This window comes from Sphingomonas aurea, assembly GCF_030678875.1.
In the GTDB taxonomy this organism is placed as follows: Bacteria; Pseudomonadota; Alphaproteobacteria; order Sphingomonadales; family Sphingomonadaceae; genus Sphingomonas; species Sphingomonas aurea.
This window is the reverse complement of sequence record NZ_JAUUDS010000012.1, coordinates 1-53957: the sequence shown is the minus strand read 5'-3', so window position 1 is coordinate 53957 and position 53957 is coordinate 1. Positions and strand designations below refer to the sequence as shown.

At 68.9% G+C, this 53957-nt stretch carries 58 protein-coding genes and 2 tRNA genes (1 of these 60 running past the window's edge); 19 read left to right on the top strand and 41 right to left on the bottom strand.

The window, feature by feature from the left end; translation table 11 throughout:
- Positions 1-1303, bottom strand: the 5' portion of a protein-coding gene (gene nusA / locus Q5H91_RS15850) for a transcription termination factor NusA (protein WP_305174431.1). Its footprint begins 329 nt before the window's first position; the window shows 1303 of its 1632 coding nt (coding positions 1-1303); it begins with the start codon at positions 1301-1303; the stop codon falls past the left edge of the window.
- Positions 1303-1869, bottom strand: a complete 567-nt coding sequence (gene rimP, locus Q5H91_RS15845; protein ID WP_305174430.1) for a ribosome maturation protein RimP — start codon at positions 1867-1869, stop codon at positions 1303-1305. Before rimP ends, nusA begins: the two co-directional genes overlap by 1 nt.
- Before the next feature lie 191 nt (positions 1870-2060).
- Here rimP and Q5H91_RS15840 point away from each other — a divergent pair, with 191 nt between their 5' ends.
- Entirely contained in the window at positions 2061-3185 is a 1125-nt protein-coding gene (locus Q5H91_RS15840; protein ID WP_305174429.1) for a PQQ-dependent sugar dehydrogenase, read from the top strand.
- Complete coding sequence (locus tag Q5H91_RS15835; RefSeq protein WP_305174428.1) at positions 3182-4351, top strand: PQQ-dependent sugar dehydrogenase; 1170 nt, start codon at positions 3182-3184, stop codon at positions 4349-4351. The genes Q5H91_RS15840 and Q5H91_RS15835 overlap by 4 nt, the downstream gene beginning before the upstream one ends.
- Positions 4352-4562: 211 nt before the next feature.
- On the opposite strand, the gene Q5H91_RS15830 is transcribed toward Q5H91_RS15835, so the two are convergent.
- The 7 genes from Q5H91_RS15830 to Q5H91_RS15800 all read right to left on the bottom strand — a co-directional run bounded on the left by Q5H91_RS15830 (position 4563) and on the right by Q5H91_RS15800 (position 11059).
- Positions 4563-4964 carry a PaaI family thioesterase gene (locus Q5H91_RS15830; RefSeq protein ID WP_370655279.1) on the bottom strand — a complete coding sequence of 134 codons (402 nt, stop codon included), beginning with the start codon at positions 4962-4964 and terminating at the stop codon, positions 4563-4565.
- Positions 4955-5392, bottom strand: a complete 438-nt coding sequence (locus Q5H91_RS15825; protein WP_305174426.1) for a PaaI family thioesterase — start codon at positions 5390-5392, stop codon at positions 4955-4957. The genes Q5H91_RS15830 and Q5H91_RS15825 overlap by 10 nt, the downstream gene beginning before the upstream one ends.
- A 4-nt stretch (positions 5393-5396) precedes the next feature.
- Complete coding sequence (locus Q5H91_RS15820) at positions 5397-6518, bottom strand: serine hydrolase (protein WP_305174425.1); 1122 nt, start codon at positions 6516-6518, stop codon at positions 5397-5399.
- Between the two features lie 127 nt (positions 6519-6645).
- Complete coding sequence (nadB, locus tag Q5H91_RS15815) at positions 6646-8217, bottom strand: L-aspartate oxidase (protein WP_305174424.1); 1572 nt, start codon at positions 8215-8217, stop codon at positions 6646-6648.
- A 109-nt stretch (positions 8218-8326) separates the two neighbouring features.
- Positions 8327-8728, bottom strand: a complete 402-nt coding sequence (locus tag Q5H91_RS15810; RefSeq protein ID WP_305174423.1) for a response regulator transcription factor — start codon at positions 8726-8728, stop codon at positions 8327-8329.
- Positions 8725-10008, bottom strand: coding sequence for a sensor histidine kinase (locus tag Q5H91_RS15805; RefSeq protein ID WP_305174422.1), 1284 nt, complete (start codon positions 10006-10008; stop codon positions 8725-8727). The genes Q5H91_RS15810 and Q5H91_RS15805 overlap by 4 nt, the downstream gene beginning before the upstream one ends.
- Before the next feature lie 130 nt (positions 10009-10138).
- Positions 10139-11059, bottom strand: coding sequence for an ABC transporter ATP-binding protein (locus Q5H91_RS15800; protein ID WP_305174421.1), 921 nt, complete (start codon positions 11057-11059; stop codon positions 10139-10141).
- 57 nt (positions 11060-11116) lie between these two features.
- Here Q5H91_RS15800 and Q5H91_RS15795 point away from each other — a divergent pair, with 57 nt between their 5' ends.
- Both Q5H91_RS15795 and tldD read left to right on the top strand, forming a co-directional pair.
- The gene (locus tag Q5H91_RS15795) at positions 11117-11350 is read left to right on the top strand and encodes a zinc-finger domain-containing protein (RefSeq protein ID WP_305174420.1); all 234 of its coding nucleotides are present in this window, start codon (positions 11117-11119) and stop codon (positions 11348-11350) included.
- Between the two features lie 169 nt (positions 11351-11519).
- Positions 11520-12944 (top strand): metalloprotease TldD, encoded by a 1425-nt coding sequence (gene tldD / locus Q5H91_RS15790; RefSeq protein WP_305174419.1) that lies wholly within the window; start codon positions 11520-11522, stop codon positions 12942-12944.
- Here the strand turns inward: tldD and Q5H91_RS15785 are convergent.
- Positions 12941-13237 carry a CcdB family protein gene (locus Q5H91_RS15785; protein ID WP_305174418.1) on the bottom strand — a complete coding sequence of 99 codons (297 nt, stop codon included), beginning with the start codon at positions 13235-13237 and terminating at the stop codon, positions 12941-12943. The genes tldD and Q5H91_RS15785 overlap by 4 nt on opposite strands.
- Positions 13237-13482 carry a type II toxin-antitoxin system CcdA family antitoxin gene (locus Q5H91_RS15780; protein ID WP_305174417.1) on the bottom strand — a complete coding sequence of 82 codons (246 nt, stop codon included), beginning with the start codon at positions 13480-13482 and terminating at the stop codon, positions 13237-13239. The genes Q5H91_RS15785 and Q5H91_RS15780 overlap by 1 nt, the downstream gene beginning before the upstream one ends.
- A gap of 46 nt (positions 13483-13528) precedes the next feature.
- On the opposite strand from Q5H91_RS15780, the gene Q5H91_RS15775 reads away from it, so the two are divergent.
- The 4 genes from Q5H91_RS15775 to Q5H91_RS15760 all read left to right on the top strand — a co-directional run bounded on the left by Q5H91_RS15775 (position 13529) and on the right by Q5H91_RS15760 (position 16815).
- Positions 13529-13726 carry a putative signal transducing protein gene (locus Q5H91_RS15775; protein WP_305174415.1) on the top strand — a complete coding sequence of 66 codons (198 nt, stop codon included), beginning with the start codon at positions 13529-13531 and terminating at the stop codon, positions 13724-13726.
- Positions 13727-13860: 134 nt separating this feature from the next.
- A complete protein-coding gene (locus Q5H91_RS15770; RefSeq protein WP_305174413.1) occupies positions 13861-14199 on the top strand; it encodes a P-II family nitrogen regulator in 339 nt (112 codons plus the stop codon).
- A 16-nt stretch (positions 14200-14215) separates the two neighbouring features.
- Complete coding sequence (locus Q5H91_RS15765; RefSeq protein ID WP_305174412.1) at positions 14216-15634, top strand: ammonium transporter; 1419 nt, start codon at positions 14216-14218, stop codon at positions 15632-15634.
- A gap of 173 nt (positions 15635-15807) precedes the next feature.
- Positions 15808-16815, top strand: a complete 1008-nt coding sequence (locus Q5H91_RS15760) for a hypothetical protein (protein ID WP_305174411.1) — start codon at positions 15808-15810, stop codon at positions 16813-16815.
- Positions 16816-16819: 4 nt separating this feature from the next.
- Here Q5H91_RS15760 and Q5H91_RS15755 read toward each other — a convergent pair whose 3' ends face one another.
- The 4 genes from Q5H91_RS15755 to recQ are packed head-to-tail and all read right to left on the bottom strand — an operon-like array spanning position 16820 to position 19860.
- Positions 16820-17206, bottom strand: coding sequence for a hypothetical protein (locus tag Q5H91_RS15755; RefSeq protein WP_305174410.1), 387 nt, complete (start codon positions 17204-17206; stop codon positions 16820-16822).
- Positions 17203-17616 carry a hypothetical protein gene (locus tag Q5H91_RS15750; protein WP_305174409.1) on the bottom strand — a complete coding sequence of 138 codons (414 nt, stop codon included), beginning with the start codon at positions 17614-17616 and terminating at the stop codon, positions 17203-17205. The genes Q5H91_RS15755 and Q5H91_RS15750 overlap by 4 nt, the downstream gene beginning before the upstream one ends.
- A complete protein-coding gene (locus Q5H91_RS15745) occupies positions 17613-18041 on the bottom strand; it encodes a protein tyrosine phosphatase family protein (protein WP_305174408.1) in 429 nt (142 codons plus the stop codon). The genes Q5H91_RS15750 and Q5H91_RS15745 overlap by 4 nt, the downstream gene beginning before the upstream one ends.
- Positions 18042-18090: 49 nt before the next feature.
- Positions 18091-19860, bottom strand: a complete 1770-nt coding sequence (recQ, locus tag Q5H91_RS15740; protein ID WP_305174438.1) for a DNA helicase RecQ — start codon at positions 19858-19860, stop codon at positions 18091-18093.
- 140 nt (positions 19861-20000) lie between these two features.
- On the opposite strand from recQ, the gene Q5H91_RS15735 reads away from it, so the two are divergent.
- Positions 20001-20753, top strand: a complete 753-nt coding sequence (locus Q5H91_RS15735) for an EF-hand domain-containing protein (RefSeq protein ID WP_305174407.1) — start codon at positions 20001-20003, stop codon at positions 20751-20753.
- A 123-nt stretch (positions 20754-20876) separates the two neighbouring features.
- Here Q5H91_RS15735 and Q5H91_RS15730 read toward each other — a convergent pair whose 3' ends face one another.
- Together Q5H91_RS15730 and Q5H91_RS15725 are read right to left on the bottom strand one after the other, a co-directional pair.
- Positions 20877-21452 (bottom strand): hypothetical protein, encoded by a 576-nt coding sequence (locus Q5H91_RS15730; RefSeq protein ID WP_305174406.1) that lies wholly within the window; start codon positions 21450-21452, stop codon positions 20877-20879.
- Positions 21449-21751, bottom strand: a complete 303-nt coding sequence (locus Q5H91_RS15725) for a PadR family transcriptional regulator (protein WP_305174405.1) — start codon at positions 21749-21751, stop codon at positions 21449-21451. The genes Q5H91_RS15730 and Q5H91_RS15725 overlap by 4 nt, the downstream gene beginning before the upstream one ends.
- Positions 21752-22017: 266 nt before the next feature.
- Here Q5H91_RS15725 and Q5H91_RS15720 point away from each other — a divergent pair, with 266 nt between their 5' ends.
- Positions 22018-22290, top strand: coding sequence for a GNAT family N-acetyltransferase (locus Q5H91_RS15720; RefSeq protein WP_305174404.1), 273 nt, complete (start codon positions 22018-22020; stop codon positions 22288-22290).
- 2 nt (positions 22291-22292) lie between these two features.
- Here Q5H91_RS15720 and Q5H91_RS15715 read toward each other — a convergent pair whose 3' ends face one another.
- Positions 22293-24131 (bottom strand): ABCB family ABC transporter ATP-binding protein/permease, encoded by a 1839-nt coding sequence (locus Q5H91_RS15715; RefSeq protein WP_305174437.1) that lies wholly within the window; start codon positions 24129-24131, stop codon positions 22293-22295.
- A 134-nt stretch (positions 24132-24265) separates the two neighbouring features.
- On the opposite strand from Q5H91_RS15715, the gene Q5H91_RS15710 reads away from it, so the two are divergent.
- The 3 genes from Q5H91_RS15710 to Q5H91_RS15700 all read left to right on the top strand — a co-directional run bounded on the left by Q5H91_RS15710 (position 24266) and on the right by Q5H91_RS15700 (position 26858).
- A complete protein-coding gene (locus Q5H91_RS15710; protein WP_305174403.1) occupies positions 24266-24496 on the top strand; it encodes a hypothetical protein in 231 nt (76 codons plus the stop codon).
- A gap of 68 nt (positions 24497-24564) precedes the next feature.
- On the top strand, positions 24565-25182 hold the full coding sequence (locus Q5H91_RS15705; RefSeq protein ID WP_305174402.1) for a YqiJ family protein: 618 nt from the start codon (positions 24565-24567) through the stop codon (positions 25180-25182).
- Positions 25182-26858, top strand: a complete 1677-nt coding sequence (locus Q5H91_RS15700; protein WP_305174401.1) for a flotillin family protein — start codon at positions 25182-25184, stop codon at positions 26856-26858. Before Q5H91_RS15705 ends, Q5H91_RS15700 begins: the two co-directional genes overlap by 1 nt.
- A 349-nt stretch (positions 26859-27207) precedes the next feature.
- On the opposite strand, the gene Q5H91_RS15695 is transcribed toward Q5H91_RS15700, so the two are convergent.
- The 5 genes from Q5H91_RS15695 to Q5H91_RS15675 form a co-directional block, all read right to left on the bottom strand.
- Entirely contained in the window at positions 27208-28155 is a 948-nt protein-coding gene (locus Q5H91_RS15695) for a phytoene/squalene synthase family protein (RefSeq protein ID WP_305174400.1), read from the bottom strand.
- Positions 28152-28733, bottom strand: coding sequence for an LOG family protein (locus Q5H91_RS15690; RefSeq protein ID WP_305174399.1), 582 nt, complete (start codon positions 28731-28733; stop codon positions 28152-28154). The genes Q5H91_RS15695 and Q5H91_RS15690 overlap by 4 nt, the downstream gene beginning before the upstream one ends.
- 200 nt (positions 28734-28933) lie before the next feature.
- Positions 28934-30421: a phytoene desaturase gene (locus tag Q5H91_RS15685; protein WP_305174398.1), complete on the bottom strand. Its 1488-nt coding sequence runs from the start codon at positions 30419-30421 to the stop codon at positions 28934-28936.
- Entirely contained in the window at positions 30418-31578 is a 1161-nt protein-coding gene (gene crtY / locus Q5H91_RS15680) for a lycopene beta-cyclase CrtY (protein ID WP_305174397.1), read from the bottom strand. The genes Q5H91_RS15685 and crtY overlap by 4 nt, the downstream gene beginning before the upstream one ends.
- 85 nt (positions 31579-31663) lie before the next feature.
- Positions 31664-34153, bottom strand: coding sequence for a PhoX family protein (locus tag Q5H91_RS15675; RefSeq protein WP_305174396.1), 2490 nt, complete (start codon positions 34151-34153; stop codon positions 31664-31666).
- Between the two features lie 182 nt (positions 34154-34335).
- On the opposite strand from Q5H91_RS15675, the gene ppk2 reads away from it, so the two are divergent.
- Both ppk2 and Q5H91_RS15665 read left to right on the top strand, forming a co-directional pair.
- Entirely contained in the window at positions 34336-35088 is a 753-nt protein-coding gene (gene ppk2, locus Q5H91_RS15670) for a polyphosphate kinase 2 (RefSeq protein ID WP_305174395.1), read from the top strand.
- Between the two features lie 167 nt (positions 35089-35255).
- On the top strand, positions 35256-35540 hold the full coding sequence (locus tag Q5H91_RS15665; RefSeq protein WP_305174394.1) for a DUF7957 family protein: 285 nt from the start codon (positions 35256-35258) through the stop codon (positions 35538-35540).
- A gap of 81 nt (positions 35541-35621) precedes the next feature.
- Here Q5H91_RS15665 and ihfB read toward each other — a convergent pair whose 3' ends face one another.
- The 5 genes from ihfB to aroA form a co-directional block, all read right to left on the bottom strand.
- Positions 35622-35900, bottom strand: coding sequence for an integration host factor subunit beta (gene ihfB, locus Q5H91_RS15660; protein WP_305174393.1), 279 nt, complete (start codon positions 35898-35900; stop codon positions 35622-35624).
- Positions 35901-36021: 121 nt separating this feature from the next.
- Entirely contained in the window at positions 36022-37743 is a 1722-nt protein-coding gene (gene rpsA / locus Q5H91_RS15655; protein WP_305174392.1) for a 30S ribosomal protein S1, read from the bottom strand.
- Positions 37744-38035: 292 nt separating this feature from the next.
- On the bottom strand, positions 38036-38788 hold the full coding sequence (locus tag Q5H91_RS15650) for a PEPxxWA-CTERM sorting domain-containing protein (RefSeq protein ID WP_305174391.1): 753 nt from the start codon (positions 38786-38788) through the stop codon (positions 38036-38038).
- Positions 38789-38895: 107 nt separating this feature from the next.
- Positions 38896-39528: a (d)CMP kinase gene (locus Q5H91_RS15645; protein WP_305174390.1), complete on the bottom strand. Its 633-nt coding sequence runs from the start codon at positions 39526-39528 to the stop codon at positions 38896-38898.
- Positions 39525-40931, bottom strand: a complete 1407-nt coding sequence (gene aroA / locus Q5H91_RS15640) for a 3-phosphoshikimate 1-carboxyvinyltransferase (protein WP_305174389.1) — start codon at positions 40929-40931, stop codon at positions 39525-39527. Before aroA ends, Q5H91_RS15645 begins: the two co-directional genes overlap by 4 nt.
- A 108-nt stretch (positions 40932-41039) precedes the next feature.
- Between aroA and Q5H91_RS15635 the strand changes: the two genes are divergently transcribed.
- The 3 genes from Q5H91_RS15635 to Q5H91_RS15625 all read left to right on the top strand — a co-directional run bounded on the left by Q5H91_RS15635 (position 41040) and on the right by Q5H91_RS15625 (position 41863).
- The gene (locus Q5H91_RS15635) at positions 41040-41363 is read left to right on the top strand and encodes an FYDLN acid domain-containing protein (RefSeq protein WP_305174388.1); all 324 of its coding nucleotides are present in this window, start codon (positions 41040-41042) and stop codon (positions 41361-41363) included.
- 97 nt (positions 41364-41460) lie between these two features.
- Positions 41461-41536: transfer RNA gene (locus tag Q5H91_RS15630), tRNA-Ala, on the top strand.
- A gap of 168 nt (positions 41537-41704) precedes the next feature.
- Positions 41705-41863 carry a hypothetical protein gene (locus Q5H91_RS15625; RefSeq protein WP_305174387.1) on the top strand — a complete coding sequence of 53 codons (159 nt, stop codon included), beginning with the start codon at positions 41705-41707 and terminating at the stop codon, positions 41861-41863.
- On the opposite strand, the gene Q5H91_RS15620 is transcribed toward Q5H91_RS15625, so the two are convergent.
- The 11 genes from Q5H91_RS15620 to Q5H91_RS15570 form a co-directional block, all read right to left on the bottom strand.
- Positions 41829-41902: transfer RNA gene (locus Q5H91_RS15620), tRNA-Gly, on the bottom strand. The two genes, Q5H91_RS15625 and Q5H91_RS15620, sit on opposite strands and share 35 nt — an antisense overlap.
- Before the next feature lie 45 nt (positions 41903-41947).
- The gene (locus tag Q5H91_RS15615; RefSeq protein WP_305174386.1) at positions 41948-42535 is read right to left on the bottom strand and encodes an NADPH-dependent FMN reductase; all 588 of its coding nucleotides are present in this window, start codon (positions 42533-42535) and stop codon (positions 41948-41950) included.
- A 56-nt stretch (positions 42536-42591) separates the two neighbouring features.
- Positions 42592-44325 carry a DEAD/DEAH box helicase gene (locus tag Q5H91_RS15610; RefSeq protein WP_305174385.1) on the bottom strand — a complete coding sequence of 578 codons (1734 nt, stop codon included), beginning with the start codon at positions 44323-44325 and terminating at the stop codon, positions 42592-42594.
- A 69-nt stretch (positions 44326-44394) separates the two neighbouring features.
- The gene (locus Q5H91_RS15605; RefSeq protein WP_305174384.1) at positions 44395-45555 is read right to left on the bottom strand and encodes a BaiN/RdsA family NAD(P)/FAD-dependent oxidoreductase; all 1161 of its coding nucleotides are present in this window, start codon (positions 45553-45555) and stop codon (positions 44395-44397) included.
- A gap of 50 nt (positions 45556-45605) precedes the next feature.
- A complete protein-coding gene (locus tag Q5H91_RS15600) occupies positions 45606-45785 on the bottom strand; it encodes a hypothetical protein (RefSeq protein ID WP_093333398.1) in 180 nt (59 codons plus the stop codon).
- Positions 45785-46240 (bottom strand): GreA/GreB family elongation factor, encoded by a 456-nt coding sequence (locus tag Q5H91_RS15595; protein WP_305174383.1) that lies wholly within the window; start codon positions 46238-46240, stop codon positions 45785-45787. The genes Q5H91_RS15600 and Q5H91_RS15595 overlap by 1 nt, the downstream gene beginning before the upstream one ends.
- A 46-nt stretch (positions 46241-46286) precedes the next feature.
- Positions 46287-47315 (bottom strand): c-type cytochrome, encoded by a 1029-nt coding sequence (locus Q5H91_RS15590; protein ID WP_305174381.1) that lies wholly within the window; start codon positions 47313-47315, stop codon positions 46287-46289.
- Entirely contained in the window at positions 47312-47893 is a 582-nt protein-coding gene (locus Q5H91_RS15585; RefSeq protein ID WP_305174379.1) for a cytochrome c oxidase assembly protein, read from the bottom strand. Before Q5H91_RS15585 ends, Q5H91_RS15590 begins: the two co-directional genes overlap by 4 nt.
- Positions 47890-48270 carry a hypothetical protein gene (locus Q5H91_RS15580; protein WP_305174378.1) on the bottom strand — a complete coding sequence of 127 codons (381 nt, stop codon included), beginning with the start codon at positions 48268-48270 and terminating at the stop codon, positions 47890-47892. The genes Q5H91_RS15585 and Q5H91_RS15580 overlap by 4 nt, the downstream gene beginning before the upstream one ends.
- The gene (gene ctaD / locus Q5H91_RS15575; RefSeq protein ID WP_305174377.1) at positions 48267-50843 is read right to left on the bottom strand and encodes a cytochrome c oxidase subunit I; all 2577 of its coding nucleotides are present in this window, start codon (positions 50841-50843) and stop codon (positions 48267-48269) included. The genes Q5H91_RS15580 and ctaD overlap by 4 nt, the downstream gene beginning before the upstream one ends.
- Complete coding sequence (locus Q5H91_RS15570) at positions 50840-51778, bottom strand: cytochrome c oxidase subunit II (RefSeq protein ID WP_305174376.1); 939 nt, start codon at positions 51776-51778, stop codon at positions 50840-50842. The genes ctaD and Q5H91_RS15570 overlap by 4 nt, the downstream gene beginning before the upstream one ends.
- Positions 51779-51963: 185 nt before the next feature.
- Between Q5H91_RS15570 and Q5H91_RS15565 the strand changes: the two genes are divergently transcribed.
- A complete protein-coding gene (locus Q5H91_RS15565) occupies positions 51964-52353 on the top strand; it encodes an acyl-CoA thioesterase (protein ID WP_305174374.1) in 390 nt (129 codons plus the stop codon).
- A 6-nt stretch (positions 52354-52359) separates the two neighbouring features.
- Here Q5H91_RS15565 and Q5H91_RS15560 read toward each other — a convergent pair whose 3' ends face one another.
- Positions 52360-53721, bottom strand: coding sequence for a dihydrolipoyl dehydrogenase (locus Q5H91_RS15560; RefSeq protein WP_305174373.1), 1362 nt, complete (start codon positions 53719-53721; stop codon positions 52360-52362).
- Positions 53718-53957 (bottom strand): hypothetical protein (locus Q5H91_RS15555; RefSeq protein WP_305174372.1); only part of this gene is annotated, 240 nt, incomplete at its 5' end. The genes Q5H91_RS15560 and Q5H91_RS15555, both read right to left, overlap by 4 nt.

Here is a 53957-nt window from a genome sequence, read left to right as displayed (position 1 = left end):
CGCCGAGCGCGGTGCGCTCCTCGCGATTGGCCTGCTCGCGACGATCCAGCGCCTCTTGTGCGCGGCTCTGCAGCTCCTGGCCCAGATCCTCGTCAAAGCCCTCGATCGCGGCGATCTCGTCCAGCTCGACATAGGCGACCTCTTCCAGGCTGGTGAAGCCCTCGGCGACCAGCAGCTGGGCCAGCGTCTCGTCGACGTCCAGCTCCTGCTGGAACAGATCGCTGTTGGCGACGAACTCCTTCTGGCGCTTCTCGCTCGCATCCGCCTCGGTCAGGATGTCGATCGCCTTGCCGGTCAGCTGGCTGGCGAGACGGACGTTCTGGCCGCGGCGGCCGATGGCCAGCGACAGCTGGTCGTCGGGCACGACCACCTCGATCCGCTCCTCTTCCTCGTCGATCACGACGCGGCTGACGGATGCCGGCTGCAGCGCGTTGACGACGAAGGTCGCGATGTCGGGCGACCAGGGGATGATGTCGATCTTCTCGCCCTGCATCTCCTGCACGACGGCCTGGACGCGGCTGCCCTTCATGCCGACGCAGGCGCCGACCGGATCGATCGACGAATCGCGGCTGATGACGCCGATCTTGGCGCGCGAACCGGGGTCGCGGGCGGCGGCCTGGATGGTGATGATGCCGTCGTAGATCTCGGGCACTTCCTGCGCGAACAGCTTCTTCATGAAATCGGGATGCGCGCGGCTCAGGAAGATCTGCGGCCCGCGATTCTCGCGCACCACCTTCAGGATCAGCGACCGGATACGGTCGTTGACGCGCACGACCTCGCGCGGGATCTGCGCGTCGCGGCGAATGACGCCCTCTGCACGGCCCAGGTCGACGACGATGTGGCCGAACTCGACGCGCTTGACCACGCCGGTGATGATCTCACCCTGGCGGTCCTTGAACTCTTCATACTGGCGCTCGCGCTCGGCGTCGCGGACCTTCTGGAAGATGACCTGCTTCGATGCCTGTGCCTGGATGCGGCCGAACTCGATCGGCGGCAGCGGGTCGACCAGGAAGTCGCCGATGACCGCACCCGGCTTCAGCTTCTGCGCGTCCTTGACCGACACCTGCTTGTAGAGGTCGTCGACCAGTTCCACCACCTCGACCACGCGCCACAGCCGCAGGTCGCCCGACGTCGCGTCGAGCTTGGCGCGAATGTCCATTTCCTGGCCATAGCGGGTGCGGGCGGCGCGCTGGATCGCGTCTTCCATCGCCTCGATGACGATCGCGCGGTCGATCATCTTCTCGGTCGCGACCGAATTGGCGATCGCGATCAGTTCGGCGCGGTTGGCGGTGGCCGTGGCCATCAGTGGTTATCCTCTTCAAGCGTCTCGTCGGACGTGTCTTCGATCTCTTCGGCCCCTTCGCTGGAAAGGGGCTGGGTGGCGGCGATCAGCCGGTCGGTCATGACCAGCTTGGCATTGTCGATCTGGTCCATGGTCAGCGTGACCGTGCCGTGCTGGCCCATGTCGACGCTGATCCGGTCGCCGTCGACGCCGGCCAGGTCGCCAGTCACCTGCTTGCGCCCGTCGACGGGGGCCTTCAGGCGGATGCGCGCCTCGTGCCCGGCCCAGTCGGCGAAGTCGGCTAGGCGGGTCAGCGGCCGGTCGATCCCGGGCGAGCTGACCTCCAGCCGATACGCATCGGGGATGGGGTCGCGGCCCGCCGCCTCCAGCTCGTCGAGCCGGTCGGAAATGCGGTGCGACAGCGCCGAACAGTCGTCGATCGTCAGCTGGCGCGTGTCCGGCCGCTCGGCCATTACCTGCAGCGTCGGGTCGGACTTGCCGCCGGTCATCTTGACGCGCACCAGCGCGAAGCCGAGCGCCTGCGCCTCGGGCTCGATCAGGGCGGACAGGGCGGCGATATCGACCACGCGAAACTCCGGTGCGACCGCGGGATCGCGGCCATGGGGCGTTGCCGCCGCGGGGCGGGGCCCCGCGACCTCTTCATCTGACGATGTAGAGAAAGCGAAGTCGATATACGTGAGCGGAGCCGATCCGACAAGCCTCGCATCCAAATGGACCGTTTCGGCGTTTTTGTCGGACATGGATCGGGAGTCCTTGAATGAACATGCGCCTGCTCGCTGCCCTGCCGTTCGCCCTCATCGCCTGCTCGGGAAATGCGCCCGCGCCCGGGACCGACACCGCCGGTCCCTTCACCAAGACGGTCGTCGCCGATTTCGATTCGCCCTGGGCAATGACCTTCCTGCCAGACGGGCGGATGCTGGTGACCGAGAAGCAGGGGGCGATGCTGCTGGTGTCGCAGGACGGCAAACAGCGCCAGACGGTGGCGACGATCACGGTCGATTCGGCCGGGCAGGGCGCGCTGATGGACGTCGTCCTCGCGCCCGACTTTGCGACCAGCCAGCGCGTGTATTTCAGCTATTCGGCGGCGGGTGAGGGCGGCAAGGGCGTGGTGCTGGCGCGCGGTCGCCTGCGCCCCGACGGTGCCGGCGGTGAGCGGCTGGGCGAGATCGAGGCGCTGTTCCGCGCGAGCCCGCTGGTCGAGGGCGACGGCCATTATTCCGGCCGCATCGCCTTCTCGCCCGACGGCCGCTACCTGTTCTTCACCGCCGGCGAGCGGCAGAAGTTCACGCCCGCGCAGGATCCCAAGGCGACACTGGGCAAGGTGCTGCGCCTGACGTTGGACGGCAAGCCCGCCCCCGGCAACCCGCTGGCGGCGAAGGGCTTCGCGCCCGAGGTCTGGAGCTACGGCCATCGCAACCTGCTCGGCCTCGCCTTCGATGCGAAGGGTAATCTGTGGGAGCAGGAAATGGGGCCCAAGGGCGGGGATGAGGTCAACCTGATCCTGCCCGGCCGCAACTATGGCTGGCCCAACGCCTCGAACGGCTCGCATTACGATGGCCGGGACATTCCCGACCACCGGCCGGGCGACGGGTACGAGGCGCCTAAAGTCTGGTGGAACCCGGTGATCTCGCCGGGCGGACTGATGATCTACTCGGGCAAGCTGTTCCCGCAGTGGCGCGGCGACGCCTTTATCGGCGGCCTGTCGAGTCAGGCGCTGGTCCGTGTCCACCTGAACGGTACCGAGGCGACGAAGGGCGACCAGTGGCCGATGGGCGCCCGCATCCGCGAGGTGGAGCAGGGCCCGGACGGCGCGATCTGGCTGCTGGAGGATGGTGGCAAGGACTCGGGCGGCCGCCTCCTCAAGCTGACGCCACGGTCGTGAGCCCGCGGCGCCGGTCTTGGCTGACCGCACTTTGGCTACCGCTGCTGGCGGTCGGCTGCGGCGACGATGGTGGCGGGTCGGGCCTGTCGCCCGTGCCCGCGCCTACCCCGTCACCGACCGCGTCCCCGACGCCAACTCCCGCCACGACGACAGCGGTCAGCCGCACCAACGTCGCGACGATGGACAATGGCTGGGCGATGACCTTCCTGCCCGACGGTCGCCTGCTGGTGACCGAGCGGCCCGGCCGGCTGCGGCTGGTGACGACCGGCGGCGTGGTGACGACGGTCAGCGGCACGCCGGCGGTGAACGCGGCGGGGCAGGGCGGGCTGCTCGACGTCGCGCTCGATCCCGATTTCGCCAGCAACCGCTACGTCTATCTCAGCTTCGCGGAGAGCGGCAGCGGCGGCGCAGGGCTGGCGGTCGCGCGCGGCACGCTGGCGGCGGATGCCGCCTCGCTGGGCGACGTGCGCGTGGTGTGGCGGCAGGTGCCCAAGATCGGCAATGAAGACCGTCATTATGGCGGGCGCATGGCGTTCGCCGGCGACGGGACGCTCTACGTCACCGCCGGCGAGCGCCACCAGGGCGCGCCGGCACAGGACCTGACGGTGACGCTCGGCAAGATCATCCGCATCAATCGCGACGGCACGATCCCGTCCGACAATCCGTTCGTCGGCACTACCGGCGCGCGGACCGAGATCTGGTCGCTCGGCCACCGCAACCCCTATGGCCTGGTCTTCGCCGCCGACGGTCGCCTGTTCGAAAGCGAGATGGGGCCAGAGGGCGGCGACGAGTTCAACCTCATCACCCGCGGTGCCAATTACGGATGGCGCACCGTGTCGGAGGGGAATGACGGCGAGGTGTTGCCCCGCCACGCGACCCGGCCCGAGTTCGTCGCGCCGCTGGTCAGTTGGACCCCGGTGATCGCGCCGGGCGGCATGATCCAGTATCGCGGCACCCGCTTCGTCGGCTGGGACGGCGATTTCATCCTGGCGGGCCTGACCGCGCAGGGGCTGGTCCGCGTCCGCGTGACGGGCAGTACCGCCGCCGAGGCCGCGCGCGTGCCGCTCGGCACCCGTATCCGCGAGGTGGAGCAGGGGCCGGACGGCGCGATCTGGGTGCTGGAGGACGGCGCCAACGGGCGGCTGGTGCGGCTCGATCCGGCTTAGAAGGTGAAGGTGCGAAGAAGGTTTGAAGTTCAGGCGGAGGCGCGGAGACGCGGAGGTGTTGCGCCCAGCCGAGCGGCAGCTTTTCATCTTCGGCTAATGGGGATGAAGGTGCGCTGCCGCGCACGAGACACCTCCGCGTCTCCGCGCCTCCGCGTGAACAAACACTTCTTCGCGTCTTAGCGTCTTCGCGCGAATAATCGTCCGGCGCCGATCAAGCGCCGCGCTCGATCAGGAAGTTCACCCGCGCCGTCGCGATGGGCCGGTCGCGGTCGTCCTGCCATGCCACCGCCTCGACATTGGCGATGCGGGTGCCCAGCCGGGTGACGGTGCCCGCCGCCAGCGTCGGCCGCTCGCGCCCGCCGCGCTGATAGTCGACCGTGATCGTGATCGGCTTGATCCGGGCACTTCCCTCCGCTGCCAGCGCGTGGCGCAGCGCGGCGATCGCCGCCGCCTCGAGCAGCCCGGCGATTGCGCCGCCATGGAGGAAGCCAGGCCGTCCCAGCACCGCGTCGGCGAACGGCATCGCCAGCCGCGGCGCACCGTCCTCGCCCCGCTCCAGCGTCGCGCCGAGCAGCCGGACATAGGGCGGCAGGTCGCCCTCGCTCACGTCCAGTCGTCCATCAGCATGAACGTGCCGGCGACATGCGCGACCGGATCGGCCGGGTCGCCGTCATGCGCCTGCCCGCGCACGAACGCGACCGAGCGGGTCAGGCGGTAGCAGTCGCCGCGCCCGACCACCGTGCGCCCCGGCACCGCCGCGCGCAGATAATCGATGCGCAGGTCGAGCGTCGCGTGCGGGCTGAACCGGCCGCGCCGGCTCCACACAGCCATGCTCGTCGCCATGTCCATCAGCGTGACGATCGGGCCGGACGCGATCACGCCGCTATCCGGATCGCCGACCAGATCGGCGGCATAGGGCAGGGCAAGCTCGACCCAGCACGCGTCCGGCGCGGGTCCATGATCGTGATAGACGATGCCCAGCCGCCCGCCATGGCCCGACCGCAGCGCCGCGGCGAAGCGGCGGACGTCGAATCCGCTCACCCGCTTAATTGGCCAGGGTGAAGCCGGCACCCGGCGCGCTGGTCGAATAGTCGGCGACCGCGGCGGCCGCGGCCTGGATCAGCTGCTGCCGCTCGCGGATCGGGCGGCGGGTATCGCCGATCATCACCGCCAACGCGTAGCGGCGGCCGTCCGGCGCGGTCAGCAGGCCGACATCGTTGAAGCCGGCGTTGCGCACGCCCAGGTCCTGCCCGGTGCCCGTCTTGTGCGCGAGGCTCCACCCTGCGGGCAGGGCGGCGCGCAGGCGCGCATGGCCGGTGCGCGACGCTGCCATCGTGTCGAGCAGGATGCGCGTCGACGTCTCCGACAGCAGCTCGCCGCGCGCCAGCCGGGCGAGCGCGTCGGCGATCGCCAGCGGCGCGGCACCGTCCGGCGGATCGGCGACGTAGCGGTCGAGCGCCGCGGTCCGCGCCTCTGCCGACAGCCGCGACCGCGCAATCTGGAAGCCGTTGCCGATCGCATAGGCGGGTTGCCAGACGAGGCCGGCGGTGCCCGCCTGCAACTGCCGCTCGCCGGGGCCGAAGCGGATGTCGCCCAGGCGCTTCGCCGCGATCATCCGCCGCACCGCCTCCGGCCCGCCGACATAGGTCAGCAGCCGGTCGTTGGCGGTATTGTCGCTCTGGGTCAGCGCGCGGGTCAGCAGCCCGCCGACCGTGGTCTGGAACCCCGCACCCTTCACCAGATAGGCGATCGGCTGGTGAAAGAGGGTCAGGTCCTCCTGCCGCACCGTGATCGGGTCGTCGAGCCGCGCGCGGCCCTGATCGCGCAGGTCGAGCAGGGTGATCGCCACCCACAGCTTCGACACCGATTGCTGGGGCAGGCGCTGGCGCCCGCCGGCCTCGACGGTCCAGCCTTCGTCCACCGCGCGTACCGCGATGCCCATGCGCCCGTCGAAATTGCGGGCGAGCTGTTCGATATTCGCCTGCAGCCGGCGCGGGACATTGGCGGTGGGACGCGGCGCGGGCGGCGGGATCGCGATCGACACCGCGACCTGCTCCTCGCGTTGCGGCGCCTGGCTGGTGGCGACGGGGCGCGACGGCGCACCGCACGAACCCAGCGCCATCGCGATCAGGAAGCCGAAGGCCGCAGCCTGTGGAAAACGCATCATTTCACCCGCACTCGGATGGAACCATATCGGCACGCGGCGAGGGGGAAACAACCGATTGGCTCTGCTGCGGCCAAACGACGCGATGGCGCGGCGAGGCGAGTCGCGCCGGGATGACACGGGGGGCAGGTTACGGAACCAGCACCGTATCCACCGCCTCGGGCAGCAGTTCGGGATAATCCAGCGTATAGTGCAGCCCCCGGCTCTCCTTGCGATGCAGCGCCGACCGCACGATCAGGTCGGCGGTCTGGAGCAGGTTGCGCAGCTCGATCAGGTCGGGCGTGACGCGGAAATGGCCGTAATAGTCGGTGACCTCATCGGTCATCAGGCGGATGCGGCTGGCGGCGCGTTGCAGCCGCTTTGTGGTGCGGACGATGCCGACATAGTTCCACATGAAGCGGCGGATCTCGGTCCAGTTCTGTTTGATGACCACCTCCTCGTCGGAATCGGTCACCCGGCTGTCGTCCCAGGCGCGGATCGGCGGTGGGGCGGGCAATTCGTCCCAGCAGCCCGCGATATGCGCCGCCGCCGCCTCGCCGAAGACGAAGCATTCGAGGAGCGAGTTGGACGCCAGCCGGTTGGCGCCGTGCAGCCCCGACTGGGTGCACTCGCCCGCCGCGTACAGGCCGGGCAGGTCGGTGCGCCCGTCGCGGTCCACCACGATGCCGCCACAGGTATAATGCTGCGCCGGCACCACCGGGATCGGCTGCGTCGTCATGTCGATGCCGAGGCCGAGCAGCTTGTCGTGGATGTTGGGGAAATGCGCGCGGACGAAGTCGGCGGGCTGGTGGCTGATGTCGAGATGGACGTAATCGAGGCCATAGCGCTTGATCTCCGCGTCGATCGCGCGCGCCACCACGTCGCGCGGCGCCAGCTCTGCCCGCGGATCGAGATCGGGCATGAAGCGGTGGCCGGTATTGGGGTTCTTCAGCTGCCCGCCCTCGCCGCGTACCGCCTCGGTAATCAGGAAGTTCTTGACCTCCAGATTGTAGAGGCAGGTCGGGTGGAACTGCATGAATTCCATGTTGGACACGCGGGCGCCGGCCCGCCACGCCATCGCGATGCCATCCCCCGTCGCGCCGCGCGGCGCGGTCGAGAACAGATAGGTGCGTCCCGCCCCGCCGGTCGCCAGGATCGTCGCCCGCGCGGTATGGACGGCGACCTTGCCGGTGCGCCGGTCGAGCGCGTAGACGCCCCAGACCCGGCCCGCGCCCGAGTAGCGCTCCTCGTGCCGGCCAGTCGCCAGGTCGATCGCGACCTGATCCGGCACCAGCGTGATGTTGGGATGCGCCTCTGCCGCGCGTTGCAGCGCCTCCTGCACCGCCCAGCCGGTCGCGTCGGCGACATGCACGATGCGGCGGTGCGAATGCCCGCCCTCGCGCGTCAGGTGGAGCGCACCGTCCTCTTCGGCGAAAGGAACGCCCAGCGCACGCAGCCGCTCGATCGCCGCCGGTGCCCGCTCGACCACGAACTCGACGATGGCGCGATCGTTCAGCCCGGCGCCGGCGATCATCGTGTCGTCGATGTGACTGTCGAACGTGTCGCCCGGCTCCAGCACCGCCGCGATCCCGCCCTGCGCCCAGGCGGTCGACCCCTCGTTCAGCGCGCCCTTGGCCAGCACGGTGACCCGGAACCGCTCCGCTAGATTGAGCGCCGCCGTGAGGCCGGCAGCGCCCGACCCGATGATGAGGATGTCGCTCATGCGCGAGCCGCGGCGGGGGAATGAACGCGAGTCATCCCCCCGCTGTGCCATAAAGGCGAGGGGGGAGACAGGGGGTGACGGACAGGGAAGGGAAGCCCTGGGGCTCCCGTCAGAACGCCCGGCCGGTACGGCGGTCGTTCTCGATATGCAGGATGCTGCCCTCGATCTTGGCGAGCAGCAGGTCCAGGTCGATCGGCTTGGTCAGGTAATCGGCCGCGCCTGCACGCAGGCTCATGATGACATTGTCCTTGTCGGTCAGTGCGGTCAGGAAGATGAAGGGGATGTTGCTCAGCTCGATGTGATTCATCTGGATCTCGGCCAGCAGCTGGTGACCGTCCATCTCGGGCATGGTGATGTCGCAGATGACGATGTCGGGCCAGTTGTGGAGGATCATCTCCAACCCCTCGCGCCCGTTCGCTGCCTCCAGCGTCGTGAAGCCGGCATCTTCCAGCTCCTCGACGATGAACTTGCGGATATCGGGTTCGTCTTCGATGCAAAGGATCTTAATCATCCGATGGGCCTTGTCGTAGAAAGAGTTGCAGTCATTGATGCCGAATGATCCATCCGGTCGATGGAAAGCAGGTCGGTCACGTCGTTGTCTGCCGGCGCGGTGCAGGGCAGCGACACGGTGAAGGTGGAGCCGTGGCCCGGCTTGCTGACCAGTGCGATGCTACCCTGGTGCATATCGACGATCTGTCGCGCCAGGTGCAGGCCGATGCCGGTACCGGCTATTCCGGTCGAGGTGCGCGCCCGGAAATAGCGGTCGAACATCTGCGGGATATCCTCCTCGTCGATGCCGATCCCCTGATCGCGGACCGCGACATGAACGGTATGGCCCGTCTGCCACGCCCGGATGTCGATGTCGGGTTTGCCGCGTGAATATTTGACCGCGTTGGACAGCAGGTTGGTGAAGACCTGCTGCAACGCCGACTCGTCGGCCTCGATCGTCGTGCCCAGCTCGTCCAGGTCGAGGTGGAAGCGATGGGTGGGCGAGATGCTGGCCTGCCGCTCGCAGCAGCGGCGCAGCATCGCGGCGAGATCCGTCGGTGCGTAGACCAGCCGGCCCTTGCCCGCGTCGTGGCGGCCGACCTCGAGGATGCTCTCCATCAGGTCGATGATGCGGGCGACGGACGAGCGGATCTGCTCCGCCTTCTCGCCGACGAACAGCGCGTCGCCGCGGTCGCGGTGCCGCAGCAGCCGCTGTGCGGCTCCGTCGATGATGGTCAGGGGGGTGCGGAACTCGTGCGAGGCCATGGCCACGAACTGGCGCTGCTCACGATTGGTCTCACGCTCCTGCAGCAGCAGCCGCTCCAGCACCTCGGCCTGGCGCCAGACCAGCTCCGTACGCTCGCGCACCTTGGCCTCCAGCGTGTCGTTGGCGCGGGCCAGCTCGTCGGTCACGCGGACCTTCTCGGTCACGTCCTGGTGCGTGGCGACATAGGCGTGACCGTCCATCGGCGAGTGGCTGATCTTGACCACCCGGCCATCGGCCAGGACGATATTTTGCACGGCCGGGCGATGCTGGCTCTCCGCCTCCGCCACCACCGCGAAATAGCAGTCCAGCTCTGCCGGAGCGCAGCCATGGGCGATGCAGTGCGCCATGATGTCGTCGTGCGGCGTCCCCTCGCGGGTCAGCTCGGGGGGCAGGTCGTACATCCGCGCATAGGCGGTGTTGCACAGGATCAGCCGACCGCGATCATCGAACATGCACAGCCCGTGCACGATGTTCGACAGCGCGGCATTGAACAGACGGTTCTGCTGCTCCAGCCGCTCCTTCCAATGCTTCGACATCCGGCGATCCTTGCCCTGTTTCCAAGGACATGGAATTAATCGCCAAATACTAATCCAGCATTTAGCATTTGGCCGGCATTGGTAGGAAGCGGAGCGTTAATACGGACAATGTCGTCGCTGGCGCGGTTATTTATGGTGTTCCACGCGTCAGGCTGAGGAAGACGTCCTCCAGATCGGCTTCGCGCGTGGTCACGTCGACGATGCCGAGGCCCCCGGCTGTCACCGCCGCCAGCACCTCGCCCGCGTTCACCCGATCCTTGGAATAGGTGATCTCCAGCACCCGCTCGCCTTTCAGGACGATCTTCTCGAAACAGGGGGCCGTCGGTGCTGCCGTCAGGTCGCGGTCGACGGTGACCGCCACGACCTTTTCCTGCGCGCGGCCCACCAGGTCGCGGGTCGGTTCGTCGGCCACGACGCGGCCGTGATTGATGATCGCGATGCGGTCGCACAGCTGCTCGGCCTCCTCGAGATAATGGGTGGTCAGCACCACCGTCACCCCGCGCTGGTTGAGGGTGCGGACATAGTCCCACAGCTGCTGGCGCAGCTGGATGTCGACACCCGCGGTCGGCTCGTCGAGCACCAGGACGGGGGGCGCGTGAACCATCGCCTTGGCCACCATCAGCCGCCGCTTCATGCCGCCCGACAGGGTGCGGGCATAGGCATGGGCCTTGTCCTCCAGATGGACGGCGCGCAGCAGTTCCATGCTGCGCCGCTGCGCCTTGGGCACGCCGTAGAGGCCGGCCTGGATCTCCAGCGTCTCGATCGGCGTGAAGAACGGGTCGAACAGGATTTCCTGGTTGACGATGCCGATCGACGCCTTGGCGTTGCGCGGGTGCGCATCGATGTCGAACCCCCAGATCGACGCCGACCCCTCGGTCTTGTTCACCAGCCCGGCCAGGATGTTGATGAGCGTCGACTTGCCCGCGCCATTGGGGCCGAGCAGCCCGAAGATCTGGCCGCGCGGCACCGTCAGGTTGACGCCGTCGAGCGCGCGTTTGCCGCCCGCATAGGTCTTGCACAGGCCGGTGATGGAGATGGCAGCTTCGGTCATGCGCCGTGCGATAGGCTGCGGCTTGCCTCGCCACAATCCTGCTTGCTATCTGGGGGCATGCATCCGCCGCTCGAAATCACCCGCGTCAGCCAATCCCGTGTCGCCTGCGACGGCGCCGCCGACATCCCCGGCGGCGCGGCGCTCGGCCATCCGCGCGTGTGGCTGCAGATCGACGAGCATGGTTATGTCGACTGCGGCTATTGCGACCGGCGTTTCGTGCTGATCGGCGGCCCGGCCGACGGCAAGGATCAGGCACAGCTACCAGACATCAGCGAAGGCGCGAGCCTCTAGGCCCAACATTCGAAAACGGGCCGCCGATCGGCCGACGGCAGGGCATCAGCCCAGCCGTTCGACGTCACGGCTTTGCCGTGACGCCACCCCACTCTACCCAAGTCATGCTGGCCTGTTCCAGCATGACGATGCGGGTGACGCGACGGGTTTGCCCCCCTATATCCACGGCATGACCTATCAGGACCCCCGCGCCTTCCTCTACCGCGAACTGACGCCCGAGCGGGCGCAGGCGCTCACCAGCGACGCGCTCGGCCGCGCCGATGACGGCGAGCTGTTCCTGCAATATCGCCGGACCGAGGCGTTCGGCTTCGACGACGGTCGGCTGAAGACCGCCAGCTACGACACCAATGCCGGCTTCGGCCTGCGCGCCGTGTCGGGCGAGACGACCGCGTTCGCCCATGCCAGCGAACTGACCGAGGCGGCGATCCGGCGTGCCGCACAGACCATGACGCTGATCGATCCGTCGACGGCGACCCGCGCGCCGGCGCCGCAGGGCACCAATGCGCGGCTCTATACCGACACCGATCCGCTCGACCTGATCCCCTTCGCCGAGAAGGTGAACCTGTGCCAGACGATCGATGCCGCCGCCCGCGCGCGCGACCCGCGCGTGGCGCAGGTGTCGGTCGGGCTGTCGGGATCGTGGAGCGTGGTCGAGATCGTCCGGTCCGACGGCTTCGTCGCCACCGACGTCCGCCCGCTGGTGCGTCTGAACATCCAGATCGTTGTGGAGCAGAACGGCCGGCGCGAGACGGGCACCTTCGGGATCGGCGGCCGCTATCTCTACGCACGCCTGTTCGAGGAGGCGACGTGGCGGCGCGGGATCGAGGAGGCGTTGCAGCAGGCGCTGGTCAATCTCGACTCGGTGCCGGCCCCCGCCGGCGAGATGACGGTGCTGGTCGGTCCCGGCTGGCCCGGCGTGCTGCTGCACGAGGCGATCGGCCATGGGCTGGAGGGTGATTTCAACCGCAAGGGCACGTCCGCCTTCTCCGGCCGGATCGGCGAGCGGGTGGCGGCCCCCGGCATCACCATCGTCGACGACGGCTCGCTGCCCGATCGGCGCGGCTCGCTGACCATCGATGACGAGGGCACGCCCACGCGCGAGACGGTGCTGATCGAGGACGGCATCCTGAAGGGCTATATGCAGGATCGGCTCAACGCCCGGCTGATGGGCATGGCCGCGACCGGCAATGGCCGGCGCGAGAGCTATGCCCATGCGCCGATGCCGCGGATGACCAACACCTTCATGAAGGCGGGCAACGACGATCCCGCCGAACTGCTGTCGCGGGTGAAGCGCGGCATCTTCGCCAAGAGCTTCGGCGGCGGTCAGGTCGACATCGTCTCGGGCAAGTTCGTCTTCAGCTGCACCGAGGCGTACATGGTCGAGGACGGCCGCATCGGCGCCCCGATCAAGGGCGCGACGCTGATCGGCGACGGACCGACCGTGCTGACCCGCGTGACCGGCATCGGCAACGACTTCGCGCTCGACGAGGGCATCGGCGTCTGCGGCAAGGGCGGTCAGGGCGTCCCCGCCGGCGTCGGCCAGCCGACGCTGCTGGTCGAGGGGCTGACGGTGGGCGGGACGGCGGCGGGTTAGACGCCGGTCATCAACACGTCGAATGCGCCAATGATATCGAACCGGTACGCCGCCAGGCTCGTTACCCGTGTCCGAAATTCACTGGCATTGATGGCGCCGGCAAATTGCGTGATCATCATATACTGCTCGCCATCGATGTCGAAGATCGGGTTGAGCCGCACCTGCCGCGGAGGTGATCGGTCCATTGGGGTCAACGGTGCGGCCAATCGCGTCTTCAAATGGCCGAAAGCCTCCGACTGACAATCGATCAGCAGATCGTTGTCGCGGGTGCGATACACATCGAATTGCGCCATCAGAACAGCCGGTACTTCTCCAGCGGAAGCCCGTTCTCCTCGACCCAGCGATTAACCGCATCGGCCCAGTCGCGGTTATCCTCTCGCCACTTTCGGTCGCGCTCGGCCTTCGCGGAGTCACGCAGCGCCGCTTCGCAAGCCTGAGAAAGGTTGATGCCGGCCTCGCGGGCAGCGGCGACGATGCCGGTGTCAATCGATAGATTCACAGGCTTGCGCTTGCCTGACATGATCGGATCATGCTTCATGCGCGCAAGGTATGCGCATGGACGTTGTGCGTCAACGGAGTTTCAGATGAGCCTCGTCGAACTCGGCCGCTACGACCGCAACCTCGCCAACATCCTTGTCGGGCGTCTCGATGCCGAGGGGATCGACGCGGTCACCTTCGACGGTGGGGCCAGCATCGCCGATGGCAGCTGGCTGCTGATCCCGGTGCGGGTAATGGTCGATGAGGACGACCTGTCCGCTGCACAGGCGATCGTCGCTGCCTGAAAAAACGGCAGTGTAACGAAACTGCCCAATATCTCCGCCGTCCCGCGGCGGCATTCGCTTCCTCCGCCCCCCGCCACCGGCTGGCACGCCTTTTGCGATGCAGCATGGCGGACACATCCGACAAAGGGGGCGGGATGAAACTGGTCATTGCAGTCATCAAGCCGTTCAAGCTCGACGAGGTGAGGGAAGCCCTCACCACCTTGGGCGTGGCGGGCATGACGGTCACCGAGGTGAAGGGGTTCGGCCGGCAGAAGGGCCAGACCGAGATCTATCGCGGGGCCGAGTACAGCACCAACATGGTGCCCAAGATCAAGATCGAGGTGGTCTGTGCCGTCGGCCTTGCCGACCGGGTGGTCGAGGTCATCCAGCAGTCCGCCAACACCGGCGCGATAGGCGACGGCAAGATCTTCGTGCTCGACGTCGGCCAGGCGGTGCGCATCCGCACCGGTGAAACCGACGATGCGGCGCTCTGACATGGAAGGGGGGGTCATGAAACCGATGAAGATCGCCGGAACGCTTGCCCTCGGCGCGGCGGCGCTCGCCGCCATGCCTGCACTAGCCCAGGGTACCGCCGCGCCGGTCGTGCCGACGGCGGCGATGGTCAACAAGGGCGACGTCGCCTGGATGCTGGTGTCGACCGCCTTCGTCCTCCTGATGTCCGTGCCCGGCCTGGCATTGTTCTATGGCGGCCTGGTGCGCGCCAAGAACATGCTGTCGGTGCTGATGCAGGTGCTGACCATCGTCTGCGTCGCCTCGCTGGTCTGGGTCAGCTGGGGCTATTCGATGGCGTTCACCAATGGCGGGGCGCTGAACAGCTTCGTCGGCGGCTTCTCCAAGGTCGGGCTGGCCGGCGTCGATGCCAGCACCTTCGCGGCCACCTTCTCGAACGGCGTGTACCTGCCCGAGCTGGTGTTCGTGATCTTCCAGATGACCTTTGCCTGCATCACGCCCGCGCTGATCGTCGGCGCGTTCGCGGAGCGGGTGAAGTTCACGCCGCTGATCGTCTTCACCGTGATCTGGCTGACGATCGTCTATTTTCCGATGGCGCACATGGTCTGGTACTGGCCCGGCCCGGATTTCCAGGCCGGCGCGCAGGGCGACCATGGCCTGCTCTGGGGCTGGGGCGCGCTCGACTTCGCCGGTGGCACCGTCGTCCATATCAATGCCGGAATCGCCGGGCTGATGGGCTGCCTCGTGATCGGCAAGCGCCGTGGCTACAAGGCAGAGCCGATGCCGCCCCACTCGCTGGTGATGACGATGATCGGTGCCAGCCTGTTGTGGATCGGCTGGTTCGGCTTCAACGCGGGTTCCAACCTCGAGGCGAACGCCGTCACCGCCGTCGCCTTCATCAACACCTTCACCGCGACCGCGGCAGCGGGAATGACCTGGGCGGTGATCGAGCAGATCGTCCACAAGAAGCCCTCGCTCCTCGGCGGCGCGTCGGGCGTGGTTGCCGGCCTGGTCGCGATCACCCCGGCGGCGGGCTTCGCCCATCCGATGACCTCGATCGTGCTGGGCATCGTGGCGAGCATCGTCTGCTTCTTCTTCGTCACCACGGTGAAGAACAAGCTGGGCTATGACGACAGCCTCGACGTGTTCGGCGTCCACTGCGTCGGCGGCATCGTCGGCGCGATCGGCACCGCCATCGTCGCGGCGCCGGCGCTCGGCGGCCAGGGCGTGTTCGACTACAACGTCCTGCCCGCGGCGTTCGACCCGGCGACCTACAGCATCCCCGCCCAGCTCTGGATCCAGGTCAAGGCGGTCGCCTTCACCCTGATCTGGTCGGGCGCCATCTCCTACGTCCTGTTCCTCGCGATCGACAAGACCATGGGTCTGCGTCCGACTGCCGAGGTCGAGGCCGAGGGGCTCGACATCGCCGAGCACGGCGAGCGGGCCTACAACATGTGACCAGTTCGGGGGCGGCCGATCGAAGCCGCCCCCCACCGACGTTCCTCCTGCGGACATCCTAAGCCCGGTGCGGCGACGCACCGGGCCTTTTTTGTCCGCGCATCGGCGCGGTGACACCCACCACTGGTCGGCCTATGCCAGTTCGACGCAAGACTCGGGTGGGGGGAAATGGGATGACGGCACAGGCAGCTTCACCGTCGCTGGTGGCGCGGTTCGCTCCGACGCTGGCGCCGCTGGCCATCGTCGCGCTGGCCGGCCTGGCTGTGCGCAGCCCGCTCGCCGCGGCGTGGCCGGCAACGGCGCTCCTCCTCTTCCTGTGGAGCGTGGCGGACACGATGATGCTGGCGCTGGTGGCGCGAACCCCGGGGCGGCGGCCGGCCGCGCACCAAATTGTCGGCGTTCTGGCCACGGCGAGCGTAACGGTGTGGCTCGGCGCGCCGGCGCCATTGCGCCAGGCGCTGCTTGCCATGCCGTGGCTGGTCGCGGCCATGGCGGTGGCGGTGCTGGTCCATGTCGGCTGGGCATCCATCCGTGTGCGACAGGTGCTGGCGTCACCCGCAGGCGATCGGTGGCAGGTGGCGGCGGCGCAGTTCGTGCCGGCCGCGCTCGTCCGCCTCGCCGTGGCGGAGCTGTCGGTCCTCCACATGGCGCTGTTCCGCTGGGGCGGCCCTGCCGATGTGCCGGCGGACAGCCGGGCCTTCGCCTATCACCGGCACCTGGCGCCGATGTGCGCGGCGCTGCTGATCCTGTCGGCGATCGAGGTGGCGGTGTACCATCTGCTGGTCGGCCACTGGAGCCGCACCGCCGCGCTGGTCATGTTCGTGCTGAGCGACCTAGGGCTGGTCTATCTGGTCGGCCTCATCAAGTCGTTCCGCTTACGGCCGATATTGCTAACGCCGACGGGCGTCAGGGTACGGGCCGGTTTCCTGATCGACCAGTTCATCCCGTTCGAGGCGATCGCGGCGATCGCGCCCGCGATCGAGGGTGACGAGGTGCGCGATCCCGACAGCTTGAACGCGGCGCTGCTCGCCTGGCCCAACATCCTGTTGCGGCTGAACGCACCGCAACCGCGCCGGTCCTTGTTCCAGCCACGGGCGTTCCGCGCCATCGCATTCCGCCTGGACGATCCCGAGCCGTTCCTCCGCCTGCTCGCCTGGCGGCTCGGCCACAGCGCGCAGTAGGAATCTATCGCCCGCGCCGGCGATCGATCATCGGGCGCAGGCGGATGCCGACGCAGATTGCCAGCGGCCAGAACAGCGTGTTGGCGACATCGCCCAGCGTGTCGGGCCAGCGCCACGAGTGATAGATCAGCCGGTCCATCACCTCGTTGAACAGCTCGGCCACCACTACCACCGACAGCGGCACCAGGCTGCCGAGCGAGCGGCGGGTGACGACACGGGCGACCATCAGCACGGCGAGCCCGGCATGGATGTGGAGGATCGTGTCGGGCAATCCGGTGCCGTCGCCGATCCACTGAATGAAGCGCTGGTAATGGGCCGGTGCCTGCGCCGCATGGGCGGCGGCCTGGTTGACGACGGTGGCGGAGTTGATGGTGCCCATATTCACGGTCATCGCGTCAGCCGCGGCGCCAGGCGGCGGATGTCGAGTGCGTCGACCCCGGCCAATGCCACCTCGCCGAGGCGCGCGTCGCCTGTCTCGACCAATATGCCCTGCGCCGTCGAGCGCACGTTCCGCCACGGCACCTCGCGCGCGACGAGGCGATTGCCCCGCCGCTTCACCGCCGCGACCCGCCCGTCCTCTGTCACCGCCAGCGCGCCGCCGCCGTCGGCGCCGACCACCGCGCCGGCCACGCGCGCGCCGACCAGCATCTGCTCGACCGCCTGTGCCGCGTCTTCGGGGCTTTCAATCCGGCCGGCACGGCGGCTGCGGAGCATGATCCAGCCCAGCGCCGCCGCCAGTACCGCGCCGACGCCGACCGCGGCGAGGACCGCCAGCCGCGTGGCGTCCATCCCTGCGATCATCGTCCGCCCGCGAGCGCGTCCAACGTCGGGCGCAGGCCGTTCAGGTCGTACCCGGCCCCCGCTGCCTGCGCGACGAGCAGCGCCGGATCGCGCCCGGACTTTGCGGCGGCGAGCGCCCACAGGTTGCACGACCGCGTGCCCGATCGGCAATAGGCGAGCACCGGCCCCTCCGCTTGCGCAAGCGCCCCGGTCATCGCGTCGAGCTGCGGCTGGGAGAAGCCCGACTGGTCGATCGGAATCGCGGTGTAGCGCAGCCCCGCTGCCTCCGCCGCCGCCCGGATCGCCTCACCGGTCGGCTGACCGGGTTCCTCGCCATCGGGGCGATTATTGACGATCGCGACATAGCCGGCCGCGGCGATCGCCGGCAAATCGGCGGGCGTGATCTGGGGGGCGACGGCGACACGGTCGTTTAGGGGGCGGATCATGGTTACCGCCTAACCTATCGCAGCATCGGCGTCAGCCCCGATCGCACGCTCAGGCGGCGCGGATCACCTGGAGGAAGGCGTCGCCATAAGCGTCCAGCTTGCGCGCGCCGATGCCGGACAGCAGCGCCAGCTCCGCCCGGCCGCGCGGACGTTGCGCCGCCATGTCGCGCAACACCGAGTCGTGGAAGATCACATAGGGTGGAACGCCCGCTTCCTGCGCCAGTTCGCGGCGACGCGCGCGCAACGCCTCGAACAGCGGGTTGTCGGCGGGGTTCGCGGCGACCGGGGCGCCGCGCTTGCCGCGCCGCTCGCGCCGGGGCGCCAGCGCGACCGACAGCGTCGCCTCGCCCTTCAGGAGCGGGCGTGCGCCGGGCCCGAATTCCAGCCCGCCATGGTCGTTGGTGCGGAGCGCATCGCGCAGCAGCAGCGCACGCACCACCGGCTTTACCAGCGCCGCCTCCTCGAGCGGCACGATGTTCCATACCGACAGGTTCTCGTGCCCGTTCATCAGGCTGCGCTCGGTCGACTGGCCAGTCAGCACCTGCTCGATATAGGTCGCGCCGAACATCTGGCCGGTGCGGAAGACCGCCGACAGGAACTTGCGCGCCGTCTCGGTCGCGTCGACCGCGGTGCCGCTCCCCAGGCAATTGTCGCAATTGCCGCAGGGTTCGGTCGGGTTCTCGCCGAAATGGCGCAGCAGGACGTGGCGGCGGCATCCTCCCGTCTCGACCAGCGCACCCATCGCCGCCAGCCGCTGGCGCTCGCCCGCCTGCCGCTCGGGCTCGACCTCGCCGATCCGCTGGCGCGCGCGGGCGAAGTCGTCGGCGCCCCAGAACAGGTGCGCGACCGATGGGTCGCCGTCGCGCCCCGCGCGGCCGGTTTCCTGATAATAGGCCTCGATCGACTTGGGCAGCCCGGCATGTGCGACCAAGCGGACGTCGGGCTTGTCGATCCCCATCCCGAACGCCACCGTGGCGCAGATCACCATGTCCTCGGACGCGACGAAATCCGCCTGGTTCCTGGCGCGCACCGCGGCATCGAGCCCGGCATGATAGGCGCGCGTCGGCCGCCCGGTCGACCGGCCCAGCGCCTCGGCCAGCTTCTCGGTCTGGGCGCGGGTCTGGGCATAGACGATGCCGGGGCCGGGCGTGGCTGCGATCAGGTCGGCGATCTGGCGCGTGGTCTGGTCGCGCGGGGTGATGGCGTAGCGGATATTGGGCCGGTCGAAGCCCGACACGATCATCCCATCCGCGGGAATGCCCAGCTGGCGGGCGATGTCGGCGCGCGTATGCGCGTCGGCGGTCGCGGTCAGCGCCAGGCGCGGCACGTCCGGAAACGCGTCCATCAGTGGCCCGAGCAGGCGATAGTCGGGGCGGAAGTCGTGCCCCCACTCGCTGACGCAGTGCGCCTCGTCGATCGCGAACAGGGCGAGCTTCGTCTCGGCCAGCAGCTCGCGAAAATGGCCACCCGACGCGCGCTCCGGCGCGACGTAGAGCAGGTCCAGCTCGCCGGCGCGCAGCCGCGCGATCGTCTCCGCCCGGTTCTCGTCGACCGAGGTCAGGGTGGCGGCGCTGATCCCGACCGCGGTCGCGGCGCGCAGCTGGTCGTGCATCAGCGCGATCAGGGGGCTGACCACCACGCACGTCCCCGCCAGCATGGTCGCGGGCAGCTGATAGCAGAGCGACTTGCCCGCCCCCGTCGGCATCACCGCCAGCGTCCGCTCGCCCGCCAGCACTCGCGCGACGACATCGGCCTGCACCCCGCGGAACTGGGGAAAGCCAAATACGCGGGAGAGCACGGAAAGCGGGTCGGCGACCATCACCGGGCCATGTAGGGAAAGGACGCGGCGGGGTCGAGGGGCGGGGCGGCCGTCGTGCCGGGCCTGCAACATTCTGAAATATGCGCGTGCACCGCACGGCGCAGCGCGTCGGCAGCGCCCCCTTCGTGAGAGCTCCTGCCATGCGTCGTTCCAGCCTCGTCCTGCTGCTCGCCCTCACGGCCGTGACACCCGCGGCAGCGCAGATGGGCGGCGGCATGGGGGGCGGCATGGGCCATGGCGGTGGCCATGGTCAGGGCGGCGGGCGCGGTCAGGGGCGCGGCGGTCCCGGCGGCGAGCATCCCGTCGAGGCCAAGCCGATCGCGCGCGACCAGATCGACAAGCCCGTCACCGCCATGTTCCGCGCGGCGGATACCAATCGCGACGGCATGGTCACCCTGGCCGAGTTCCAGGCATTGATGGACGCCCGGCGCCAGGAGCGGATCGGCCGCGGCTTCGCGCGGATCGACACCGATCATGACGGCGCGATCAGCCGCGCGGAATTCTTCGAATGGCAGCGGCGGCTCGGCTCCGCGGCAGCGGGCGACGGCCAGGCGGTGCTCACCATGGAGGGGCCGGTCGCGGAGACGCTCGCGCCGGACTGGGGCGAGGGGCACCGCGAAATGGTGCTCGCCCGCATCGTCGAGCCGCTGAGCGAGACGGTTCTCGTCGCGGCCAACACCAATTACGATGCAGGCATGTCGCTGGACGAGCTGCTTGCCTATGAGCGGGCGCGCTTCGACCGGCTCGACACCGATCATGACGGCAAGCTCACCGCCCTGGAGTTGCGCGCGCTCAATCCGCGGCGCGGGCGGGGGATCGACGATGACGGCCCGGACGATCGCGGCCCGCCGCCACCCGGCCGGGATCGGGATGCGGATTCGTCAGCCGACTGAGGGTCTTCCCGCCAGCACCTGCGAAATGGCGAGACGCCGAGGACAGGCTGGAGCGTGGGCATGGGGGCATGGCCGATCCCGGGCCATGTAGGGGCGGGGCGGGCTTGGCCGGGAGGATCGGTCCTACGCGATCGCGCCCCGCCGCGTCCCTCCACCCCACCAAGTCGCTGCCACCCAGATCAGCCAGCTGACTAGCAGACCCGTCGGGGCCGGCAGGTTGTAGATGGTCATGTTGGGTGACCAGAACGGCATCAACCGGCCGAACGCCGCCCACATCAGGAGGAGGGGGATGGCCTGATGGACGACGAACGCCACCGTTCCGACAGCGATCGGCGGGTAAGCGGGACGCATCCTGCCCAGCATCAACCCCGCGACTAGGCTTCCGGAAAACATCAGCGGAATTACCGCCATGTCCGAAATCCCGATCGTGCGTGCACCCACGAGGATGGCAGCGCCGACCGAGAAGCTCAGCACAATGGCAAAGACGGGCAGCGCGAACAGCGCGGCGACGAACCACAGGTCGCGCGCCATCCTGTCCTTCGCCGCGGCGTACAGACAGCCGAGCGCCCAGGCCGGTCCGTGACCGCCGGCGGCATCGGTTTCCGCGACCATGGCGAGCACCCATTCCTCTCGATCGCGGCCGGCGATCCAGTTGGCGAGGCGCAGGATGAGGCGTGCCAATCCGTTGAGGCCGCTCATGCCAGTTGCTCCTTGAACGAAGAGGCGCCGCCAGTCGTGGCCGATGACCGCAACGCGGCGAGACCGGCGGCGAGGATGCGATAGGCATGGCGCGGCGGCCGCCCGACCTCGGTCGGTGCCAGCCACTCCGCCTCGACCAGCCCGCGCTCGGCGCAGCGGATCAGGATGGGATAGAGCGACCCGGACTTCAGTCCGGTGAGCCTGGCAAGCTCGAGGCCGTAGCGCCACTCGCCCGGTCGACGGGCCAGTGCGTCCAGCACGGCGAGCGTCTGCTTCGATGGTGGCCGTACGCGCTGCATCGCTTAACTCTACCATGGTAGAGTTGCCGGTCAAGAGGGTCCAGCGCGCTCGGTGCGGCCCCGTGTCCTACACCCGGCGTGTCCTACACCCGGCCGGCCCTGCTACACCGGTGCCATGCCCCGATCGCTCCACGCCGCTGCAACCCGCCTCGCGGTTCGCGAGCGGCGGCGGAACCGGACACGCAAGGGGGTGTGTAGTGTCCGGTTCCGCGCATTCGACCCGATTTGCGCCGGGAGCGGGTTCGCCGTCGCCGCGTTGTGGAGCGATGCAGCAGATCACGAACAATCGCTCCGAACAGGAATATGTCCTCGACGTCGACGGCGAGCGTGCCGTTGCCGCCTATCAGCGCGAGGGGGATACGATCGTCTTTACCCACACCGTCGTGCCGCCGGCGATCGAAGGGCGGGGCGTGGGCACGCGGCTGGTGCGCGGCGCCCTCGACGATGCGCGCGACCAGGGGCTGAAGGTGGTGCCGCAATGCTCCTTCGTGCGCGCCTATATCGAGCGGCACCCGGAATATCGCGACCTGCTGCGATAGGGCTACTCCGCCGCCACCGCCTCGTCGCCGCGCGCACGCTCGGCGGCCTGGCGGTTCCACATCGCCGCATACAGCCCGCCGCGGCGCAGTAGTTCGGCATGGGTGCCGCTCTCTGCCACGCGGCCGTCGTCGAGCACGACGATGCGGTCGGCGCCGACCACCGTCGACAGGCGGTGGGCGATGACGATGGTGGTCCGCCCGCGCTCGACCGCCTCAAGCGTGTCGAGGATGTCCGCCTCGGTCCGGCTGTCGAGCGCGCTGGTCGCCTCGTCCAGGATCAGAACCGGCGGGTTCTTCAGCAGCGTGCGCGCGATCGCCACACGCTGCTTCTCGCCGCCGGACAGCTTCAGGCCACGCTCGCCGACGCGGGTGGCGTAGCCTTCCGGCTGGCGCTCGATGAAGCCGGCGATGGCGGCGCTCTCCGCGGCGCGACGGACGTCGGTATCGCCCGCACCCTCTCGACCATAGGCGATGTTGTAGCCGATCGTGTCGTTGAACAGCACCGTGTCCTGCGGCACGATGCCGATCGCGGCGCGCAGCGACCCTTGCGTGACCGCGCGGATGTCCTGTCCGTCGATCGTGATGCGCCCGGCATCGACGTCGTAGAAGCGGTAGAGCAGCCGCGCGAGCGTCGACTTTCCCGCGCCCGACGCGCCGACCACCGCCACGGTGCTGCCCGCCGGGATGTCGAGGTCCAGCCCCTTCAGGATGGCACGGTCGGGGTCGTAGCCGAAGCGGACGCCCTCGAACCGGACGGCGCCGCGCGTGATCGCCAGCGGCGGGGCGCCGGGCGTGTCGACCACCTCGGCGCGGGTGTCGATAAGGTCGAACATGCTCGCCATGTCGATCGCGCCCTGCCGGATCGTGCGATAGACCATGCCGAGCAGGTCGAGCGGGCGGAACAGCTGCGCCAGCAGCGTCGACACGAACACCACGTCGCCCGCCGAGAAGCTGCCGCGGCTCCACCCCCAGGCGACGAAGGCCATGCCGCCGCCCAGCATCATGTTGGTGATCGCCGCCTGGCCGACGTTCAGCCAGGCCAGCGAATTCTCCGACTTGGTGGCGGCGCGGGCATAGGCGTCGACGGCGGCCTCGTAGCGGCGCGCCTCGCGCGCCTCGGCGCCGAAATACTTCACCGTCTCGAAGTTCAGGAGCGAGTCGACCGCGTGCGCCACCGCGCCGGTATCGAGGTCGTTCATCCGCGTCCGCAGCGCATTGCGCCAGTCGGTGACGATGCGGGTGAACCAGATATACACCGCGACCATCGCCACTGTCGCCGCCACCAGCCAAGGGCCGAAGCCGTGCCAGAAGATGCCCAGCACCAGCCCCAGTTCCAGCACGGTCGGCGCGATGTTGAAGAGGAGGAAATAGAGCATCGTGTCGATGCTCTTGGTGCCGCGCTCGACCACCTTGGTGACCGCGCCGGTGCGGCGCTCCAGGTGGAAGCGCAGTGACAGGCCGTGCAGGTGGCGGAACACGTCGGCGGCCAATCGCCGCGTCGCATCCTGCCCGACCCGCTCGAACACCGCGTTGCGCAGATTGTCGAACAGCGTCGTCCCGAAGCGCGAGGCGGCATAGGCCACGACCAGCAGGACGACGAGCGTGACCGCCGACCGGTCGCCCACCGCCATCCGGTCGACCGCATATTTCAGCGTATAGGCCGCGCCGAACACCTGGATCAGCTTCGAGCAGACCACCAGCAGCATCGCGCCCGCGATCCGCGCGCGCAGCATCGGCTCCCCGGCCGGCCACAGATAGGGCAGGAACCGCCGCAGCGTCGGCAGCAGCGGTCGCTCGGGCGGAGAGGCGGGAAGGGCGAGGGGGGTGGCGTTGGGCGGCATCTGCGCCCTCATGTCGGCGCGCGACCCGCGCGGCGCAATGGTCCATTACGGGACGGCGCCGTCAAGCCGCGCCGGGCGCGCGCCCGGAACCGTTCGTCGCGGCCGATGGTTCTGGATGCGAAGGGAAATCAGCCATGGGCCCGATGTTCTTCGTGATGGCCATCCTGGGATGCGGTGACGGCAGCGAGCAATGCACCGACGCGCGGGTGATTCCGGTCCGCTACTCGACCATGGCAGCGTGCCGCGCTGCCCTCCCAGAGCAGATCGCCCGCAACACCGATGTCCCCTATCCGGTGATCGGCGCCGACTGCCGCCGTGCAGGCGTGCAGATGGCCGATGCGTCAAAGGTCAAACCACGCGGCTGACGTCTGCGGTCGTTCCGCATTGACCCGGTCCGTCCGACCGCTAGCATCGGCGGCCGGGGGTATCTGCGATGCTGGAATGGTTGACCGCGCCGGAGACGATCGTCTTCTCGGCCGCGCTCACCCTGATGCTGGCGATTGGCGTGATCGAGGCGATCGGGCTGGGGGTGAGCGGGCTCGACCTGCATCTGGACGTCCATTTCGACCATGACGGACTGCTCGGCTGGCTGGGTGTCGGCCGGGTGCCGCTCCTCGTCACGCTGATCGCCTTCCTGACCGCCTTCGGCATCATCGGGCTGGCCGGGCAGCAGATCGCCGAGGCGTTGCTCGGCCGGATGCTGCCATCGCTCGCCGCGGTGCCCGGCGCGGCGGTGCTGGCGCTGCCGGTGACGGCGGTGCTCGGCCGCGGGCTCGCCCGGATCATGCCGCACGACCAGACCAGCGCGGTCGATCTGGACGAGCTGATCGGCCGCGCCGGCACCATCACCGTCGGCCGCGCCCGCGACGGCTCGCCCGCCCGCACCCGCGTCCTCGACCCGCACGGGCAGGCGCATCACGTCCTGGTCGAGCCGAACGATCCCGCCGCCGTGTTCGAGGAGGGCGACACCGTCCGCCTCGTCCGGCGCGAGGGTGAGCGGTTCCGCGCCATCCTCCACGACTCCCCCCGCCTCAGCAACTGGATCGATTGATGAACCCTGTCGCCACCACCTCCTCGGGCCTGACCAGCGTGCTGATCTATGCCGGCGTGCCGCTCCTCGCGCTGCTCATCATCGGCATCGTCATGGCGCGCCTCTACAAGCGCGCGTCGAAGGAGATCGCCTTCGTCCGTACCGGCTTCGGCGGGGAAAAGGTCGTGATGAACGGCGGCGCGCTGGTGCTGCCGGTGCTGCACGAGACGATGCCGGTCAACATGAACACCGTGCGGCTGGCGGTGGAGCGGCGCAACGGCGACGCGCTCATCACCCTCGATCGGCTGCGCATCGACGTGCGGGCCGAGTTCTACGTCCGCGTCCGCCCCGACCGCGAGGCGCTGGCGGTCGCGGCGCAGACGCTGGGTCAGCGGACCATGCATCCGGAGGCGCTGAAGGAGCTGGTCGAGGGCAAGTTCGTCGACGCGCTGCGCTCGGTCGCGGCGGGGATGACGATGAACCAGCTGCACGAACAGCGCAGCGACTTCGTCCAGAAGGTGCAGCAGGTCTCGTCCGCCGACCTGGCGATGAACGGGCTGGAGCTGGAGAGCGTGTCGCTGACCGGGCTCGACCAGACCTCTATCGAGCATTTCAACGCCAACAACGCCTTCGACGCCGAGGGCCTGACCAAGCTGACGGAGCAGATCGAGCTGCGCAAGAAGGCGCGCAACGACATCGAGCAGGACACGCGCGTGCAGATCGAGGCGAAGAATCTCGAGGCGTCGCGCACCAGCTTCACCATCGCCCGCGACGCCGAGTTCGCCCGACTGGAGCAGGAGCGTGAACTGGAGGTGCGCCGCGCCGAACAGGCGTCCGAGGTCGCGCGTCAGCAGACCGAACGCCAGCGTGAGGCCGATCAGGCGCGCATCCTCGCCAAGCAGCAGACCGACTCCGCGCAGATCGAGGCGGATCGCGCGATCCAGCAGGCGCGCATCGCCCAGGCGCAGGCGATCGAGATCGCCCGGCAGGAGCAGCAGATCGCCGTGCAGAACAAGAGCCGGCAGGAGAGCCAGGCCAAGGCGGAGGCCGATCAGGCCCGTGCCGAGGCGGTGTCGGCCGAGGAGAAGGTCGTCACCGCGCGCGAGACCGAGGTTGCCGAACGCTCCAAGCGGATCGAGCTGATCGACGCCGCGCGCGAGGCGGAGCGCGCCGCCATCGGCGTGAAGGTCCAGGCCGAGGCCGAAGCGCAGGCCGCCACCGACCGCGCCGCCGCGCTGCGCGCCGCCGCGGAGGGCGAGGCGGAGGCGGAGAAGCTGCGCGCTGACGCCGCCCGCGTCCGTTTCGAGGTGGAGGCGGCAGGCCAGCGCGCGGTGAACGAGGCGGCGAACCTGCTGTCGTCGGATCAGGTGTCGCTCCAGACCAAGATGGCGCTCCTGAAGGTGCTGCCAGACTTGGTGCGCGAGGCGGCGCGCCCGCTGGAGGCGATCGACAGCATCCGCATCGTCCAGGTCGACGGACTGGGGGTCGGCGGTTCGGGCGCGAACGGCGTGGCGGCGGCGGGCGGCGACGGCAACCTCGCCAACTCCGCGGTGGCTGCGGCGCTCCGCTACCGTGCGCAGGCGCCGGTGATCGACGGGCTGATGAAGGAGCTGGGCTTCGACGGCGGCACGCTCGACGGACTGGTCGCGGGCGCGGTGAAGGCGGAGTCGTCGGGGGGCGTCGATACCGGGGGCTGATCGGAGGCGGGGCGAGGATACTCGGAATCTCCTGTTATGCCGGGCTCGTCCCGGCATGACGATGTCTGCTGGAGCGTGATCCACCGAAACTGAAGCACCTCCCCGGCGAAGGCCGGGGTCTAGTTGGGAGGATGGTGATGAAGCACGTTGCACGTTGTCACGACGGCCTTCCCAACTGGGCGCCGGCCTCCGCCGGGGAGACAAAGTGGCTGGCTCGATCCGAGTGGATCACACTCTAGAGGCAAATGCGATCAGGACTGCACGTGACAAGGCCCCTGCCCTTCAGGAGAGGGGTTGGGGCGGGGCGGTTCCCCGGGCGGCGCGCCTGCAAAGTCGATCGCTCTCGCCTTTATCGAGGCCGCGTCCACAACCGCGTATCGCGCGGTGCCGGCGAATAGAGCCGCGCACGCATCGCCGCCTGCCGCGCGGCGCGCGCCATGAAGCGCAGCTTCTGCGCCTTGCCGGTGCTGACCCGCATGTCCCACGCCCGTTCGCCGAGGGACGCAACCTCGCGGCCGATCGCGCCATAGATCGCCGCCGCCGCCAGCACCGCCCAAGCGGCGCGGAAGGGCAGGGCCGGGGTGCCGAGCCGCGCGCTCGCCTCGAACGCAGCCGCGCGCTCGGCCAGTCGCCGGGCGAGCAGCGCCAGCTGCGGGCGCCGGGCGAGGTCGAGCTGCTCGCCCGCCGGGAGGCCGACCTCCGCCAGCCACTCGGCGGGCAGGTAGCAGCGCCCGGCTGCGTCATCCTCGGCCAGGTCGCGCGCGATATTGGCCAGCTGGAACGCCATCCCCAGGTCGCATGCCCGGTCGAGCGTCGCGTCGTCGTCGGGCGACACGCCCATCACCACCGCCATCATGCAGCCGACGACGCCCGCGACATGGTAGCAGTAGCGATACAGGTCGTTCTCGGTCTGCGGCCGCCACTCCGCCGCGTCGAGCGCGAAGCCGGCGATCAGGTCGCGCGGCCAGGCATGCGGCATTGCCGTCTCGCCGACGACGATGCGCAGCGCGTCGAAGGGCGGGTCGCCGACGAGCTCGCCGGCCAGGGCCGCCTCGGTCCTGGCGGTCAGCTCGGCCAGTCGCGCCTGCGCGCCCGGGAGCACGGTCATGCCATGGCCGTGATCCTGCCCGTCGGCGATATCGTCGCAGCGCCGGCACCAGGCATAGAGGAGCCATGCCCGCTCGCGCGTCTCGGGATCGAACAGCCGGCTGGCCGCGGCGAAGCTCTTCGAGCCGATCGCGATCGACTGGCGCGCGGCGTCGACGATCTCGGCGCGCGAGGGGACTGGTCCGGTCAAAGGTCCGACGCGGACATCCGCACGATCGGCTGGGTCGGCCGGTGCGCGGCCATCCGGTCCAGCAGCGTGTCGAGCGTGTCCGCCACGATTAGCAGGTCGCGGTGCTGCGGGCGGAGGAAGCCGACCTGCCCCATCTTCGCCCAGAACGCGACCAGCTCGTCATAATAGCCGGCGAGATTCAGCAGCCCTACCGGATCGGCGTGATAGCCCAGCTGTGCCCAGCTGAGCGCCTCCCACAGTTCGTCCATCGTGCCGGTGCCGCCGGGCAGGGTGACGAAGCCGTCGGCCAGGTCGGTGAACGCCTGCTTGCGCTGGTGCATGCCGGGCACGACGTGCAGCTCGGTCAGGCCGCGATGCGCGACCTCGGCATCGACGAGCGCCTGCGGGATCACCCCGATCACCTCGCCGCCCGCCGCCAGCGCACTGTCGGCGATCGCCCCCATCAGGCCCAGCCGCCCGCCGCCATAGACGACCCCGATGCCCCGCTGGGCAAGGGTGCGGCCGACCATCCGGGCGTTGTCGATATAGAGGGGATCGGCCGGCGTGGCGGAACCGCAATAGATGGCGAGACGCTTCATGCGCCGGCGGTACGGGATGGCGGCGACCCCGGCAAGCGCGGGGACATGGGTCGCTGTCCTAGCGGAACCGGTTTCGGCTATCGTCGCGGCACCGGCTCTTTGACAGCGATGACCAGTCACTCCGCCCGCGTCGTAAGCGCCGCGACGAGCATGCGCATCGGTGTGACCTTATGTGACGTTCCGGGCCAAGGGGCCGTCGTCTACCGCCCCTCCAGCATCAGCGCCGCGGTCGCCTTGGCACTCCCGACCACGCCGGGAATGCCGGCACCCGGATGCGTGCCTGCACCGACGAAATAGAGGTTGGGGATCGCGTCGTCGCGGTTGTGAACGCGGAAATAGGCGCTCTGGGTCAGCACCGGCTCCAGCGAGAAGGCACTGCCGAGATGGGCGTTCAGGTCGGTGGCGAAGTCCGCGGGCGCATAGCTGAACTTGGTCACGATCCGCTCGTGGATGTCGGGGATCAGGCGGCGGCCGACCTCGTCGAGGATGCGACGTTCCAGGATCGGCGCGATCTCTGCCCAGTCGACCGGGAACTTGCCGAGGTGCGGCACGGGCGCCAGCGCGTAGAAGGTCGAATGGCCCTCCGGCGCCAGCGACGGGTCGGTCACGGTCGGGTGATGCAGGTAGAGCGAGAAATCCTCCGACAGCACGCCGTGGTCGTAGATGTCCTCCAGCAGCCCCTTATAGCGCGGACCGAACAGGATCATGTGGTGCGGGATGCCCGGCCACGCGCCCTTGATCCCGAAATGGACGACGAACAGCGAGGGCGAGTATCTCTTGCGCTCCAGCCGCGCCTTCGTCCGCTGCGCCGACCGCGAGGTGGACAGCAGGTCGCGATAGGTGTGCATGATGTCGGCATTCGCCGCCACCGCGTCCGCCTCGGCCCGCCAGCCGCTGGCGGTGACGACGCCGGTGGCGCGGTCACCCAGCGTCTCAATCTGCGCGACCGGATCGCCCAGGCGCAGGCGGCCGCCCAGCCGCTCGAACTGGGTCACCATCGCCGAGACCAGCCGGTTGGTGCCGCCGCGCGCGAACCAGACGCCGCCGTCGCGCTCCAGCTTGTGGATCAGCGCGTAGATCGCGCTGGTCGTCATCGGATTGCCGCCGACCAGCAGGGTGTGGAAGCTGAGCGCCTCGCGCAGTTTTTCCGACTGCACGAAGCTCGATACGATCGAATAGACCGAGCGCCATGCCTGGTATTTGGCGAGCGCCGGCGCCGCCTTCACCATCGACGCGAAGTCGAGGAAGGCGACATGGCCGAGCTTCTCATACCCCTCGGTATAGACGCCCGCGGCATAGGTCAGGAAGCGCTGATACCCCTCCCAGTCGCCGGGGTGCAGCTTTTCGATCTCGGTGCGGAGCAGCGCGTCGTCGTTGGTGTAGTCGAAATTGGTGCCGTCCTGCCAGTTGAGGCGGTAGAAGGGGCTGACCGGATCGAGCACCACGTCGTCGGCCATGTGCCGGCCGGTCAGCGCCCACAATTCCTCCAGACAGGCCGGATCGGTGATGACGGTGGGGCCGGCGTCGAAGGTGAAGGTGCCGCTTTCGGTCGGCCGCTCCCAGTAATAGGCACGGCCGCCGGGCCGGTCGCGGCCCTCGACGATCGTGGTGTCGACCCCGGCCGACTGCAGGCGGATGGCGAGGGCAAGGCCGCCGAAACCGGCGCCGATGACGACCGCGCGCTTCATGCCGTACCCCCGCGCAATGCGCGCACGGCACGGCCGATCGGCACGGGCGGCTTGCCGAGCAGCACGCGGGCCTTGTCACGCATCGTCGATTCACCTGCATAGAAGCGGCCGATCAGGCCGGGGGACAGGCGGTAGAAGCGTTCCAGAACGCGGTAGCGTTCCGTGGGAGAGGCGGCGCGGAATAACATGGTATCCAACATGCGATAGAAACCCCGCCTGCGCCAAGTCCCTGCCGCCAGATCGTGGGTGCGGGCATGCAGCCCCACGCCGTCGAAGTCGCGGCCGCCGGCGATCATCGCGGCGGTGCGGACCGCATCGGGCAGCGAGTAGCCGGTGGTCGGGTGGAACAGCCCGGCGCGCATCCCCGCCTTGGCGACCGTGCCGGTCGAGCGCCAGTAGCGGGCGAAATCGCCGCCCAGCACCACCGGCAGCACGCCGTGCTCCTCACCGGCGGCCTGTTCCACCTGCCACCCGCGCGTGGCGGCATAATCGTGGATACGGTCGGCCAGCGCCGGACGGTCCAGCTCGGGCGTGTCGCTGTAATAGGTGTCCTCGACGAACATCCGACGCGGGCCGAGCGGCAGGCAGTAGACGAAGCGATAGCCGTCGATCTGTGCCACGGTGGCGTCCATGATCCGCGGATCGGGCGCGTCGTGCGGTGCCGCCAGCCGCAACTCGCGACCGACGAACTTCTGCCAGCCTAGGTCGAGCGTCGCCAGGTCGCCGGGGCCGCGCGCGTCGATCACGCCCCCCGCCGCAAGGCCGGTGCCGTCCGCGAAGGCGACATGGTTCGGAGTGACATCGCCGACCGCGCGGCCGAGCATCAGCGCGCCTTCCGGCAGCGCGGCGCGCACCACCGCGTCGAGCCGTTCGCTCGCGATCGAGAAATAGGGCGCCGCGATCCGGCGGGCGAGGTCCGGAAAGGCCACGTCGTGCGCCGCCCAGCTCTGCGTGACGAGCGGGGCGACGATCCAGCGGTCGGCCGGCGCGATGTCGTCGGCGAAGAATGACCAGCGATGGTCGCCGCCGATCACGGGGGCCGAGTCGATCAGCCGCACGTCGAGCGCGGGATGCCGCGCCTGTACCGCCAGCGCGATCAGCCCGCCGGCCAGTCCCGCGCCGACAATGGCGAGGTCGCAAGTGTGGGTGGTCGCCATGCGCGGGGTGCTAGGGGAAAGCCGCGCGGTAAGGAATGCCCTTCGTCGCCGTGCCGGGTCGCGCCGGCACGGCGACGGGCATGCTTCAGAGCCCCACCACGCCGCCATCGTCGCGGGTGATGACGATCGTCGCCGAGCGCGGGCGGGTGGTCGCCGCCGTGGTGGCGCCGCCCTGGTTCGCCGGCCAGTTGCTGGTCGGCGCGGCCGGGTTGGTCGCGTCCTCGCCCGGATGCTGGATGTTGACGAAGACCGAGCGACCGTCCGGGGTCGAGTGGATGCCGGTGATCTCGCACTGCTTCGGGCCGACCAGGAAGCGGCGCAGCGTCGCGCCCGGCGCCTTGCCGATTCGCGTCGTGACCGTGTTGGTCGCACCGTTCAGCGTGCTGGTCACGCTGCGCGTGCCGCCGTCGCCGACGATGCCCGGAATTGCCGCCAGCATCATGCAGTTGGTGACGTCGGTATAGGCGCCGTCGTCGGTCTGGATCCACATCACCGGCGTGACCTGGCCCGACGCGTTGCTCGGCAGGCCGAACCACAGCCCATCGGGCGAGGAGAGGTCGTTGGTCGCGTCCAGCCCCGACAGGTTGATCGTGGCGGGGTCGAGGTCGGATCCCGCGCCAAAGGCATAGATGTCCCAGGTGAAGCTGGTCGCCTCGCTGGTGTCGCCCGCCTCGCGCAGGCGGATGACATGGCCGTTGACGTTGCCGGTGCCGGCGCTGCGGCCGTCGGTCTTGGGATCGGTATAGGCGCGCGGGTTGGCGGCATCGACCGCGCGCGTGCCCGTTGGGGTGCGCGAGGAGTTGTTGGTCAGCGTGCAGTACATCTCGCCGGTCGCGGGATTGACCGCGGTCCATTCCGGCCGGTCCATCGGCGTCGCCGCCAGCGCGTCGCCCGCAAGGCGCGCGTTGATGAGCACGTCGGCCTGGCTGGTGAAGCCGTTGGCGGCGGTCAGCGGACCCTGGCCGAATACCAGCGGCAGCCACTGGCCGCTGCCGTCCGCGGCGAAGCGGGCAACGTAGAGGATGCCGGTGTCCAGATACTTGTCGCCGATCGCCAGCCGGTCGGTGGCATCCGCGTCCGCCGCGCTCCAGGCGGTGTTGGAGACGAACTTGTAGATATATTCGTTCTGCGCGTCGTCGCCCATGTAGAAGGCGGGCTTCACCCCGGCCACGGTGCGGCCGATCTGGCAGCCCTCGTGGTTCATCCGGCCGAGCGCGGTGCGCTTGCGCGGGGTGGAGGCAGGGTTGAACGGATCGATCTCGACCACCCAGCCGAACTGGAACGGCTCGTTGCGGAAATCGGCGGTGCCGTCCGCAGCCAGGGCGGTGCTGGCGGTGGCGTTCCAGCGCGAGAAGATCGTGCTGGTCGGATCGGACGCCACAACTGTCGACCAGAAGTAATTGCCCTGGCGTCCTTCCGAGATGCCGTAGCGCGCCAGCGAGCTATTCTGGCGCGCGCGGCCGGCGGCGGTACGGACGGCTGCGTCGCCCGACAGGCGGCGGAAATATCCGGCCCAATTCTCCTCGTTGGTCAGATAGGTGTGCCACGGCATGGTGCCGTTGGCGCAGTTGTTGATCGTGCCGCGGCCGGTGGTGCCGTCGGGCGAGTAGCGGGTGCGCAGGTTCGCGTCGCCGCGCACTGGGCCGCTGAACTGCATCGCCGTATTGGGGGTGATGCGGCGGTTGAAGCTCGACGACTGGACATAGCTCCAGGCACCGGCCGTGGCGCGCGTCACCTCGATCACCGACACGCCGTGCGCCTCGATCTCCTTCAGCGCCTCTGCCTCCGGGCGGGGGCCGGCGGCGGTGAAGTTGGTCGGGCCGTTCGGGTGGAGATAGCCGACGGTGATATTCTCATGGTTCAGCGCCAGCAGCCCGCGCGTGCTGCTGTTCGCGTCGGGCGTGCCGGCGGAGGACAGGCCGAAATAGCTCATGCCGTCGTGATGATCGCCGGCGCGCTGCGCGAAGTTGGTGTCGCTGCCGGTATTGCCATAGGCGGCAGTCGCGGCGTTGATCGGGTCGCCCAGCCGGTAGAGGATCGTCACGCTATAGCCGCTCGGCACCGCGACGGTGTCGGCCAGGCTCTTGGCGACGGCGGTGAAGCCGAGGGCGGGCGCGCCGACCGTGACCGAGGCCGTGGCCGAGGCGGGGAGGCCGTTCTTCAGCGCGGTGAAGCGGAAGGTCAGCTCGGTTCCCGTAGCGACCGCCGGCGCGATGAAGGTCGCGACATTGCCGCTGGCATTGGCGAGCGTAACCGTCGGGCCGGACACCTGCGACCAGCTGACGCTCTCGGGCGTGCCGGTGACGGTGCCGGTCAGGGTAACGGGCCGCCCGGCGGCCGAGGCGCCGGACGCGGTGGCGGTGACGGTCAGATCCGCCGTCTCGCTCGCATCGTCGCCGCAACCGGCGAGCAGCGCGCTGCCGAACACCGCGGTGGTCATCGCCGACAGGCCGCCCATCAGCGTCTGACGGCGCGAGTAGCGGATTTCGACCAGCTGGTTCAGGCTGGGCGCGGTGCTGGTGTTCGTATCGATGTCGCCATCGTCATAGGCGACGGTCATGTCGTTGATGCTCATGAGAATTTCCCCCGGAGGCGCAGGTTGAGGGCGCCGACGCGGGCGCTATGTGGCCGGCGTGCGACGCGAGCGTTGCAGATCGGGGACGATGACAAGTCGTTCACGTTACCGATCCGCGACAATCGCGGGGGACCTCTTCGCCTGCCATGCGTTGCGCAGGCGTAACATCGGAGAGCCGGCGGATGAGCCACAAGGACGAGGATCTGGAAACGCTGCAGCTGGCGCTGGTGCGGATGCAGGCCGCCGCCGCCGTCTCGGGCGAGCGGATCGTGCTGGTGCTGGAGGGGCGTGACGGTGCCGGCAAGGACGGCTCGATCAAGCGCATCACCGAGCATCTTTCGGTGCGCGCCACCCGCGTCGTCGCCCTGCCCAAGCCGTCCGATCGGGAGCGGACGCAGTGGTATTTCCAGCGCTATGTCCAGCACCTGCCGTCCGCGGGCGAACTCGTGATCTTCAACCGGTCCTGGTATAACCGGGCCGGGGTAGAGGTGGTGATGGGCTTTTCCACCGCGGCGGAGCAGGCCGAGTTCCTGCGCGACGCGCCCGATTTCGAACGGATGCTGGTCGAAAGCGGTATCAGGCTGGTCAAGCTATGGCTCGACATATCGAAGGACGAGCAGAAGGAACGGCTCGACCAGCGGCGCACCGATCCCCTGAAGGCGCTCAAGGTGTCGGACATGGATGCGGTGGCGCAGACCAAGTGGGAGGAATATTCCGCTGCGCGCGACACGATGCTGACCCGCACCGACACGCCGCTCGCTCCCTGGTACTGCGTGCGTGCGGATCACAAGAAGGCGGCGCGCAAGGCGATCATGCGCCATATCCTGCACGCTGTCGCGCCGCCGGAGATCGCCGACACCGTCAAGCGTCCCGATCCCGAAATCCTGTTTCCTTTCGATCTGCGGGCAATCGAAGACGGCCGGCTGGCACGCTGAACCGGCCGATTTCCGGGTGGTGAGAAGGCCGTCCCGATATGGGTCGGTCTTTTCAGGATTTTTCGGAAACCACCGACGACTTCGGCCGTTTGACCTTGCGGAGTCGCTCGACGACCGCCGGACGCCGGCGGCGCACGACCGGCCGGACAGGCGAGGATTGTGGGGTCATGACGGTGAAGGCGGACAGGCCCTATCGAACGATCAGGCTGACCGACAAGGCACGGGTCATCCTCACCTTCTGGGCGACCGCCAAGGAAGATAAGCTGCACAACATCATGTGCCTGGACGATGACGGTTCGCTACGCTGGCGAGCGTCGTTGCCCCGCGCGGCAGCGACGCGCGACTGTTACGTGTCGCTGAAGCAGGTAGGGGAGCGGCTGGTGGCCAAGACCTGGAGCGGGCTGGTCGTCGAGCTCTGCCCGAATACGGGTGCCCATATGGCGGCAGCCTGAAACACGACTTGCTCTGGCATGGCGTATCCGAACGGCTGTCCGGTCAGTCGGGTCGGATCGGCATCATCCCGACGCGGCGCATCACACGTTCAGGCGCGCGCGCATTTCCTTGCCGGGCTTGAAATAGGGAACGCGCTTGGCGTCCACGTCCACGGCCTGGCCGGTGCGAGGATTGCGGCCGGTGCGTGCATCACGGCTGCGCGTCGAAAAGGCGCCGAAGCCGCGAATTTCGACCCGACCACCCTTGGCAAGTCGCTCGACGATCTCGTCGAAGAAGGTCGATACGATGGACTCGACTTCGCGCGCGCTGAGCGCCGGGTGTTGGCTCGAGATCTGCTGCACCAGTTCTGATCGAATCACGACGGACACTCCCCGAAGCGGTCAGTGATCCCGTTGTTGATCCAAGTCAACTTACAATAAGTTTCGTTGTTTCGGAATTGTAACGAAACGGCCGGGGTTTTTGACCCCGGCCGTATTTCTCTTACTTCTTCGTCTGCTCACCCTGTGCCTTGAGCGCGGCACCAAGGATGTCACCCAGCGACGCGCCCGAGTCGGACGAGCCATACTGCGCCACCGCCTGCTTCTCTTCGGCGATCTGCATCGCCTTGATCGAGAAGGTCGGCTTCTTGGAACGATCGAAGCCGGTCACCATCGCGTCGAACTTCTGGCCGACCTGGAACCGCTCCGGACGCTGCTCGTCGCGATCGCGGCCAAGGTCGGTGCGCTTGATGAAGCCGGTCGCACCATCGTCGCCCTGCTGCACTTCCAGGCCCGCGTCGCGAACCTCGAGCACGGTCACGGTGACGATCGCGTTCTTGTTCAGGCGATCGCCCGCTGCCGCTACGCCGCCGGCCACCGGGCCGCCGCGCTCCAGCTGCTTCATGCCGAGCGAGATACGCTCCTTCTCGGCGTCGATGTCGAGCACGACGGCCTGGACCATCTCACCCTTGCGGTGCAGCGCCAGCGCGTCCTCGCCCGACACGCCCCAGGCGATGTCCGACATGTGAACCATGCCGTCCACGTCGTTGTCCAGGCCGATGAACAGGCCGAACTCGGTCGCGTTCTTGACCTCGCCCTCGACGGTCGAGCCGACGGGGTGCGCCGCCAGGAAAGCCTCCCACGGATTGGCCTGCGCCTGCTTCAGGCCCAGCGAGATGCGACGCTTCTCCTGATCGACCTCGAGCACGACGACGTCGACTTCCTGGCTGGTCGAGACGATCTTGCCCGGATGGACGTTCTTCTTGGTCCAGGACATCTCCGACACATGGACCAGGCCCTCGATGCCGGCCTCCAGCTCGACGAACGCACCATATTCGGTGATGTTGGTGACGCGGCCCGACAGCTTGGCGCCGACCGGGTACTTCGCGCTCGCACCGTCCCACGGATCGCTCTCGAGCTGCTTCATGCCCAGCGAGATACGCTGCGTGTCCTTGTTGATGCGGATGATCTGCACCTTCACCGTGTCGCCGATGTTGATCATCTCGGACGGGTGATTGACGCGCTTGTAGCTCAGGTCGGTAACGTGCAGCAGGCCGTCGATGCCTCCCAGGTCGACGAACGCACCGTAATCGGTGATGTTCTTGACGACGCCGTCGATGATCTGGCCCTCGTGCAGCGACTGGATCAGGCCCGAACGCTGCTCGGCGCGGGTCTCTTCCAGCACGGCGCGACGCGACACGACGATGTTGCCGCGCTTGCGGTCCATCTTCAGGATCTGGAACGGCTGCGGGATGTCCATCAGCGGCGTAACGTCACGGACCGGACGAATATCGACCTGGCTACCCGGCAGGAAAGCCACGGCACCCGACAGGTCGACGGTGAAGCCCCCCTTCACGCGGCCGAAGATCGTGCCCTCGACGCGGGCCGACTTCGAGAATTCCAGCTCCAGCTTGTCCCACGCGGCCTCGCGGCGGGCGCGGTCGCGCGACAGCATCGCTTCGCCGTGCATGTTCTCGACGCGGTCGACATAGACCTCGACCTCGTCGCCGACCTTCAGCTCGGCCTTCTGGCCGGGGGCGGGGGCGAACTCGCGCAGCGGCACGCGGCCTTCCGACTTCAGGCCGACGTCGATGACGGCCATGTCGTTCTCGATCGCGGTGACGGTGCCGTGGACGACGCGACCCTCGAAGCTGTCGGCGCCGCCGAACATGTCATCGAGCATCGCCGCGAAATCGTCGCGGGTGGGCTGTACCTGGGTAGCCATAGAAAGAAGAGTTCCTCGGTCGTTGTTTCCGGCCAAGCGGTTGGTTCCGCTGGTCTTGGCCAAAACGCCGCGCCGGCCCCATGCCGCCCGCAGCATCCATCGTACGGGCGCTGCGGAGGATCAGGACGCCATGCTGTTGGGCGAAGCGAAAAGGGCGCGTGAACACGAAGTCCCGCGCCGACCTCCGCGGGCGCCTGCCCGCCGGATGGCGCGCCTATAACGAAAAAGCCGGCGGACCGCAATCTCGGTCCGCCGGCTCGGTTCGTGCACTTCCCATCCGGGAAGGCTGGTGTCAGGCGATCGCGGCGACCGCCTTGCGGCGGCGGTATCGCGCTGCCGCGCCGACCATGCCGAAGCCGACCAGCATCATCGCCCAGGTGGCGGGCTCGGGCACCGCGGTGACGGTCAGCTGTGCCAGCTTGAAGGCGTCGTTCAGATTGTCCGGACCGTTCACCGACGCGCCGATCACCCACATGTTGCCGGTGATCGAGGCAGGCAGGTTCGTGGTCTGCTTGTTCGTCGCGAACTTGGTGTTGTCGGTGTTGAAGTAGCCGTCGAGCGTCAGCGCGCCGATCGACTGGCTGGTCAGCGTCTGGTTCCAGGCGCCGGCGACGTTGTCCCACCCGATGAACGCATCCGAGTCGGTGTAGCTGCGGTCGGCCAGCTGATAGGGATTGAGCGTCGCCGAGTTCAGCGTGACCGCGCGGTCGAACTGCAGGACGATGAATTCCCAGCCATTGACGTTGTCGATCTGGTGATAGGCGCCGTCGGTCCGCTCACCCGGCTGATAGACGCCAAGCCCGTTGGTGCCCCAGGACGCCAGCTCGGAGGCGGTGTACTTGCCGTCGAACCCCAACGACCATGCGGTCGCCTTGACGCTCAGCACTTCCTTGCCGCTGGTCGCGGTGTAGGTGAAGGAGTTGCCGTTGCCCGAACCGGCGACCTTGCCGGCCGTGACCGTATCGAACACGAAGTCCGCCGCGGACGCCGGCGCGGCGGCGATCAGTGCACTGGCGGCAAGCCCGATGTGAAGAAACTTGTTCATAAATGTCCCCTGTTCGCGGACTAATTGGCTGGGCGTCGGTCGCACCGCAACGGAATCGTCGCGGCGTCATTTCCCGACATGGAACAGGTGGGATTAAAGTCCGGTTGTTAACGAACGCCCCGGTTGCGCTGCGCCTCGACCATCTCGATCGCGCGCTGCACCGACGCCTCGATCGACAGGTTGCTGGTGTCCAGCGGCGCTGCGTCGGCGGCCTGGACCAGCGGTGCGGCGGCACGCCCTTCATCGCGGGCATCGCGGGCGCGGATATCGGCAAGCACCTGGTCGAGGCCGATCGACGATCCGGTTGCCTGCAGCTCTGCGTGGCGCCGCCGGGCGCGGACCTGTGCCGCCGCCTTCACGAACAGCTTCGCGGTCGCGTCGGGCGCGATTACCGTGCCGATGTCACGTCCGTCGAGCACGGCGCCGCCCGGTTGCGCCGCGAATCGCCGCTGGCGCTGGAGCAGCGAGGCGCGGACCAGCGGATGCGCCGAGACGATCGAGGCACGCTGCCCAACCGCGTCACTGCGCAGCAGCGGGTCGGCGAGCACGCGCTCGTCGAAGTCGCAGGCCGCGACCGCGTCCGCCTCCCGCGACGGATCGAGCCCCAGCCGCTCCACGGTCAGCGCCACCGCCCGATAGAGCAGCCCGGTATCGAGATGCGGCAGGCCATAGTGCCGCGCCAGCGCGCGCGCGATCGTGCCTTTGCCGCTCGCCGCCGGACCGTCGACCGCGATAATCACGCGGCGCGTCCGGTCAGCGCGTCGAGCGAGGTGAAGAAGGTCGGGTAGCTGGTCGCCACCGGTGCGACGTCGTCGATCGTTACCGGGCGGCGGGCATGGAGCCCGGCGACGGTCATGCTCATCGCGATCCGGTGGTCGAGCAGCGAGGCAATGGTCGCACCGCCGGGGATCGCCTCGCCGCTGCTGCCGGTGACGGTCATGCCGTCCTCATGCTCCTCCAGCGGAACACCGCACGCGCCGAGCGCGGCGGCCATTGCGGCGATGCGGTCCGATTCCTTGACCCGCAGCTCGTGCGCGCCGCGCGCGACCGTCCGCCCCGCGGCGAAGGCAGCGGCGACGAACAGTGCGGGATATTCGTCGATCATGCTGGGGGCGAGGTCGGGGGGTACCTCGATCGCCGAAAGCGGCGCGTGGCGGACGCGCAGGTCGGCGACCGGCTCACCGCCGACGACGCGCGGGTCCAGCTCGACGATATCGGCCCCCATCATGCGCAACGCCGCGATCAGTCCGGTGCGGGTCGGGTTCAGGCCGACATTGGCGACCACCACGTCCGACCCCGGCACCACCGATGCCGCGACCAGCCAGAAGGCCGCCGACGAGGGATCGCCCGGCACGACGATGTGCTGCGGCTTCAGCTCCGCCTCCCCGTGGATCGCGATGACCTTGCCGGCGGGGGAGTCTTCGACGGTTATGGTAGCACCGAAGCCGGCGAGCATCCGTTCCGAATGGTCGCGGGTCGCGACCGGCTCGATCACCCGGGTGACGCCCGGCGTGTTGAGCCCGGCGAGCAGGATCGCGGACTTCACCTGCGCCGAGGCGACCGGCAGCGTATATTCGATCGGCACCGCCGGGCAGAGCCCGCGCAGCATCAGCGGCAGGCGTCCGCCCTTGCCTTCGGAACCAGGGCTCGCGGTGATGTCGGCCCCCATCCTCGCCAGCGGCTCGATCACGCGCCCCATCGGTCGACCGGACAGCGAAGCGTCGCCGGTGAAGGTCGCGGTGATCGGATGGCTGGCGACCAGCCCCATCAGCAGCCGCGTCGAGGTGCCGCTATTGCCCATGTCCAGCGCCTGCGCCGGCTGCATCAACCCGCCGACGCCGACGCCGTGGACCCGCCAGACCGCATCCTCGCCGCGCGGGGCCGCCGTACCCATCGCGCGCCCACCGCCGCCAGCGACGGCGGGTTCCTTGACGATGGTCGCGCCCATGGCACGAAGGGCAGCGGCGGTGGCGAGCACGTCCTCCCCCTCCAGCAGCCCCTCGATCCGGCTCTCGCCGACCGCCAGCGCCGACAGCATCAGCGAGCGGTGGCTGATCGACTTGTCGCCGGGCACCGCGATGCGGCCGACGAGCGGCCCGCGCGCCTCGATCGTCAGCGGCTGGGAAGGGGCATGGTGGGTCATCGGCCCGGCGCTTTGACAGCAGGGTTGTCGTATGGCAAGGCACGCCCACTTTTCGTGGAGGAGCCTGCTTCTCCTCGCGAATCCCAATTCCGAAAGGCACGAGACGGCATGATTAAGCCGGAATGGGGCACGAAGCGTACGTGCCCGAAATGCGCGACGCGTTTCTACGATCTCGAGAAGGACGAGCCCGTCACCTGCATCAATTGCGGGTATGCGTGGGAGCCCGAGCCGATCCTGAAGTCGAAGCAGCCGCTGCCCTTCGAGGTGGCCAAGCCCGACCAGCAGAAGCCCGACCAGGATCTGGAAGGCGACGACGAGGATATCGAGGCGATCACCGGCGAGGACGAAGAGCCCTCGGCCGATGACGAGGTCGATCTGGGCGGCGACGATGATCTGGGCGTGGAAGCGCCCACCAACGACGACGAGCACTGATCGAAACCAATGATTTGACGATCTGTGGCAGGCGGCGCGAAACGCCGCTTGCCAAGGTCGAAGCGGCTCGCTAGTGGAGCCGCCTCCCGAGAGGAATGGGGCCGTAGCTCAGCTGGGAGAGCGTCGCAATGGCATTGCGAAGGTCAGGGGTTCGATCCCCCTCGGCTCCACCATTCCTGATCGGTGATCCGGGCTAAACTAGGCCCGATGTCGGCGTTGGGGTCGAGCTCTCGCATCTCGCATAATCTGTGCACGACGGATGTCGTTCTTGCGCGACCATAGCTGGGGTCGGCCGCGACCGGTGGAGAAGGCGTGTCGCGTGCGGGCATGGATCTTCAGGCGTGCTGGTCCGTGCCGATCGGCGGACGCTATCGCTGAAGCGGGTGACGGGAGTTGAGCCCAAGCGCAGCCCCGACAGGGCTAAGCGGCATCACAGCAACGAGGGATTGCCGCTGGCTGCAAGGCTGGAGCGGGTGAAGGGAATCGAACCCTCGTCGTAAGCTTGGGAAGCTTCTGCTCTACCATTGAGCTACACCCGCGGTGCGCGCCAAGTGGCACGGGGGGCGGGGTGGCGTCAACGGCAATCAGCGGCGCGGGCTCGGGCGGAGAAAGCCGATCATCTGGTCGGCGATGATGCCTAGTTGGCGGAGGACGGCGGGGTCGTTGCAGCCGCCATCGGCGTCGAACCGGGTGGCCTGGCTGTTGATCGCGGCGGCGAAGGGCGTCGGCCAGCCGCGCAGCGCGTGGGCGATCGATCGAAGCGCGGCGATGGTGCTGCCGGTCGCCTGCCAGCCATAGGCGGTGGCCATCAGCCCGACCGGCATGCCGGCAAAATAGGGGCGGGCGTCGCCCGACGTCTCCTCGACCAGATCGAGCGCGTTCTTGACCAGTCCGGAAATCGAGCCGTGATAGCCGGGCGATGCGATCACCACGCCGGTGGCGCGGCGGATGGCGGCGACGAACGCCTGTTCCTCCGGCGTGCGATCGCTGGCGCCGGGCACGTAGAGCGGCAGGCGGGCGAGGGCGGCGCCGTCGAACATCACCGTCGGAATGCCCGCCGCCTCGATCACCGACAGGGTGTGCGCCACCGCCCGCTCGGTCGAGGAGCCTGGCAGGGTGGTGCCGCCGATCCCGACGACGAAGTCGCCGCCCGTGCCTTCAGCCCCCGCCATGCCCCGTCTCCAATCCGTTTCGCCCACCGCCTATCGCGTGCCGTCGTCCGCGACAATCAGCGCTTGGGGCGGGTGGGTCGCGCCTGATAGCGGGGCTTGCCCTGCATCGGGCGGACGCCGGCATTGCCCATGCGCGGCCGACCGCCGCCGCCGGGGCTGCGGCTGCCGCCGCCCGCGCCGCCGCCCTGTGGCGGCGGGCCACCCTCCGCCGGGGTGATGGTAATGCCGCTCTCGTCATTGTCGACAGCACCGGTGCGCTGGACCGCGGCGGCGAACTTCGCAGCGGCGGCGCGCGGGATCTGGACGAAGGTCTCGACCGGACCGATACGAATCGCGCCGATCTCGTCGCGGGTGACATGGCCGCGGCGGCAGATCAGCGGCAGCAGCCAGCGCGGGTCGGCATTGTGGCGGCGGCCGATGTCCATGCGGAACCAGACGGTGTCGTCGAAGCCGGGGCGGTGGACGCTCTCGCGCCGCTGCGGCTCGGACGACGCCTCCGCCATCTCCTCGGGCGCGGGCATCGAGGCGCGGAGTGCGCGGACCAGCATCGCCGCGACCTCCTCGGGCGACTTGCTCTCGAGCAGGCGGTTGCCCAGCGCGCGGTCCTCGTCGTCCAGTTCGACCGGCTCGGCGAGCCGGGTCAGCAGCCGCTCGCGGTCGGCAGTGCGGATGTCCTCGGCCGAGGGGACCGGGCGCCACTCGACCGCGATGCGGGCGGAGCGGAGCATCATGTCGACGCGGCGGCGCTTGGGATAGGGGACGACGAGGATCGCGGTACCCTTGCGGCCAGCGCGGCCAGTGCGGCCCGAGCGGTGCTGGAGCGTCTCGGCATCGCGGGGCAGCTCGACATGGACGACCAGCGACAGGCCGGGCAGGTCGATGCCGCGCGCGGCGACGTCGGTCGCTACGCAGACGCGAGCGCGACCGTCGCGCAGCGCCTGGAGCGCCTGGTTGCGCTCGTTCTGCGAATGCTCGCCGGACAGCGCGACGGCGGCGAAGCCGCGCTCGACCAGGCTGGCGTGGAGGTGGCGGACATTGTCGCGGGTGGCGCAGAACAGCATCGCCGTCTCCGCCTCGTGGAAGCGGAGCAGGTTCACGACCGCATGTTCGATGTCGGACGGGGAGACGGCGAGCGCCTGATACTCGATGTCGCCGTGCCCGCGATCCTCGCCGACCGTCGAGATGCGGAGCGCGTCGCGCTGATAGGTGCGCGCCAGCGCAACGATCGGGCGGGGCAGGGTAGCGGAGAAGAGGAGCGTGCGGCGCTCGGCCGCAGTCGCGTCGAGCAGCTGCTCGAGATCCTCGCGGAAGCCCATGTCGAGCATCTCGTCGGCCTCGTCGAGGACGGCGGCCTTCAGGCTCGACAGGTCGAGCGCGCCACGCTCCAGATGGTCGCGCAGGCGGCCCGGCGTGCCGACGACGATGTGCGTGCCCTCGCGCAAAGCGCGGCGCTCGCGGCTGGCGTCCATGCCGCCAACGCAGGTGGCGACGCGGGCGCCGGCGTAGAGCCATGCCAGCTCGCGACTGACCTGCAATGCCAGCTCGCGGGTGGGGGCGATGACCAGCGCGAGCGGCCTGGCCGGCGGCGGCAGGGTGCCGCCCTCGAACAGCTCGCCGGCCATGGCGAGGCCGAAGGCGACGGTCTTGCCGGAGCCCGTCTGGGCGGAGACGAGCAGGTCGCGGCCGATCGCCTCGGGCGCGACGACCGATGCCTGGACGGGGGTGAGGGTGTCATAGCCGCGCGCGGCCAGCGCCTCGGCGAGCGGGGTGGGAAGATGTTCGGGTAGCATGGCGTTCCAAGATGGTGACGGCGCGGCGGTTCAGCCAGCTCTTCCGGCCCATGTGTCGCGCAACTCGTGTCAGATGGCCTGGCCCGTAGCCCATCCGCTCGCCCACGCCCACTGAAAATTATAGCCGCCCAGCCAGCCGGTCACGTCGACCGCCTCGCCGATGGCGTGGAGGCCGGGCATCTTCTTCACCTCCATCGTGCGCGAGGAAAGCTCGGCGGTGCTGATGCCGCCGACGGTCACCTCCGCCTTGGCATAGCCCTCGGTACCGTTGGGACGGAACGGCCACGCCTTCAGCCGGGCGGCGGCGTCGCGCAGGGTCCGGTCGGGGACATTGCCGAGTTCGGCGGCGATGCCGAGCTTTGCGGCGAGCGCCTCCGAGAGGCGGTCGGGCAGGTCGAGCATGCGGCGGATACCGGCGCGCGGGTTGCTGCGCTTGGCCTCGACCAGCCAGTCGGGCGAGCGGCCGGGCGCGAAGTCGATCGCGACCGCCTCGCCGTGCCGCCAGTAGGAGGACGCCTGGAGGATGGCGGGGCCGGACAGGCCGCGATGGGTGAAGAGTGCCGCCTCGCGGAAGCCGGGACCGGCGGCCGTCGCCACCACCTCTGTCGCGACGCCGGACAGTTCGCGGAACAGCGCCTCATCGGGGCCGAGCGTCAGCGGGACGAGCGCCGGACGCGGCTCGACCAGCTTCAGCCCGAAGCGGCGGGCGAGGCGATAGGCGAAATCGGTGGCGCCGAGTTTCGGGATCGAGGGGCCGCCGGTCGCGATCACCAGCTTCGGCGCGGTGGCGATGCGCTCGCCGATCGTCACGCGGAAGCCGATGCCGTCATGCTCCACCTCGGCGGCGTGGCCGAGCGCGAGGTCGACCTGGCCCTTCGCGCACTCGTCGAGCAGCATCGCGACGATCTGGCGGGCGCTGCCGTCGCAGAACAGCTGGCCGAGCGTCTTCTCGTGCCAGGCGATACCATGGGCGTCGACCAGCGCGATGAAATCGGCGGCGGTGTAGCGGCCGAGCGCGGACTTGGCGAAATGTGGGTTGGCGGAGATGTAGCGGTCGGGCGCCGCATCGACATTGGTGAAGTTGCATCGCCCGCCGCCGGAGATGACGATCTTGCGGCCCACCTCTGGCGCATGATCGACGAGCAGCACCCGCCGCCCGCGCTGGCCGGTGGTGGCGGCGCACATCAGGCCGGCGGCACCGGCGCCGAGGATGATCGCGTCGTGGGTCATGGGTGAGTCCGTGAAATCCTCCCCGCGAACGGAGAGGATTTTAGAGGGGCTTACCGCAGCTTGGCGATCGACAGCCCGTCTTCCTTGGCGCGGGTCTTGATCGATTCCTCGCTGCGGGTCATCGCTTTGGAGATTGCCTTCAGCGCCATGCCCTTCTTGGCGAGGGTGTGGAGCTTCTGGATCTCGTCCTGGGTCCAGGGCTGGCGGTGCCGTTCGAACTTCTCTGCCATCAGTCGTTCTCCACCGACAGGATCTCGATCGCGTCCGCGCGGCTCTGGAAATCCGCGAGGTCGCCGGCGCCCGTGCCGATCAGCGCGCGGGCGAGGGGGGCGGCATAGGCGATGCGGGCGTCGGCGTCCGCCTCATCATGCCCGACGATGGTGACGGTGCGGGTCTGGCCGTTGAGGCGGAACGTCACGCGGCTGCCGATCCCGACCGTGTCGTCGGCGGGCGGGCCGACGACCTCGGCGGTCGCGGCGCGGGTGTTCCAATAGCGAAGGTCGCGGCGCAGCGGCTCGCGATCGTCCTCTGCGGCGGCGTCGATCTGCGCCTCCAGCGCCGCGACCCGCGCGGCGAGCAGCGCGGGGCCGGCAGCGGTGACCAGGTTGGGACCGGGCGGGATCGGCAGCTCGAACTTGGGTTCGAGATGCTCCTCGTCGCTCTCACGGCGAAAGGCGACGCTCATGATGGAATGCTCATCACCGACACATAGGGAGGGGAGGCGACGGGCGCTATCGTGCTTCGCCGGCCAGATAGCGGGCGAGGGGATCGATCATCTCCTCGGGAATGCGACGGGCGATGACGGGCATGGTCGCCTGGCTCTTGCGCGCGTCGACCACCTCCTTCTCGCCGCGCCACTGGCGCAGGCGCTGGGCGATATAGGTGGCGCGCTGCCCGGCGAGGACGGGATAGCCTTTGCCCGGCGCATGGCAGCTGGCGCAGGCGGGGAGCTGCCTGTCGGGCAGGCCGTGCTCGACGATCGTGCGGGCTGCGGCGTCCCCGGTCGGGACGGCGGTGCCCAGGCCTGGCAGGGCGGAGAAGTGGCGGGCGAGTCCGCGCATCTCCGCCTCGTCGAGGATCGCGGCGGCGTTGCCCATCACCGCGCTGTGACGGGTGCCGGCGGCATAGCCCTTCAGGCTGGCGAGAAGATAGGCGGGGTGCTGGCCGCCGAGCACCGGAATGTCGGGCTGGCCGCGGCCGCGCCCGTCGGTGCCGTGGCAGCCGGTGCAGCTGGCGAGCGCCGGACCGGCGGTGTCGCCGGTCAACTGGCGATACGTGGCCGGGGTCATACCGGGCAGGCGGCGGACGAAGGCGGTCATGCGGCGGACCTCGTCTGGCCGGTCCTGCACCGCCCAGGCGGGCATGCCGGTATATTTGACGCCGTGCTGGAGGATCCAGAAAATCTGCCTGTCGCTCCACTGGCGCGCGTTAATCGCCAAGTCGGGGGCAGGGGGCGTGGCGGCCTGCATCACCGTCGAGGGCCGGCGGCCGGGCGCGCCGTGGCAGACCGCGCAGGAGGCGTCGAAATGGCCGGCGGCGCTGACCAGCTCCTGCCGTGCCGTCGGGTCGTCCGGCGCGGAGAAGGCTGCGTGGGTGCGGACCGAGTTGCGCATCGTCCAGTGCAGGAACCAGTCGGTGATCGGCCAGTGACCCGACGACGCGGCGATGTTGAACACCCCCGACCAGGCGAACAGGAGCCCGGCAGCGGCGAGGCCGACGATGGCGGCGACGGCGCGCGCCCAGGTGATGCGGATGGTCATGCGGTTGCTCCCCGCTGGCGCAGCAGCGTCGCCAGCATTGCCAGGCCGCCGAGGAAATAGCTGGCGGCACCGACCATCAGCATGACGACGCCGCCCAACTGCTGGTCGGCTAGCGCGTGGTCGCCATGGGCATAGAGCGGTCTGGGGGCGAGGCCGATCAGCGCGCCGAGCAGCGTCATGTGCATCGAGGTGAGGAGGAGCGCGCCGACCCCGCTCGCGCGACGCTCTGGCCCGGTGCCGAGCACCGAGGCCCAGAGGAGCAGGCCGGCGGCAAGGAACATCGCCTGCTCGACGACCAGCGCGACGCCGCCGGCATCGGCCAGCGCGCGGGCGGCGGGCAGGTGCCAGCCCCACACCACCGCCAGCTCGACGACCATCGCCGGCATTGGCCGGGCGAGGCGCGGCGCACGGCGGGCAAGGTCGAGCGGTCCGTCGATCAGTCCCCAGGCGAGTAGCGGCGCGGCGACGGCGACCGCCAGCATGTGTCCAACCATATGCCCGGTCATCCCGCCCCCGGCCGCCGCCGCCCAGCCGAGCGGCAGCAGCGCGAGGCCGAGGATGGCGCCTGCGCGCTTCACCGGCAGTCCGTCAGGAACAGGACGGGGGTGGCGGTGAAGATCACCGCGACGAAGCTGAGCCCGGCCAGCAGCAGGGTCGAGGTCGCGATGAAGCGCAGCCGGTCGACGTCGGTGCCGCTCTCGTGTGGGGGATCGTCGCCGGGCATGCGCGACTGGATCCAGGCGATGACGCCCGCCGCCGCAATCACGAGCAGCGCCAGCACCGTGCCGACCGCGAACAGGGTGGGGAATTTCGCGAACTCGCCGACCTTGGCGCAGTTGAGCGCGGCCCAGAGGTACGAGAAGAGGAAATGCACCGCCCACACCGTCGGCGGGACGATCAGCGTCCACAAGGAGACGTCGAGGCGGCGGATGCGGTGCTTCAGGCGCTTGCTCATGCCGCCGCTCCCCCCGATGCCAGCGGGAACAGGCCGATCGTCAGGTAGGTAACGATCGCGGTGAACAGCAGGAAGTGCATGTAGACCGAGATGTTGCGGACGTCGGCATCATAGGCGGGGGTCATCTTGCCGCCCAGGCTGCGAGCAAGCGTGTAGGACTGGCAGATCGCGCCGATGCCGGCATGGGCGCTGGTCCAGATCGCCAGCGTCCAGACGATCGCGGGATAGACATGGGTCTTGGGCTGCATGCCCGCAGCCCAGGGGCCGGCCAGACCGGCGGCTAGGCTGGCGAGCGTCACCGCGATCGCCAGCACCAGCAGCGCGCGGGCGGCGGACACCTGCCCCCGGGCATGGATCTCGCGCGCGGCGACCGTCGCGGCCCAGCCGATCACGGTCAGGCCGAGCGCGGCCATCGGCCAGAACACACCCGGATCGGGCATGTCGGCGGGCGGGAAATCGGGATGGATCGTCCAGAAGAAGTAATAGCCGAAGACGAGGCCGGAAAAGGCGGTGGCATCGGCCATCATGGTGATGAACATCGCCCACCAGCCCGACGCCGAGGGGCCGGACAAGTAGAGCGGCACGGTGATGCCGTGGCCGATCGGCTTTTCCGGCTTTTCCGGGATCTCGGCGGTGCCGGTCCACAGCCAGGTAAGGACGCAGGCGAGCGTCGCGATCGCGCCGGCCAGCGCCCACCAGTAGAGGTGATAGGTGGTCAGGATGAACACGCTGCCGAGCGCCACGGCGGTTATCATCGGGATGACGCTGGGCGTGCCGAGGCGCGCGACCTGGATCGGGCGGGCGTCGATCACCGACGTGATGATCGTCTCGCGCCGCATCTCCTCGGCATCGGGCAGGAAGTAGCGGCCCTCGTCGACCTTCTGGACGAAGCCGGGCTGGTCCCAGATCGGGTAGCGGCTCTCGATCAGCGGCACGGAGCGGACGCCCCAGTCCTCGTCCTCGGGCATGGCGAGCCATTCCAGCGTGCCGGCGTGCCATGGGTTTCGCGCCGCCTTGGGCCGTGTCGGCGACAGGCACAGGTCGATGCAGATCATCAGCACGCCCGCCGCGAACAGGAAGGCGCCGAGCGTCGAGGCCAGGTTGAGGCCGCCGATCCCCAGTTCGGCCGGATAGGTGAAGACGCGGCGCGGCATCCCCTCCAGCCCCGACAGGTGCATGGGGAAGAAGGCGAGGTTGGCGCCGACGAACATGACCCAAAATGCGCTGCGGCCGATCCGGTCGGACAGCTTCTTCCCCGTCACCAGCGGCCAGTAATAATAGAGGCCGCCGAACAGCGGCAGCAGCGTGCCGCCGATCAGCACGTAATGGAGGTGCGCGACGATGAAATAGGTGTCGTGCGCCTGCCAGTCGAACGGCGCCACGGCCACCATCACCCCAGTCAGCCCGCCGATGGTGAAGATAGCGAGACTGCCGACTGCATAGAGAAGCGGCGTCGCCCATTTCACCTTGCCCGCCCACAGGGTCGCGATGAAGGCGAAGATCTGGACCCCGGTGGGGATCGCCACCGCTTCGGATGCCGCTGAAAAGAAGGCCAGGCTGATCTTGGGCAGGCCGGTCGCGAACATGTGGTGGACCCACAGGCCGAACGACAGGAAGGCGGTGCCGACCGCCGCCAGCACGATCCACGGATAGCCCAGCAGGTGCCGCTGCGCGAAGGTCGGGATCAGCATCGCGAACAGCGCGATCGACGGCAGGAAGACGATATAGACTTCCGGATGGCCGAAGATCCAGAACAGGTGCTGCCACAGGAGCGGATCGCCGCCCTTCGCCGCATCGAAGAAGGGCCAGCCGAGCAGGCGCTCCATCTCGAACAGCACATCGCCCGCGATCAGTGGCGGGAAGGCGAACAGGATCATCACCGCCACGACCAGGATGTACCATGCATAGAGCGGCATCAGGTTCAGCCGCATGCCCGGCGGGCGACACTTCAGCACGCCGACGATCAGCTCGACCGCGGCGGCGACCGACGACACCTCGATGAAGGATAGCCCCAGCATCCAGATGTCGGCGCCGAGGCCGGACAGGTCGGTACGGGTGGTCAGCGGCGGATACATGAACCAGCCGCCATCGGGCGCGGCATCGAAGAAGATCGATCCGGTCACGAAGACCCCGCCGATCAGGAAGCTCCAGTATCCGAACGCCGACAGCCGCGGAAAGGGCAGGTCGCGCGCGCCGAGCAGCTGCGGCAGCAGGATGATCGACACCGCCTCGAACATCGGGACGGCGAACAGGAACATCATCGTCGAGCCGTGCAGCGTGAACAGCTGGTTGAAGGTGTTGGCAGAGACGAGATCGTTGTCGGGCACCGCCAGCTGCGCGCGCATGATGAGCGCGAGGATGCCTGCGAACAGCATGAAGCCGAAAGCGGTCAGCGTGTACCACACGCCGACCCGGTTGTTGTTCACGTCGGTCCAGCGAAGGAACAGGCCCGAGGGCGGCTTCCACACCGCACGCAGCCGCTCCTCCTGCGCGGCGCGGATCGCCGGATCGTTCTGGTCGGTACGGTCCTGCGCGTAGAGGGCGTCGGGCGAGGAGGGGGCGGACGCGCTCATTTCAGGCCTTCAAGATAGCGCGCGATTTGCACCGCGTCGGCGTCGGACATATGCGGGAAGGCGGGCATGCGGACGCCCGGCTTCGTGCTGCCCGGATCGCGGATGAAGCCGGCGAGGTTGGCGGTCGTCATCGGCAAGATGCCGGCGGCGAGCGTCCGGCGGCTGCCGATATGGGTCAGGTCGGGGCCGATCGCGCTGTCCGGCCCCACACCGCGGATGCTGTGGCAGCCGCCACAGCCGTAGCGCGCGAACAGGGCGGCGCCGCGGCCGGCGGGTGGCGGAGCAGGGCGGCGTTGTGCAGTCAGCCAGGCGTCGAACGCGGCCGGCTCCATCGCGATCACGTCGAACGCCATCAGCGCATGGCTCAACCCGCAGAACTCGGTGCACACCCCGCGATAGCGTCCCGCCTTGGTCGGACGGGCGACCAGCGTGTTGGTGCGGCCGGGGATCATATCCATCTTGCCGGCAAGGCCGGGGATCCAGAAGCTGTGGATCACGTCGCCCCCGTCCAGCTCGAACATGGTGGTGCGGCCGACCGGCAGCCGGATCTCGTTGGCGGCGATCACCGGCGAGGTACCCGGCGCGGCATAGGCGACGCGCCACCAGAACTGCTCGCCCTCCACCCGGACACGCAGGTCGGCGGCCGATACCGGTGCCGGTCGCATCAGCGGCAGCGACGCGGCGAGCAGCGCGAACAGCGTCACGGTCGGCACGATCGCCCCCAGCCACAGCACCAGCCGCATACCCTGCCGATGCGTCAGCCGCCCGCCCGGCGTGCGGATCGCGTGCTGCATCAGCCCGGCGACGAGGGCGGCGATGACGACCGCACCGACCAGCAGGACGATGGTGAGCGCGCGCGTACTCGCCGCTTCCTCGCCGAACGGGGCGAGCGCGGATTGGTGGCGGTTGCACGCCGACACGGCGGCTGCGAGCATGATGATGCCCACTGCACGACAGCAGCGGGTCGAGAACCCCTTGATGGCCTTACTCCCGTTCTGGCCCTATCTTGCCGAACGAGGTGACGACGCGGACGTTCCCTTGACGTGGATCATAATTGCGCGCCGAGGTCTGCTGACATTGGTGTTAGGAGGCCGCTGGCGGACATGCTATGCTGCACCGCATGGCGGCGCTTCCCCATCAATTCGCGATCGCGGTCGATCCCGCGGACATCGACTTCATGGGGCATGTCAACAATGCCAGCTACTTGAAATGGGTGCAGGACGCGGTCGTCAGCCACTGGCAGAAGCTCGCGCCGGCCGAGGCGGTGGCCGAGCACCTGTGGGTCGCGCTCCGCCACGAGATCACTTATCGCAAGCCCGCCTTCCTCGACGACGAGGTTATCGCCACGGTGGTACTGGAAAAGGTGCAGGGCGCGCGCGCCTTCTACGAGACGATTATTCGCCGCGGCGAGGAAGTGCTGGCCGAGGTGCGCTCCAGCTGGTGCTGCCTCGATGCCGCGACTTTGCGTCCGGCGCGGCTCGCACGCAGCGTGATCGACCGGTTCTTCTGAACGGGATCAGTCCGCGATCCCGGCCAGATCGCGCGCGGCGGACTGCAGCGCCTCCTCGACGGTCGGATGATACCAGGCCTGGTCGGCGAAATCGGCGGCGCTGATTCCGCGATCGATGCCGAGCGCGACCAGCTGCCCCAGATGCTCGCCGCCATGCGCCACGATCGAGGCGCCGATCAGCCTGCCCGTCGCATCGCCATAGAGCCGGACCAGGCCCAATGCCTGCGCCTCGATCGTCGCGCGCCCATTATCGCACATCATCGTCTGGCCGATGCGATGGCCATCGGGCAGATCGGCGAAGGCGCAGCCGACCTCTACCAGGTTCGGCTCGGTAAAGGTCATGGCGAGGTTCGGGAGCACTCGCGACGCCTCGCCGCCTGCCGCGACCTGGCCGGCGATGTGCCCGCCGCGCGCCGCCTCGTGCAGCACCGGGCGCCATACGCCGACGTCGCCGGCGATGAAGATCGAGGACGATCCGCAGCGTCGCGAAGCCCGGTCGAACAGCGGAACGCCGTGATCGTCCAGGTCCAGTCCGGTCGCCGCGAGGTTCAGCGAGTCGAGCGACGGCGGTCGTCCGGTCGCCGCGAGGATCATGTCCACCGTCACCGCGCCCTCGCTCTTGCCGGTCCACTGGAGCCGGGCGCCGCCCTCGACAGGGCTGGCGGTCACCTCGACGCCGAGTCGCAGGTCGACTTCCGCCGCCAGTGCCGCGATCGCGGCCTTACCGGATTCGGGGTCGGCCAACGCGCCAATCGAATCGCCGTCGTCGATCACGGTCACGGTGCAGCCGAGCCGGGCAAAGGCTTGGGCCAGTTCGATCCCGACCGGCCCTGCCCCTAGTACGGCGAGGCGGGCGGGGAGGGCTTCGATCTCGAAGATGGTATCGTGTGTGCGAACGCGGTCGCGGACAGGCGCAAGGCTGTCGGGAATGGTCGGCGTGGCGCCGGTGGCGATGACGATCGCGCCGGCATGAACGATGGTATCGCCGACCGACAGGGTGTCCGGCCCGGTGAAGCGGGCCTCGCCGTGCAGGCGGCGTTCGGCAGGAATGGCGTGATACTCGTCGAGGACCGAGCGGACGAACCGGTCGCGTTCGGCGCGCAGGCGGCGGAGCACCGCCTCGCCATCGACGACCGGCTCGGCATGGACTCCGAACGTCGATGCGCGACGTCCGGCGGCAGCGGCGTTGCCGGCGGCGAGCAGCAGCTTGGAAGGCATGCAGCCGACACGGGTACAGGTTGATCCGCCCTCGCCGCGCTCGATCAGCAGCACATCGGCACCACGGGCAGTTGCCGCCTTATAGGCTTTCAGCCCTGCCGTCCCGGCGCCGATCACCGCCACGTCGCACCGCCGCTCGCCCATCGTCATGCTCCTGGGATGTCCCGCGCCGCAGCAGGTGCGCCACGGCGATCAGGGGAAGCGCCGGCAACACCGCCGGGTTCCTGACCGACACGAATAATCACTCGCACCGCAACAAAAACGCAAAAAAGCATTTGACGGGCAAAAGACCGCCCCATATAGGCCCTCTCACCGCAGCGATGGACCGGATGGTTCTTGCAGCGGTCGCCGAAAACCAGATCGCGGGTCTTCTCGAAGGAGGGGGC

What these genes read in the sequence shown, in the direction of transcription:
- Q5H91_RS15840 (WP_305174429.1), top strand. Translation starts at nt 2,061, where the DNA reads ATGAACATGCGCCTGCTCGCTGCCCTGCCGTTCGCCCTCATCGCCTGC.
- Q5H91_RS15820 (WP_305174425.1), bottom strand. Translation starts at nt 6,518, where the DNA reads ATGATGCGTTTTCCACAGGCTGCGGCCTTCGGCTTCCTGATCGCGATG.
- nadB (WP_305174424.1), bottom strand. Translation starts at nt 8,217, where the DNA reads ATGAGCGACATCCTCATCATCGGGTCGGGCGCTGCCGGCCTCACGGCG.
- Q5H91_RS15810 (WP_305174423.1), bottom strand. Translation starts at nt 8,728, where the DNA reads ATGATTAAGATCCTTTGCATCGAAGACGAACCCGATATCCGCAAGTTC.
- Q5H91_RS15805 (WP_305174422.1), bottom strand. Translation starts at nt 10,008, where the DNA reads ATGTCGAAGCATTGGAAGGAGCGGCTGGAGCAGCAGAACCGTCTGTTC.
- Q5H91_RS15800 (WP_305174421.1), bottom strand. Translation starts at nt 11,059, where the DNA reads ATGACCGAAGCTGCCATCTCCATCACCGGCCTGTGCAAGACCTATGCG.
- Q5H91_RS15795 (WP_305174420.1), top strand. Translation starts at nt 11,117, where the DNA reads ATGCATCCGCCGCTCGAAATCACCCGCGTCAGCCAATCCCGTGTCGCC.
- tldD (WP_305174419.1), top strand. Translation starts at nt 11,520, where the DNA reads ATGACCTATCAGGACCCCCGCGCCTTCCTCTACCGCGAACTGACGCCC.
- Q5H91_RS15785 (WP_305174418.1), bottom strand. Translation starts at nt 13,237, where the DNA reads ATGGCGCAATTCGATGTGTATCGCACCCGCGACAACGATCTGCTGATC.
- Q5H91_RS15780 (WP_305174417.1), bottom strand. Translation starts at nt 13,482, where the DNA reads ATGAAGCATGATCCGATCATGTCAGGCAAGCGCAAGCCTGTGAATCTA.
- Q5H91_RS15775 (WP_305174415.1), top strand. Translation starts at nt 13,529, where the DNA reads ATGAGCCTCGTCGAACTCGGCCGCTACGACCGCAACCTCGCCAACATC.
- Q5H91_RS15770 (WP_305174413.1), top strand. Translation starts at nt 13,861, where the DNA reads ATGAAACTGGTCATTGCAGTCATCAAGCCGTTCAAGCTCGACGAGGTG.
- Q5H91_RS15765 (WP_305174412.1), top strand. Translation starts at nt 14,216, where the DNA reads ATGAAACCGATGAAGATCGCCGGAACGCTTGCCCTCGGCGCGGCGGCG.
- Q5H91_RS15760 (WP_305174411.1), top strand. Translation starts at nt 15,808, where the DNA reads ATGACGGCACAGGCAGCTTCACCGTCGCTGGTGGCGCGGTTCGCTCCG.
- Q5H91_RS15755 (WP_305174410.1), bottom strand. Translation starts at nt 17,206, where the DNA reads ATGACCGTGAATATGGGCACCATCAACTCCGCCACCGTCGTCAACCAG.
- Q5H91_RS15750 (WP_305174409.1), bottom strand. Translation starts at nt 17,616, where the DNA reads ATGATCGCAGGGATGGACGCCACGCGGCTGGCGGTCCTCGCCGCGGTC.
- Q5H91_RS15745 (WP_305174408.1), bottom strand. Translation starts at nt 18,041, where the DNA reads ATGATCCGCCCCCTAAACGACCGTGTCGCCGTCGCCCCCCAGATCACG.
- recQ (WP_305174438.1), bottom strand. Translation starts at nt 19,860, where the DNA reads ATGGTCGCCGACCCGCTTTCCGTGCTCTCCCGCGTATTTGGCTTTCCC.
- Q5H91_RS15735 (WP_305174407.1), top strand. Translation starts at nt 20,001, where the DNA reads ATGCGTCGTTCCAGCCTCGTCCTGCTGCTCGCCCTCACGGCCGTGACA.
- Q5H91_RS15730 (WP_305174406.1), bottom strand. Translation starts at nt 21,452, where the DNA reads ATGAGCGGCCTCAACGGATTGGCACGCCTCATCCTGCGCCTCGCCAAC.
- Q5H91_RS15725 (WP_305174405.1), bottom strand. Translation starts at nt 21,751, where the DNA reads ATGCAGCGCGTACGGCCACCATCGAAGCAGACGCTCGCCGTGCTGGAC.
- Q5H91_RS15720 (WP_305174404.1), top strand. Translation starts at nt 22,018, where the DNA reads ATGCAGCAGATCACGAACAATCGCTCCGAACAGGAATATGTCCTCGAC.
- Q5H91_RS15715 (WP_305174437.1), bottom strand. Translation starts at nt 24,131, where the DNA reads ATGCCGCCCAACGCCACCCCCCTCGCCCTTCCCGCCTCTCCGCCCGAG.
- Q5H91_RS15710 (WP_305174403.1), top strand. Translation starts at nt 24,266, where the DNA reads ATGGGCCCGATGTTCTTCGTGATGGCCATCCTGGGATGCGGTGACGGC.
- Q5H91_RS15705 (WP_305174402.1), top strand. Translation starts at nt 24,565, where the DNA reads ATGCTGGAATGGTTGACCGCGCCGGAGACGATCGTCTTCTCGGCCGCG.
- Q5H91_RS15700 (WP_305174401.1), top strand. Translation starts at nt 25,182, where the DNA reads ATGAACCCTGTCGCCACCACCTCCTCGGGCCTGACCAGCGTGCTGATC.
- Q5H91_RS15690 (WP_305174399.1), bottom strand. Translation starts at nt 28,733, where the DNA reads ATGAAGCGTCTCGCCATCTATTGCGGTTCCGCCACGCCGGCCGATCCC.
- Q5H91_RS15685 (WP_305174398.1), bottom strand. Translation starts at nt 30,421, where the DNA reads ATGAAGCGCGCGGTCGTCATCGGCGCCGGTTTCGGCGGCCTTGCCCTC.
- crtY (WP_305174397.1), bottom strand. Translation starts at nt 31,578, where the DNA reads ATGGCGACCACCCACACTTGCGACCTCGCCATTGTCGGCGCGGGACTG.
- Q5H91_RS15675 (WP_305174396.1), bottom strand. Translation starts at nt 34,153, where the DNA reads ATGAGCATCAACGACATGACCGTCGCCTATGACGATGGCGACATCGAT.
- ppk2 (WP_305174395.1), top strand. Translation starts at nt 34,336, where the DNA reads ATGAGCCACAAGGACGAGGATCTGGAAACGCTGCAGCTGGCGCTGGTG.
- Q5H91_RS15665 (WP_305174394.1), top strand. Translation starts at nt 35,256, where the DNA reads ATGACGGTGAAGGCGGACAGGCCCTATCGAACGATCAGGCTGACCGAC.
- rpsA (WP_305174392.1), bottom strand. Translation starts at nt 37,743, where the DNA reads ATGGCTACCCAGGTACAGCCCACCCGCGACGATTTCGCGGCGATGCTC.
- Q5H91_RS15650 (WP_305174391.1), bottom strand. Translation starts at nt 38,788, where the DNA reads ATGAACAAGTTTCTTCACATCGGGCTTGCCGCCAGTGCACTGATCGCC.
- aroA (WP_305174389.1), bottom strand. Translation starts at nt 40,931, where the DNA reads ATGACCCACCATGCCCCTTCCCAGCCGCTGACGATCGAGGCGCGCGGG.
- Q5H91_RS15635 (WP_305174388.1), top strand. Translation starts at nt 41,040, where the DNA reads ATGATTAAGCCGGAATGGGGCACGAAGCGTACGTGCCCGAAATGCGCG.
- Q5H91_RS15615 (WP_305174386.1), bottom strand. Translation starts at nt 42,535, where the DNA reads ATGGCGGGGGCTGAAGGCACGGGCGGCGACTTCGTCGTCGGGATCGGC.
- Q5H91_RS15610 (WP_305174385.1), bottom strand. Translation starts at nt 44,325, where the DNA reads ATGCTACCCGAACATCTTCCCACCCCGCTCGCCGAGGCGCTGGCCGCG.
- Q5H91_RS15605 (WP_305174384.1), bottom strand. Translation starts at nt 45,555, where the DNA reads ATGACCCACGACGCGATCATCCTCGGCGCCGGTGCCGCCGGCCTGATG.
- Q5H91_RS15600 (WP_093333398.1), bottom strand. Translation starts at nt 45,785, where the DNA reads ATGGCAGAGAAGTTCGAACGGCACCGCCAGCCCTGGACCCAGGACGAG.
- Q5H91_RS15595 (WP_305174383.1), bottom strand. Translation starts at nt 46,240, where the DNA reads ATGAGCGTCGCCTTTCGCCGTGAGAGCGACGAGGAGCATCTCGAACCC.
- Q5H91_RS15590 (WP_305174381.1), bottom strand. Translation starts at nt 47,315, where the DNA reads ATGACCATCCGCATCACCTGGGCGCGCGCCGTCGCCGCCATCGTCGGC.
- Q5H91_RS15580 (WP_305174378.1), bottom strand. Translation starts at nt 48,270, where the DNA reads ATGAGCAAGCGCCTGAAGCACCGCATCCGCCGCCTCGACGTCTCCTTG.
- ctaD (WP_305174377.1), bottom strand. Translation starts at nt 50,843, where the DNA reads ATGAGCGCGTCCGCCCCCTCCTCGCCCGACGCCCTCTACGCGCAGGAC.
- Q5H91_RS15570 (WP_305174376.1), bottom strand. Translation starts at nt 51,778, where the DNA reads ATGCTCGCAGCCGCCGTGTCGGCGTGCAACCGCCACCAATCCGCGCTC.
- Q5H91_RS15565 (WP_305174374.1), top strand. Translation starts at nt 51,964, where the DNA reads ATGGCGGCGCTTCCCCATCAATTCGCGATCGCGGTCGATCCCGCGGAC.
- Q5H91_RS15560 (WP_305174373.1), bottom strand. Translation starts at nt 53,721, where the DNA reads ATGACGATGGGCGAGCGGCGGTGCGACGTGGCGGTGATCGGCGCCGGG.